The sequence below is a fragment of the Candidatus Stygibacter australis genome, assembly GCA_030765845.1.
Lineage (GTDB): Bacteria > Cloacimonadota > Cloacimonadia > Cloacimonadales > TCS61 > Stygibacter > Stygibacter australis.
Map to the genome: position 1 here is coordinate 1 of JAVCDJ010000263.1, position 47737 is coordinate 47737.

35 protein-coding genes are annotated in these 47737 nt (G+C 39.4%); 23 read left to right on the forward strand and 12 right to left on the reverse strand.

Annotated features, from left to right (window positions below):
- The 5 genes from RAO94_13085 to RAO94_13105 all read right to left on the reverse strand — a co-directional run.
- On the reverse strand, positions 1-3380 hold a 3380-nt coding region (locus RAO94_13085; GenBank protein MDP8323276.1), incomplete at its 3' end, for a hypothetical protein.
- A complete protein-coding gene (locus RAO94_13090; GenBank protein ID MDP8323277.1) occupies positions 3377-4501 on the reverse strand; it encodes a hypothetical protein in 1125 nt (374 codons plus the stop codon). The genes RAO94_13085 and RAO94_13090, both read right to left, overlap by 4 nt.
- Positions 4498-6174 (reverse strand): glycoside hydrolase family 30 beta sandwich domain-containing protein, encoded by a 1677-nt coding sequence (locus RAO94_13095; GenBank protein ID MDP8323278.1) that lies wholly within the window; start codon positions 6172-6174, stop codon positions 4498-4500. The genes RAO94_13090 and RAO94_13095 overlap by 4 nt, the downstream gene beginning before the upstream one ends.
- Positions 6175-6180: 6 nt before the next feature.
- Complete coding sequence (locus RAO94_13100) at positions 6181-7647, reverse strand: MFS transporter (protein MDP8323279.1); 1467 nt, start codon at positions 7645-7647, stop codon at positions 6181-6183.
- Positions 7648-7662: 15 nt separating this feature from the next.
- A complete protein-coding gene (locus tag RAO94_13105) occupies positions 7663-9852 on the reverse strand; it encodes a glycoside hydrolase family 16 protein (GenBank protein MDP8323280.1) in 2190 nt (729 codons plus the stop codon).
- A gap of 319 nt (positions 9853-10171) precedes the next feature.
- Here RAO94_13105 and RAO94_13110 point away from each other — a divergent pair, with 319 nt between their 5' ends.
- The 12 genes from RAO94_13110 to RAO94_13165 all read left to right on the forward strand — a co-directional run bounded on the left by RAO94_13110 (position 10172) and on the right by RAO94_13165 (position 27150).
- Positions 10172-11227, forward strand: a complete 1056-nt coding sequence (locus tag RAO94_13110; protein MDP8323281.1) for a GntR family transcriptional regulator — start codon at positions 10172-10174, stop codon at positions 11225-11227.
- A 317-nt stretch (positions 11228-11544) separates the two neighbouring features.
- Positions 11545-14667 (forward strand): glycoside hydrolase family 2 TIM barrel-domain containing protein, encoded by a 3123-nt coding sequence (locus RAO94_13115; GenBank protein ID MDP8323282.1) that lies wholly within the window; start codon positions 11545-11547, stop codon positions 14665-14667.
- 10 nt (positions 14668-14677) lie between these two features.
- Positions 14678-15298: a hypothetical protein gene (locus RAO94_13120; protein ID MDP8323283.1), complete on the forward strand. Its 621-nt coding sequence runs from the start codon at positions 14678-14680 to the stop codon at positions 15296-15298.
- A gap of 22 nt (positions 15299-15320) precedes the next feature.
- Positions 15321-17138, forward strand: a complete 1818-nt coding sequence (locus RAO94_13125) for a FlgD immunoglobulin-like domain containing protein (protein MDP8323284.1) — start codon at positions 15321-15323, stop codon at positions 17136-17138.
- Between the two features lie 675 nt (positions 17139-17813).
- Positions 17814-18200: a HEPN domain-containing protein gene (locus RAO94_13130; GenBank protein ID MDP8323285.1), complete on the forward strand. Its 387-nt coding sequence runs from the start codon at positions 17814-17816 to the stop codon at positions 18198-18200.
- A complete protein-coding gene (locus tag RAO94_13135; GenBank protein ID MDP8323286.1) occupies positions 18179-18493 on the forward strand; it encodes a nucleotidyltransferase domain-containing protein in 315 nt (104 codons plus the stop codon). The genes RAO94_13130 and RAO94_13135 overlap by 22 nt, the downstream gene beginning before the upstream one ends.
- Positions 18494-18865: 372 nt before the next feature.
- A complete protein-coding gene (locus RAO94_13140; protein MDP8323287.1) occupies positions 18866-19384 on the forward strand; it encodes an SAM-dependent methyltransferase in 519 nt (172 codons plus the stop codon).
- 27 nt (positions 19385-19411) lie between these two features.
- On the forward strand, positions 19412-21793 hold the full coding sequence (locus tag RAO94_13145) for an ABC transporter permease (protein ID MDP8323288.1): 2382 nt from the start codon (positions 19412-19414) through the stop codon (positions 21791-21793).
- 566 nt (positions 21794-22359) lie between these two features.
- Positions 22360-23067, forward strand: a complete 708-nt coding sequence (gene rsmI, locus RAO94_13150; protein ID MDP8323289.1) for a 16S rRNA (cytidine(1402)-2'-O)-methyltransferase — start codon at positions 22360-22362, stop codon at positions 23065-23067.
- Positions 23064-24398 carry a replication-associated recombination protein A gene (locus RAO94_13155; protein MDP8323290.1) on the forward strand — a complete coding sequence of 445 codons (1335 nt, stop codon included), beginning with the start codon at positions 23064-23066 and terminating at the stop codon, positions 24396-24398. The genes rsmI and RAO94_13155 overlap by 4 nt, the downstream gene beginning before the upstream one ends.
- Positions 24399-24400: 2 nt before the next feature.
- A complete protein-coding gene (locus tag RAO94_13160; protein ID MDP8323291.1) occupies positions 24401-26800 on the forward strand; it encodes a prolyl oligopeptidase family serine peptidase in 2400 nt (799 codons plus the stop codon).
- Between the two features lie 5 nt (positions 26801-26805).
- Positions 26806-27150, forward strand: a complete 345-nt coding sequence (locus RAO94_13165; protein MDP8323292.1) for a hypothetical protein — start codon at positions 26806-26808, stop codon at positions 27148-27150.
- A gap of 74 nt (positions 27151-27224) precedes the next feature.
- On the opposite strand, the gene RAO94_13170 is transcribed toward RAO94_13165, so the two are convergent.
- On the reverse strand, positions 27225-28718 hold the full coding sequence (locus tag RAO94_13170) for an FG-GAP-like repeat-containing protein (protein MDP8323293.1): 1494 nt from the start codon (positions 28716-28718) through the stop codon (positions 27225-27227).
- Between the two features lie 645 nt (positions 28719-29363).
- Between RAO94_13170 and RAO94_13175 the strand changes: the two genes are divergently transcribed.
- From RAO94_13175 to RAO94_13195, 5 genes are all read left to right on the forward strand, one after another.
- A complete protein-coding gene (locus RAO94_13175; protein MDP8323294.1) occupies positions 29364-30920 on the forward strand; it encodes a carboxyl transferase domain-containing protein in 1557 nt (518 codons plus the stop codon).
- 8 nt (positions 30921-30928) lie between these two features.
- Positions 30929-31099 carry a hypothetical protein gene (locus RAO94_13180; GenBank protein ID MDP8323295.1) on the forward strand — a complete coding sequence of 57 codons (171 nt, stop codon included), beginning with the start codon at positions 30929-30931 and terminating at the stop codon, positions 31097-31099.
- Positions 31100-31116: 17 nt separating this feature from the next.
- Positions 31117-33024, forward strand: a complete 1908-nt coding sequence (locus tag RAO94_13185) for a pyruvate carboxylase subunit B (GenBank protein ID MDP8323296.1) — start codon at positions 31117-31119, stop codon at positions 33022-33024.
- A gap of 304 nt (positions 33025-33328) precedes the next feature.
- Positions 33329-33958: a SatD family protein gene (locus RAO94_13190; protein MDP8323297.1), complete on the forward strand. Its 630-nt coding sequence runs from the start codon at positions 33329-33331 to the stop codon at positions 33956-33958.
- Between the two features lie 30 nt (positions 33959-33988).
- Complete coding sequence (locus RAO94_13195) at positions 33989-34714, forward strand: DUF3307 domain-containing protein (protein MDP8323298.1); 726 nt, start codon at positions 33989-33991, stop codon at positions 34712-34714.
- A 354-nt stretch (positions 34715-35068) separates the two neighbouring features.
- Here RAO94_13195 and RAO94_13200 read toward each other — a convergent pair whose 3' ends face one another.
- The 6 genes from RAO94_13200 to RAO94_13225 all read right to left on the reverse strand — a co-directional run bounded on the left by RAO94_13200 (position 35069) and on the right by RAO94_13225 (position 44153).
- On the reverse strand, positions 35069-36061 hold the full coding sequence (locus RAO94_13200; GenBank protein ID MDP8323299.1) for an acyltransferase family protein: 993 nt from the start codon (positions 36059-36061) through the stop codon (positions 35069-35071).
- Positions 36058-37299, reverse strand: coding sequence for a glycosyltransferase family 39 protein (locus RAO94_13205; protein MDP8323300.1), 1242 nt, complete (start codon positions 37297-37299; stop codon positions 36058-36060). Before RAO94_13205 ends, RAO94_13200 begins: the two co-directional genes overlap by 4 nt.
- An 84-nt stretch (positions 37300-37383) precedes the next feature.
- Entirely contained in the window at positions 37384-40242 is a 2859-nt protein-coding gene (locus RAO94_13210; protein MDP8323301.1) for a T9SS type A sorting domain-containing protein, read from the reverse strand.
- A 176-nt stretch (positions 40243-40418) separates the two neighbouring features.
- Positions 40419-41417: a type I glyceraldehyde-3-phosphate dehydrogenase gene (gap, locus tag RAO94_13215; GenBank protein MDP8323302.1), complete on the reverse strand. Its 999-nt coding sequence runs from the start codon at positions 41415-41417 to the stop codon at positions 40419-40421.
- Between the two features lie 20 nt (positions 41418-41437).
- Positions 41438-42412, reverse strand: a complete 975-nt coding sequence (locus RAO94_13220) for a class II fructose-bisphosphate aldolase (protein MDP8323303.1) — start codon at positions 42410-42412, stop codon at positions 41438-41440.
- A 55-nt stretch (positions 42413-42467) separates the two neighbouring features.
- On the reverse strand, positions 42468-44153 hold the full coding sequence (locus tag RAO94_13225) for a peptidyl-prolyl cis-trans isomerase (protein ID MDP8323304.1): 1686 nt from the start codon (positions 44151-44153) through the stop codon (positions 42468-42470).
- Between the two features lie 100 nt (positions 44154-44253).
- Between RAO94_13225 and RAO94_13230 the strand changes: the two genes are divergently transcribed.
- The 6 genes from RAO94_13230 to RAO94_13255 form a co-directional block, all read left to right on the forward strand.
- The gene (locus RAO94_13230; GenBank protein MDP8323305.1) at positions 44254-44727 is read left to right on the forward strand and encodes a PTS sugar transporter subunit IIA; all 474 of its coding nucleotides are present in this window, start codon (positions 44254-44256) and stop codon (positions 44725-44727) included.
- 9 nt (positions 44728-44736) lie between these two features.
- Positions 44737-45690, forward strand: coding sequence for a PorV/PorQ family protein (locus tag RAO94_13235; GenBank protein MDP8323306.1), 954 nt, complete (start codon positions 44737-44739; stop codon positions 45688-45690).
- Positions 45690-46481, forward strand: a complete 792-nt coding sequence (locus tag RAO94_13240; GenBank protein ID MDP8323307.1) for a hypothetical protein — start codon at positions 45690-45692, stop codon at positions 46479-46481. Before RAO94_13235 ends, RAO94_13240 begins: the two co-directional genes overlap by 1 nt.
- A 108-nt stretch (positions 46482-46589) precedes the next feature.
- Complete coding sequence (locus RAO94_13245) at positions 46590-47042, forward strand: hypothetical protein (GenBank protein MDP8323308.1); 453 nt, start codon at positions 46590-46592, stop codon at positions 47040-47042.
- Positions 47008-47355: a cupin domain-containing protein gene (locus RAO94_13250; GenBank protein ID MDP8323309.1), complete on the forward strand. Its 348-nt coding sequence runs from the start codon at positions 47008-47010 to the stop codon at positions 47353-47355. The genes RAO94_13245 and RAO94_13250 overlap by 35 nt, the downstream gene beginning before the upstream one ends.
- Positions 47356-47530: 175 nt before the next feature.
- On the forward strand, positions 47531-47737 hold a 207-nt coding region (locus RAO94_13255), incomplete at its 3' end, for a hypothetical protein (GenBank protein MDP8323310.1).

Below are 47737 nucleotides of genomic sequence, written 5' to 3' on the forward strand. Positions count from 1 at the left end.
ACAGGTTTCCAAACCATCACTTTCACGGTGCTATTTGTTTCATCGAAAGAAAACTCGCCGATATCAGAACCATGCTGAGATTCGCATCCAGCCCAGGGCTGTCCTGCCTGCAGAGCCGTAAATTTGGCAACTGTTGCTGATGTGTTGATCCCCGAAGCATCTGGATTAGCTAAAATCTCCAAGGGGGGATTAGTTTCGTTTTCAAATACTGTCCAGGTCCAGTCTGCGCCATATCCACCTTCTTCAAAATCAATTGGGGCATTCAGTTCTCTGGTATTTTCTGAATTTCCTTCTGGTGAAAATTCATATCTTTTTGTTATGCCATTGATGCTAAGTATTAATTCCATATTACTGCTCTTTGCGACAGTTTTATAAGGAATACGTAAAATTTCACCGGTCAATTCTTCAGCACTGGCTAAGGCAATTGAGAAAACTTCTGGATTAACTGCATTCAGAATGCCTTCTTTGATAACAGGAGTACCAAATTCTATAGCACTGCCTTCCGATGTCATTTGCAAACTGTATAATTCACCAGCCGCTTTAATTATTATCTCATTATTATCTATTTCTATATCAACACTTCCCTGTGGTGAATCAATTTCTCTTTCTTCCACAGGAAATACTTCTATCATATCGACACTGTATTGCAGAACAAGAGCTGCATCATAAGCTTCTACTGCTTCATTTCCATCAACATCACCAGCGATAAGTTGCCATGTCCATGGTAAAGGAGCTCCGATTGGATCAAGCTGAACAGCGTATTGCAGCATATTAGCAGCGTCAAACGCGTCCACACTCCAGTCCCCTGTTACATCACCATAAATCCAGTAAGGACCTTCATCATAGAAATATACATTGTCCATATAGATTGTATTGGGATCTCCTGAAATTATCAGTTGAGCCAAATGTCCGGTAGTAACCAGTCCTGTGAATTCTGATAAAGGAATATCCAGGCTGACCCACATTTCTGATTCCATAACGGTTTCATCAAAAGTGAGTTCATGTTCCACATCATCTCCGCCCCAGACGCCATCAGCACCAAAATCAACCAGTTTAACTCTAAATACTGAAGGTGCAGATGTGTCATCTGGAGTCCAAATATCCATATGGAAATTGGTCATTCCAGAAGCGTCAATAGTTTGAGAAGTAAATTCGATTCCAGCAAATGCTAGATTAGTGTACAGCTTGGTATCATTACCGGCAATCTGGATGTCTTCCAGGTCTGCCTGATCCCATCCTGCTGACCAGGTATCTACTGCAACATTTTCATAAGCATTACTGTAAAGCGAGATCACGTGTTCAGCATCAATTTCCGGTGTTGGTGCAGCAATTTCAGGAACTGCATCAGCTACAGTGAAATTAACATTATAAGTTAAGGTGGTAGTTCCATCTTCGGCAGTTACTATCACTTCTGTGTTACCTGGAAGCATTTCTGCATCATTGATAACATAACTGGCTAAGGGGTCTGTTGTTGTAGCTGTAACCACAGGAACTTCCATAGTACCAGCAGGTAATTCTACCCAGTAGTCCATGGTTTCTGGCATAAAGCCATCCACAGTAATTCCATCAACCTGAAGGTCGCTCAATGTGGCATCTCCACCAGGTACAAATGCTGAGTAAAAATAGATGTTATCAAGGTATATAGTGGATGGATTAACTCCCTGTTGTCCGTCAAATTTGAATTGAATAATATCTGCCATGGAGAGACCTGTGAAATTTACCAGAGGGATATCATAGCTGTTCCAGGTTGCTGTCATAATCGGTTCCAGTGGAAGTAGATTCTCACCTGTAGAAGCACTGATTGGAGTAAACATTACTACAGTTGCGTCTGGTGTCCACATATCGATATGCAGATAATCCATTCCTGAAAAGTCCTGAGCACCAGCAAAACCTGTACCCTGATAATTGAAATTATCATACATCAGCATCATATTACCATCAATTTCTTCAAAGGTAACAACTGTGCTCTGTCCCCAATTCGGATTGAAATCAGTTCCAACCAGATCATCATAAGAATCACTGTAAATGGAAATCACATCATTTGCTGACTGGGTTGGGTCTGGAGCTGCTGTCTGGGGAGCCGGAGTCGGGAAGAAGAAATTAACATTATAGGTAATAACATTCATCTCATTAGCAGAAGTAACAACAACTTCTGTAGTTCCAGGCAGCATTGCAGCTTCATTGATCACATAAGTGGCTTCTGGATTATTAGTTTCGGCAGTAACTACGGGAACTATAACTGTTCCTGTAGGCAGTTCAATATTATAATTAAGGGTTAACGGATCAAATCCTGCTACAGTTTCACCATCAATCTGCAAGTCAATCAATGTAGCATCAGTTTCTACTCCTTCAGGTAATTTATAAAAATAGATATTATCAAGATAAATATTAGAAGGTGTCACACCCTGCTGTCCATCAAATTTCAATTGAAAGATACTTGCCATTGGAACGTTTATAAAATTAGCTAAAGGAATATCTATACTGTTCCAGGTTTCTTGTTCCAGAGGAGCAAGTGGTAATAAAAATTCACCAGGAGGGGCACTGATTGGAGTAAACATAACTACGGTAGCATCAGCTGTCCACAGATCTATATGGACAAATTCCATCAAAGACAAATCCTGAGCTGCACTAAACTGTGTACCCTGATAATTGAAATTAGCATATTTCAGGGTTGCGTTTCCACCAATTTCTTGTGTAGATACTATAGTTGACTGCCCCCAGGGAGGATTAAAATCTGTTCCAGCAAGGTCATCATAAGAATCGCTGAAAACGGAAATAACATCTCCAGGTTCTGCGGTTGGAGCTGGGGCAGCTACTTGTGGTTCAGCACCTGCTATCTGTTCGCTAAAAGTTATATTATCATAATAGATAATATTATCCTGTAATCTTCCAGCCATATCAAAATCCGGGAAAAATACAAATTTATTATAAGTATTTCCGATTGCACCGGAAAAATCGTAAATTATCTCTTCCCATTCTCCGGTTATAGTATTAGTAGAATTGATCTCTGCCGGGGCACCCGGTCCTTCAAGTTTAAGCCGTACATCACTTACCACATCTTTGTGAACCATAATACTGATTGTGCTATTATTCTCATCGATAATAAATTCGCCAATATCGAGGGTTTCACATCCAGCCCAGGGCTGTCCTGCCTGTAAAGCGGTAAATTGACCCACTGTAGCTGAAGTATTGATACCTGAGACATCAGGATTAGCAATTATTTCAATGGGGGGATTACTGGCATTTTCAAATGCTGTCCATGTCCAATCTGCTCCATAACCACCAACTTCAAAATCTACTGGTGCATTCTGGGCATAAATTACAGCATTCATCGCCATGACGAAAACAATGATCATAAATAACGCTGTTTTGTTTTTCATTTTTCCTCCTTAAGGAATTGTTTATTGGTTTTAGCTTTATGCTTTAGATAATTTATAAATGATACTTTGGGAGTGCGGTCTTCATAAAAAACTCCCCAGTTCTTCTCTATTTCAGTTGCTCCTGATGCTTCACCGCCACCTTTCCAGGGTTCATCAAAAGCTTCGAATAAAAATGTAGTTACATGATTCTTCATAATCCATTCATCAAGTTGGATCAGAAATTTCTCCTGAGCCTGCAAACTTACTGCTCCCTTGATCAAAGAACCCTGTTCTCCAGGTCCCTTTTTATCTGGATTATAAATAGTCGCCCAGCCAATCTCTCCCAAAACCACTTGTTTGCTCTTATGGAAAGCACTTATTTCATTATAAGTCTTATCCAGCCAGGGGATAGATTCATCGAGGGTTTTACCGTTCCAGAGTGGATAGATATGAGTTATAATAAAATCAATTTCATCTGCGATAGTTTTGCTCTCTTCTTTATTCCAAAAATTATAGTCATCTGCTGTTGTTACTGGAATTTTGGTGTAGAGCCTCAGTACCCTGATATATCTGATCAGATCATTACTGTCCATTTTATGACCAGACCAGAATACCTGCGTTTCATTACCTGCATTTACAGCAGCAATAATATGTGGATATTTATCAGCAAGCTCAAGACAGCGGAGTGTATTTGTGATATTAGCTTTCTTTGCTGCTGGATCATTATCTTCATTCACCAGCCAGATTCCAAGTATCACTCTTATATGAAGTTCTTTTTCCTTGATCACCTGCAAAATTCGTTCAGTATCATCATCAGCATTATATACTCTGATCAAATTCCAGTATTGCGATATTATAGTTAAGTCCTTAAATATCTCTTCACTTGATGGTCCTTTTGCTCCTGGAGCCTGTCCCTTTCTATAGCAGCCATAAGAAACTGCCTTCCCGATCCATTGATTTTCCAGATAGGGTTTAAAAGCTCTTTCAGCAAAAGGAACTAATTTTTCGATTACTACTTCATTTTCCAACCTTTCACGGATTGATGATATTGATAGTACCGGCTGATTATTATCATCAATTTGAGATACTAACGGACTCATGATGATAAATATTAATACTGATAGGATTATTCTTTTTTTCATAATTGAACTCTCACTGTTTGAACTGCATTTGCCAGAATTTCTATTTCAGCAAATTGCTCTCCGATCTGCAACTTATAATTGATCTTATTATCGGCTGTATTCAATACCTGAATGCTTAACACATTATCTGAATTAAGGGTAGCACAGGTATGCAGATCATCATTTCCAAGATCCACAAGCTGCTTTTGGGTTTTTACTGCAATGTCACCAGGACGAATAGTTTTGCTGAATTGAGCTAATACATAAAATATTGGAGTATAATAAACATTCTGTGCAGCAGTATCTATCATGATAGGAGCTCCACAGAAATTGCCAACATGATTTGGTCCACCATCCTTATCCAGAACCACATTCCAGTCTATCCAGCCATTAGCCCAGTGATCAAGGCTGACGATTATATTACGGGCATAACGATGAACCGGCACATACATAGGATGATCTTCCACCTTCACACCCTGCCAGGTTACTGAATATGCCCAGTCAGTAGCACTTTTACTCCACCAGAAATCATCATTATCAAACCAGTTGCTCTCAGTGTAACCCTCAGGATCAGTAACTCCTCCAGGAGCATCTTTTCCCAGGTCATCAATGCAACCTTCCGTATGGATGATCGATTGATCAGGATATTGGGCATGAACCCTGTCAAACACATCTTCATAGACTTTATTAGTGCTTTCATACCAGTGAACTGCTGCTCCATCCACATATTGTGAAGTCTCCTGATCAGCAAAGATCACATTTGCCCATTCCTCAAGTCCATCTCTATTCTGGTCGAATATGAATAGCTTTGTATTATCATAGCCAGCAGTCTGCAATTTAGGTCCCAGAAAGTTTTTGATAAATTCATTCTGTGATTCTGGTGTAAAATTCATGCTTTCCCATTGCCCGTTATTGCCATGCGGCTCATTCACTGGCGTTAGACCCCAGATATCCACACCTTCAGCCTTATATACATTCAGGTATTTCACCAGGTAATCTGCATAAGTGGAGATATATTCTTTTTTTAGAGATCCTCCCGTACCTTGCCAGTTATTCTCAGGAGCTCCAGGGATATACCACTGCTCAATATCTTTCATCCAGTATGGTGCTGTCCAGGCAGAAGAAACAATTCTCAGTTCTCCATCCTGTTGAGCCTGCTTAATTGCTAATGCCTCTTTGATCATAGGCAAAAGATCATAGGATTCATCCTTGATACCAGGATATTCTACCTGCTTAAATCCTTTAGTGTCCTCAGATATATTGAAGTTTTCCAGTTCTGCATCTGCTTTAGCCGCATAGGAATACTTGCCTTTCACTGTAAAATCACAGGCACCAATATGCGTTCTTGTCAAAGTAAAATCAGCTCCCTTCTCACCAAATATCTTTTCCATCACTTCTCGCCTGCGCTCTTTTTCCAAATGAGCCAAAACGAAGGCTGATGATTCTGTAAACGAGGTTCCGATACCGTCAATCGTCTGTTTTATGCTGTCAGGATAAATGCTGATTACTATTCCTTCAGCCTTTCCAGCTTTGAATGTGACATTTTCCATTTCATTCAATTTATCACCTTCTGCTGAAGTGAGCAGAATTTCGGACGTGGAGCCAAGTTTATTACTTTTATTGGCTCCACAACCGAAAAATAATATTAAAAGAATAATGAAAACTAGTGTTTTAAATATATTCTTTCGCATCATAATATCCTAAGATTTTTCTAAATTAAGCTTTTCATCTTCAATTTTTTGAGCATGACGTTTTTCCAGTTCAACACGAACTTCATTTGCACGTTTTTCAGTTAAATCATAATTACGCATCAGTAAAATAGCGATAGTCGTACCCAGTATTGGAAATCCGGAATAAAAAATTCTCAATCCTGTTATCGCGCCCTCAGTTTGCGTAGCAGCACTGGCATCGAATCCTACTACTGACATAATAATACCAGTTAATAATCCTGCGATAGCGAAGCCAAACTTGACCATCCACCAATAAATAGCACCAAATACCCCCTCGCGACGTTTTCCTGAATTTAACTCATCCAGATCCATCACATCTGCAGTCATTGACATCATCAAGGTAAATAAACTCCCAATCCCAAAGGAAAAGAAAGGTAGCGCAAAGATAAACATGTAAGGTTTTCCCGGAACAAAGAGAAACCACAACAAGAAATAGCCGAAGATTGAGATGCTTTGTGAGAGAATAAATGCTTTCTTTTTTCCAAGTAACTTAGACATGCGAGCAACAGTAGGAATCACTAAAAAGGTAGTTACCAATGAAGCCAGGCTGCCAAAAAGTGTAGGCCAAATACCAGCAGCCTCTGCATTTCCACTAAATAAATGCCAAACTATAATAAAAAATGAAAACGCCGCAATGGTGTTAAATGCATTAAAAATAAAAAATGTGGAGACACATAATTTTACAAACTGAGGGATCCTAAACGCTTCCTTAAAGTTTGAAAAGATTTCTAATAAACTGCTCCCGATTGCATTTAGATTAAGGGGGGAGTAGTTTTCTCCGACTGTCGATTTACTTTTTAGGAATATTGCTGGAACCATAGCAAGCAACATACAGATGATCCCCACCCATATCGCAAGTGTCCTTGTAGCTATATCCGCCGATGGAAACCAGCCCTTGTTGTACATGATGACCCAAAACCAGGGAGCAATAACCCAGGCCCACTGCCCGATCCATTGGGCTACGGCCATAATGCTTGTACGTTCGTGAAAATCATTGCTCATTTCATAGCCCATTGCAACGTAAGGCACACTAAAAATGGTAAGACCTAGATAGAAGACAAACGAAAAGAGAAGGAAATAAATAAAGTTGTACTCGACTCCATTCACACGATATAATTGCCACATAACAATAAACGCAATTCCCATGATGATCGAACCAATGAAGATGTACTGTCTTCGTCTGCCCCATTTCGATTTAGTGTTATCCGAAATATAACCCATGATGGGATCCGTAATAGCGTCAAATACTCTTGGCAGGAAAAATAACATTCCCCACATCCAACCCGGGAAACCCAAATCCTGGACCAAGACAACCATAAATATTCCCAGGACCGCAGGAAACATTTGATTGGCTAACATACCAATGCCAAAAGCAACTTTCTGTCCGAATGGAACTACATGTCTGCTATTTGTTGATTCAACTTTTTCTTTTATCATATTTTACCTTCTTTATTATTCTTCTAAATAGATATCATCAAAATAGAGCATTCCAGTAAGCAGATTATTGCTGCTGTCCTGGGGATTCCATAAACCTAAATATTTGATATCAGTGAGATCTGGTGTACTAAAATCACTTAACGGGATTTCATATCTCATCCAGTCTCCTGTTACGATAGGGGTATAATAAGTAATATTGATCTCTGTTTGTCCTGTTGAGGTATCTTCAAATTTAATGCCCAGCTTATCCAAAGTTGGCATAGCTGATTTATTGATATTTATTATCAAGGTATTATAAGCAGAAATATCCTGACCGGAATTACCAAAATCAAAAGCTATTCCACCCCAGCCCATACTGCCCGTCTGAAAATCTGCTGATAGTACATAGGTGCCGTCCACTGGAGCAACTGCTGTGCTTTCTTCATCTGGTTCCGTGGGATTACCACTCCAGTCAGCACTATTCCAGATCTGCTGATATACCAGCATCTGATCGTTATGAGATTCTGTGTAGATACCAATAACATCTCCAGTTGAGCCGCTTTCAATTGCAGCCGTGTCAGTTTTCATTATTCCATTACCATCAGTATATGTAGCTGTTAATGAGCCTCCGGGATTAATTGCGATTGTGTCTGTAGCATCATCTGTAGTACCAAAATTCAATGTCCCTGTTCCCATGCCCACTGCATCAAGAACAACATCAAGACTGATCGTCTCTGTCCCGTTATCTACATCTACGGAAACTGTATTTAACGCAGCAGCCAGATCATTCACTGTGATCACTGCACCAGTAGCATCAATTGCATAGCTGTCTGCATCAAAGGAAACACTGCTCGGAACTGTTCCGCCACCAGCCCAGTAAATATCATCAAGGCCAAAATCACATTGTGTGCCATTTTGTTCTAAAATGATAAATTCGTAAGCCAGTATCTCCAGATCTACATTCCCCTTAACTTCCTCTACAGGTATGGTTGCCTGTCCCCATTCACCATCTCTAACCAGACCAAAGGCAGTTTCATTTGCCGGGAAGGTCACATAATTCTCGATTCCATCTGTATCATTTATTCCTATTTTAAAGGTCACATCTGCCGGTATTTTGATCATGAATTTTATATTACCGTAGGCAAATCCTGAAAGATCTACCGGTAATGTAGAACTGATTCCACCTCCAAACCAGCCGACTCCAGTTGTTGACCATGATATCACATTATCACCCTCATAAGGAGGCATCGTTCCTCCAGAAAGGGTATTTTCCCAAACATATATCTCAGCATTTACACCAACTTCCAAACCAGCATCCACTGGGGTTTCATCTGTAAATATTCCATAAGTACCAATATCTGGACCCTCAGCCTGAAATACTCGTACCCAGTCCACATACATATTCTGGTTCCACTGGGTCGCCTCATCTGGTGATCCACCCAGATTGCCACCAACCGCTACATTAAATATTAAGAAGAATTTCTTCATAAATTCATCCATTGAACCTGGATCTATTAATTTAACAAAATAGGTAATATCATCTATCTTCCCGATCACTCTCTGTTCATCCCACACCACCTCAAATATATGATAATCATCAGTGAGTGAATAGCTGAATTCTCGTGTTGCCCCATCAGAATCATGATATTGTCCTTCGTCATTCCACCAATGAAGCGTGAACATGGTTGTATTATCATTATGGTATAAGGGGCTCATCTCCATGATGTCTATCTCACCGCACTGGGGCCAGCCTATTGAATCAAAACTATCGCCAAGCATCCAGAAGGCAGGCCACATCCCTGCTCCACTGGGTGGCTTGACCCGAGCTTGCACCTTACCATATTTGAATGAAAATTTGTCCTTTGTGTTTACCCTTGCAGAAGTTACGGATCCATCACGTTTGCCTGGTTCAGAATAATTTACCGAATCCCAGGCTGCTGTTATCACCATATTGCCATCTTCTATTTTTACGTTTTCGGGAGAGTCCGTGTAAAGCTGCCACTCATCATTACCCCAGCCGTCTCCACCATATCCTGTGTCATATCCCCATTTAGTTGCGTCAAGACTACTGCCTGTCTGGTCAAATTCATCAAACCAGACCATTTCATAATTCTCATTATCTACTTCATCAATAATTGTATCTGGCTCCGTAACCTGATCACAACTGCTTAAAATAAATAAAAAAAATGCTGCCATTAGAATTAAACTGAAAATCTTATTTATCATCCAAAAACCTCCCTTGTCATTATTCTTTTTTCCCATTATTCCCATCACACAATCATTTGATTGCTATATAGCAATTTCTGCCTTCTGGGTTTTCCCTGTCAAGTATTTTATTATTTTTCACTATTTTTATGCTCTGTTGCCTGTGCCTTACACCCCTCATAATTGTTTTCTTGACGGATTTATAGCTATTATTATTTTTGTGACTGATTGCAGTATAGCAGTTTTCAAATACGGGGTAGATTATTTCTGCTACGGCATTACATGCTATATGTTATTAGTGAAAAAGAAAGCGTTACTAAGGAAAGAGGAGCATTGAAAAATGACTGAGCATATTCCTAAATATCTTAAAGTAAAAAATAAAATCAAAGATGATATCAAAGACGGTAAAATAGTCGATAAATTGCCTGGTGAAAGGGCTCTTGCGAAAGAATTTGGTGTTGCCTATATGACAGTGAGAAAAGCTCTTATGGAATTGCAGGAAGAAGGTATTCTGCATAGAACCACCACCAAGGGGACATTTGTAAGTAATGGTAAGATGAGCCCCAAGGTAACCAAAAATATCGGATTCTTCCTTGATGATAAGATCGATGAAGGAATTTCCAGTCCCTATTATTCACTTATTTTCAAAGCTCTTGAAAAAGCAGCAAAAAAGGCTGGTTATAATATCATGATTTATTCAGATTCTGATGAGATGAATCCCATTAATGATCAGAAAAAAATTGATGGCAGTATCATCTGTTGTTTCCCCCGTATTGAATATAAAATCCAGGAACTCAAAAAATTCATGCCAATTGTCCTCCTGGACAATATTGCTTCAGATAAATCCATCGCCTCAGTAACGATAGATAATTTCAACAGTGTCTTTGAATCCACAAAATACCTGGCATCTCAGGGACATGAGCGGATTGGTTTTATCTCCGGTTTGATGAATTCAGATATTTGCAAAGAAAGACTTCATGGCTATCTAAGTGCTTTAAATAATGAGAATCTGCACGTTGACAAATCCCTGGTTTATAAAGGAGATTATTCCTATGGATCAGGTGAAAAAGCTGCCATGTACTTCTTATCATTAAAAAATCCACCTACTGCCATTTTATGCGCTAATGACTCCATGGCTATTGGGGCAATGAAAGTGATCCAGGAATTAGGGCTCAGTATCCCTAAAGACATAAGTGTTGTGGGTTTCGATGATATTGAGGTCGCCTCCAGAGTATTCCCCACCCTCACCACAAATGCTGCTCCAGTAGAAGATATTGCCCAAAAATCCCTTAAATTACTGGTCTCTGCTATTAATGGACATGATATAGATTACCAGCATATCATCCTCCCGGCAAAGCTCATCCTCAGAGATTCCTGCTCCACAATTAAAAAATAATACTTTCCAAATTCCCCTTCCCCGTCCCCCAAACCCCTAAAAATACCCCTCACCCGGATACAAGCCATAGCAACAAAGCACGTACTCACATTAAAATGTCACTATGTGCCATGTTGCTCTGCTATAAGATCCCTTTTACAGATAAACATATACTTTTTATAGTACTTAAAGGTATTATAGAGCATATAAAACCTATATCTTCAAAAAAAAGTCTTGACAGAAAACCGGCATTGGTAATTGCTATATAGCAGTCATTGAGAGGATAACTGAATTAGAGATAAAAAATAAAAAACGCCAACAATGAATGGGGGAAAGTTATGAATGAATTAGTAAGAGCAGTACAGGAGAAGAGAATTCTTGTCTTACTGGCAGTGCTCCAGATTTTGTTTTTCACAGCGACCGTTTTTGCCCAGTCACCTGAAAAAGTGACAACCTATCAAGATGATAATGGTTGGAAACTTCTGGTAGATGGACAGGATTATTTCGTAAAAGGTGTAGTTTGGGGTTATACTCCAATCAATGAGAATTATGCCTACAATTTATATGCAAACACCGACGAGCAAATTGAGAAAATTCTTGATTATGAATGCAATTTAATGAAGGAAGCGGGTATCAATACAATACGTTGTTTTGGGCTGATTCCTCCCCGCTGGGTAAGCTATATTTATAATAAGCATGGCATCATGACGATCGTGAACCCTCTTATGGGAAGATATGGTTATAATGTAGGTGGGGTATGGACTGCTCAGACAAATTATTCTGATAAACTCACCCGCCAGACCTTGAAGCATGACATTGTGGAACTGGTGAAGAAGTATAAGGATACTCCCGGAGTTATCATGTATGCCCTGGGAAATGAGAGTAATTATGGACTGGAGTGGTCAAGCTTTGAAATCGAGAACCTTCCGGTTGGAGAGCGTCATAAAGAAAAAGCAAAATCACTTTACAGCTTATTTAATGAGATAATTGCTGCTGGTAAAGAAGTGGATACTAATCATCCATTCATGATTGTAAATGGTGACATCCAGTATCTTGATCTGATAGTTGAATTCTGTCCAGACCTTGATATATTAGGCGTTAATGCCTATCGTGGAGTAAGTTTTACTAATATGTGGAGCAGAGTTAATAAGGAACTCGGTTTACCAATACTTTTAACAGAATTTGGTTCTGATGCCTTTAATGCCGTTACATTTAAGGAAGATCAGGAAGGTCAGGCTAATATAATCAAGGGTAACTGGCAGGAAATCTATAATAAGAGCTATGACAAAAATGAAGAAGGCAATGCCCTGGGTGGCTGTGTGTTTGAATGGCGCGATGAGTGGTGGAAATATAAGCAAACCGAAAACCTGACAGTTCATGACAAGCATGCCTCCTGGAGTAATGGTGGTTATTCCTTTGATTTTGTGCAGGGCAAAAATAATATGAATGAAGAATGGTATGGTATCTGCCGTCTGGGTGGTCCTAATGATGATAGAGTTTACCAGGCAGAACCAAGAATGGCTTATGATGTGCTTTCCGAGATCTGGGCAATTGATAATTTTAAAGTAGATAAAGCAGAGATGAACGCTGAAATTGATAATATCGATATGAATCTCCATAAGATTGGCAGTGGGGTGAATCTTTTGAATAGTCAAATTGCCAAACGCAGCATTATTAGACTGACTGGGGGAAACCTTAATGGTGAAATGGCATTTAGTGGAAAATCCCTGGAAGTTGAAAATAATGGCAAAAATGGAGTGGCTTTTTCTAATGGAGAAATGATCAATCTGGAATTTGAATTTCAGCCTACAAATCAGATTTCAGGAAACTTTGCTTTAAATATCCTGGGCAATGTTGTAAATAAACCCCTTGAACAATATTATGGAAAGCGTGGGCTTTCCTATGTGACTTTAACTACAGAGATTGATGAAACCGGGATGGAAGTAACAACTTCCAAGGAAGTTACAGATCCTGAAAGAGTGGAGATCTATAATTTTGACGTACTTTACAGTACGGATGCTTTTGATATGAGAGCTTTTTATCATGTACCTCGTTATCATTGGGGATATAAGGGAGATATTTACGGACTGCTTTATGAAGCCACTGATATGGATGGAATGGATATCTGGAATGCCAAAGCACCTTTTGGAATAGAATATATGGGCAAGAAGTCTCTTGAAGGTCTCACAGTTTTGGCAGGACCTGAGGTGTACTGGGGAGCCAATCCTAAAGCTATAGCTAAATATGATTTTGGCATCAAAGGATTTGATTTTACCTTTATCCATTCAGAAGATTTTTCGCGTGCCGATGCTTCATCGACCGCTACAGAATCAACTGAACGGGCTACACGTCAAACAGCACTTTCGATCAAGACCACTATTATTCCGAGGACTACATTGGAATTTGGTTACCTAATGGCAGGTACAGAAAAGCTGGATGAAGAATATGATTATTATGAAGCTGGAAATATTTACCAGGATAAAATAGACCTTAAGGATACCCAGGGAGCAAGGGCCAAAATCACTTATAATACTGGATTTGGGCTATTAGATGTCTCTGCAAATTATGCAGGTCTGGTAGCTGATGGAGGAAGTCCTTTAAGGGAATTTGATACCACTATTCCTTATTCTACATTGGGTAACAAAATGGAATTTGTTGGTGGCATGCTGATACCGATAGGAAATGTGTGGCTGTTACCTCGGGGATTATACAGAAAAAATCTGATTGATTCCAATCCAATAATAGATCCTTACATTGAAGGCTCACAGCTCTATCCGGGCATTAGCCCTCGTAATCGTGATGATGATCCATTTGCCGTGCTGGATAATAGAGAAGCCGTTTCCGGAGAATTCTTTATCACTTATGATCCCACTCCAGCCAGTGATTTTTATGCCTGGGATGCTGATAAAAGAGAAGATGCCGGATTTGCTTTCAGCATAGGTGGAAATGTCACCAGTTATAAAAAAGATGCTGATGCTGATATGTTCTTTTACCAGGAAGGCAATACAAATGCTTCCTTTGGTGTGGGAATGCCGGCAGAAGATGTCTGGCTGGCAAAAGGCAGATTTGTCATGAACCCCAATCCTAATTTTAAATTGATAGTTAATCTGGAGGGAGGAAAGCAGCAGTCAACTGGTAATCCTGATGGTGATGCAGCAGAATACCTGTCTCTGGACGCCAAAATGATATTTAATAAGAAATATTATCTTGAGGGTTATGCCAAACAAGATGCCTGGGGTCCCTATGACTGGTATCGTCAATTCAATATCACCTATCCCCAGCAATTCAAGCTTGATTATTCTATCCTGATCGATAATATACTTGATGATGTGCTTTCCAGTAAAATTGGTATCAATTCCATCTTTAGAACTCTTGATGAGAATTCACCGACAAATGAAGGGATTGGTGAAGATAATGATTACGAATTCCAGGCTGGTATTTATTACAGCATTGAATTTTAAGGAGTAAATTATGAAAATCAAAATAATATTTGTTCTTCTCGGCCTGCTGACCATCTTATTTATGGGTTGCGACCCCAAGAATGGCACCATTTTAGAATTTGAGCAGCTTCCTACTGATTATGAGTTAAATTTATATGGCGAAAACGAAGGCATACATCCTGATACTAATGTCCTGAATGATCCCGAGAATCCCTATGCTGATGCTGGGATTAATATGATAAATGTCTGGGATTTTAATGATAACAGCCCTTCGCCAAAGGCAAAATTCTATCTATGGGCAACTATTCTGGCAAGAATACCCTATGGTGAACATCAATATATGACCGCCCAGGCACTACATGAGCTTTACACTGTTGGTGGCAGCGTGAATGCCAAAGAGCAGGCAAAAAAAGCTTATCATGCAGCTCTCGATCACTTCTTTGATTCTGCTACCTGGTGGAAGGCAGATTGGCTTAATGACGAAACATATTATGCTGTTCTGATCAGAGAACTGGTGGGACATTACCTCTATGATCCTTCGGATATGAACCTGCTGCCACTATATAATGATCCCGCTATAGCTCTGGCAGAAATGAGCGAATGGGGATATGTGTATGATATTGAAACGGGGGCTGTATCAAGAAGAAATTAATCAGTTACCCTGGAAGTATAAAATGAATTTAGGGAGAAAACGGGCAGTTCAGCTAATATTTCTGCTGATCATCACGATGTCAGTTAATCTGTTAACTGCTGAAATAGGCGATATTATCTGGGAAGAGAATTTTGATAACCTGGATAACTGGCTGATTGAAACCGGTAACGGTTCTTGGGGCTGGGGTAATGGAGAACTGGAATATTACCATGGAGATAATGTAGAAATAGCTGAAATCCCTGGTGATCCGGGTAATAATGCCCTCCATATCACAGCCCGACAGGAATCGGGTCCTGGGATAGTAGATCAATGGGGCAATCCGCTTAATTATACTTCCGGAAAAGTGACCACAAAGTCGTTTCTATCCCTTAAATATGGTATGATAGAAACAAGGGTCAGCATCCCTGACCTTGATGTGGGTGGCTGGCCAGCGATCTGGATGCTGGGTACAGCAAATTATAACTGGCCCCTGCGCGGTGAAATTGATCTTATGGAAATGGGGCATACCCAATCCTTCAGAGACCTGCACGATAGTCATAATGGCGGAAATGGACAGAATAATTCAACTGCCAATCAAATGGTGAGTGCAAATGCTATCTATTATTCTGAAGATGCCGTTTCACCGGGAAATCCCTCTGGAGCAGCAAGCCTCTCCTGGGATCCGGAGGATGAATTTTGCCGTCCATATTACAGTTATGATCCATCGCTCACTAATAGATTTCTGACCTACCGTACTTACTGGGATGAAGAAAGCCTTAGATTTACTGTGATCGATGATGAAATCGAATATGATCTATATACTGAGCCATTTGTAATTGACAGCGTTTCTGCTGAGCTTCAGCAACCTTTTTATCTGATAGCCAATCTTGCTATTGGCGGGGCGCTTACTGATGCTTATAATCTTGGTGATCCCGGCAGCGGTCTTCCTGTTTCCATGCCCTTCCCGGCGCACATGTATCTTGATTATATAAAGGTTTATCAGTGGAATGATATGGGAGAAGTACATATTGGACCACCAGATTTTGAGGGTGGCACATTTGGTATTTTCACAGATAACACTCCCACAAATAATGAATTAGAAGCCGGAATCAGTTCCGAGATATATGTCTGGGAAGGAACTTTGACGGAGGGAACAATCCTGCCTTATGAAGGTGAGAATGGGATTTCCTGGTCATCTACCGGAATAGGCTGGTTTGGGGCAGGGATTATGTCAATTCAGCCCGTAAATCTTTTTAATTTCGGAGAGGGAAATTTAAAGTTCATGATCAAGATCCCTGCTTCCATCGCTTTTCAAATTGGCATTATTGATGCCTGGGGCAATCAGTCTTATGTGGAATTTCCAGCTTATCAAACCACCTATGGACTCGTTCGAAACGGAGAATGGGCTCAGGCAAGTATCCCAGTCGATGATTTGCGGGGACAATTCATTGATCTGCGTATGTTAACCTATGAGTTCGTTATCCTGGAAGTAAATGGTGCTCAGTGCGAATTTGCCCTGGATGATATTTATTATGATGGTGGGCTTAATGATAATACAGAAGAGATCATCACCACAGTACCATCATCTTTGCAGCAGAATTATCCCAATCCCTTTAACCCTGAAACTACTATCAAGTTCACTCTGGCAAGTCAAAGTGACAGTAATGAAATATCTATTTATAACCTGAAGGGACAAAGGGTATATTCTAAAGATTTGAGCGGTTATCCTGCCGGAGAAAATCAGGTCACCTGGAAAGGAATCGCTAATAATGGCAGTCCGGTAGCTTCTGGAATATATTTCTATCAGCTAAAGGCTAATGGAAATATCTGTGATACCAGACGGATGCTCTTGCTTAAATAATTTAATTAGATCATAAATGATAAGGATCAGGTTGTTATGCCTGATCCTTTTTTGTTAAATTCCGAAAAGGATATTTGAGAATACCTGCGAATAAAATAGCTTATTTTTCGGTAGTAACGTTATAATATTATCTAATAACATTAGCGATGCCATAAAAAGGCGAAAACAGAAAATGATACACTTGTAACCCACAGGGAACCCACCCTCGGGGCACAGTGGGTAATTTGGGGCGGTAAAATGTACTTATATTATTACTATTCAGTAATTTAGGCTGAAAGGTGTATTTTCGGGGTGGAAAATGGGCAAAATGAAACAATCGGACTAATATTGATTGGGGGAGAAATGGGGAATATTTTTATGTAACTGTTGTATAATTAGATATTTTCACACCGAACTAAGTCAGTCCCGATACATCGGGAGGAAATGTCTTCTTTTAGCACGTAGTGCTTATTTTATTGTAGAAAAAACGAACCCGATACCCCACTCCTTTTCCCCGCCACGGTTGAACCTTGCTGGAGTATTTATTATTGAATCACAAATTGGCAAGGTGCATGAAGAGATTTGACCATTTTCCAAATTTCGTGAAGATACAAGTGAAATATTAAACTTGACAGTTAATTAAATGATGTCAGTTCTTTTATGAGAACTTGATATCCACTAATTGCAGGAGAGAATATGGATAACGGAAAATATTTAAAATACTGGTTAGAGGCAGGAGATCGAGATCATGATGCCATGCTGCACCTCTATGAGAATAAGGATTATCATTGGTCTCTCTTTATGGGTCATCTTGTAATTGAGAAATTATTAAAAGCTTACTATGTAATAAATAAGAGTGATCAACCTCCATATATACACGATTTATTAAGACTTGCCGAAAAGGCTGAATTGAAGCTTACAGATGATCAGATGGATAAGCTGGATACGATTACAACTTTCAATATAAGAGCAAGATATGATGATTATAAACTGCGTTTTTATAAAAAATGCACCAGAGAATTTACCGAAAAATGGATCAATGAGATTGAGGAGTTCATCAAATGGATAAAAATGATGCTTTGATAATAGCCAGAAATTACATAAACTATTTAATAAAGAAAAATATGAAGATTCACAATGCTTATTTATTTGGGTCTTATGCAAAAGGAACTTTTAGTGAAGACAGCGATATTGATATAGCAATAATCTTCAATGAAATGGCTGATGAAATTGATATGCAGATTGAATTGATGAAACTAAGAAGAAAAATAGATACAAGAATTGAACCTCACCCTTATTTGAGGAGTGAACTGGATATGTATAATCCTCTTTGGAGAGAAATTTTAAGCAAGGGTATTGAGATACCAGTCGTTTGAAGCTTATCCTGATTAAATGACGCATGCAGAGAAATAGGTATTTTGTTTAGGTCATTAATTTCCTACAAATAAATAACCCCATACGGGGTAATGTCCTATTGTGTGATCGTTGTTTGCTACAATTAATTAACATCTACAATGTAAAATGTATTTTTACTCACCTAACTAAGTCAGTCCCGATACATCGGGATGAACCGTACTCGGAATAGGAGTTATGAACGAACAGAGGGTGGTAACTGTCGCCAGAAGTCTTGTCTGGAGTACCGTTCAAAACTTCTGCTTGGCTGGTTGGATGCCCCTCCCAATTCACACCCAGCTTATCAATCTGATTTTGCTTGACTGGGGTGAATAATAAAATAATCTCCATCGGATATGGAAATAGAAAAAAATATTGAATTTGAGCGACCGGCAATTTATGTGGTGGCAACCCCGATAGGTAATCCCTATGATATTACGCTGCGTGCTCTAAATGTTCTCTCCAGTGCTGATCTAGTGATCTGTGAAGAACGGAAAGTGGGTTCCAGACTTTTGAGAAGATATGGCTTTAAGCAGGAAATACTGGAAGTTATTGAGCATAATGAAAAGACTATAGTTAACGAAATAATTCATAAAATAATCTCAGAGAACCTGGCAGTAGCCCTGATCTCAGATGCTGGAACGCCTCTTTTTGCTGATCCTGGTAATACCTTGATCCCGCAGGCATATCAGAGCGGGATTCGGAACATTCCCAGGCCTATCGGTCCCAATTTGAAAGCAATGTATCCGGAAATCCTTGAATATACACATCTTTGTGGTGTAAATGGTTTAAGAACTCATAAAGCTATAATTGAATTCGAAGGGAATAAATTCAGTTGTGATAAAATTTTTGCAGCAGATTCAACATTCTGTTGAAGCTTTAAAATACGAATAGGAGAAACCATGTTTAAACAAAACATTTTACAAGCTTTCAGAGTTTTAAAGAAGGATAAATTCCATTCCTTCTTGAATATCATCGGTTTGGCACTTGGTTTGTGCTGTAGTATCCTCGTACTGCTCTTCGTGCAGAATGAATTATCTTATGACATGCATCACGAAAATATCGACCGCATCTATCGTTATGGTGTGAATATGACCATTGGCGACAATAACAGCACACAACCAATCTGTAATGCTGCAGTAGGACCGCTTCTTCAAAATGAAATGCCGGAGATTGAAGCTTACATGCGTTGCTTTTATCCGGGACAACTACTTGTGAATGGAAATGATAAAACTCTGTATGAAAGCAGTATGTTGATGACCGACAACAGCATCTTCCAGATTTTCAGCCACCCCTTTATTTATGGAAACCGCTCGGAAGCTTTGGAACGAGCCAATACAATTGTGCTTACGGAAAAAACCGCTAAAAAATATTTTGAAGATCAAAATCCGGTAGGAGAAGAACTGGAAATTGATAATGAGATTTATGAAATTACCGGAGTTATAGAAAATCTACCTGAAAATTCGCATCTTAAATTCTCTGCTTTGATGTCACTTAATTCTTATTTACAAACACAAAATCTGGAAGACATTTATACACCACGGGCTTTGGGTGGAAATATGATGTTCTTTACCTATTTTCTATTTTCCAAAAACTTCACTGCTGAACAATTTTCTAAAAAATTCCAGAATTTCTATAATAGAGAAATGGTAGAAAATGATCGGATTAATTACATCGCAGTTGTAGAACCTGTCGAAGACATCTATCTCAATTCTACAATTGATAAAAGATATTCGCAGGCAAATCGTCGTTTCCTGTATGGATTTGCTTCCATTGGTTTGTTCATCCTAATTTTGGTCTGTATAAATTACGTGAACATGGCAACATCACGTGCAGGCAGTAGGGCGCGGGAAATCGGTATGAAAAAAGTTCTGGGAGCACAAAAGAAACAACTCATTCGACAATTCCTTAGCGAAGCAGTAATTCTTTCATTCCTGGCTCTTGTCATCGGCTTTGTTTTAGCAAATCTAATTCTAATGTTAACTCCCTTCAATGAATTGATAAATAAGAGCTTGCAGATCAATTTATTGAACAATCCGATTTTGTTGGGCAGTTCATTCCTCATCACAATTTTTGTGGGATTGATCTCTGGTTTTTATCCTGCCTTTTATCTTTCTCATTTAGCACCGATCTCTTCTTTGAAAGGTTATATGAAGAAAGGAAAAGCCGGAAGCTTCTTCCGAAATGCATTGGTTTCGTTTCAATTCATTATTTCCATCACAGCTGTTATTTTAACTCTTTTTATGCACCAGCAGATCGATTTTATGCAAAGTTTTGATTTGGGATTTGATCAAGAAAATGTATTAACAATTTCAGCTACGAACGAAGAAATTCTAAAGAATTTCAAAAATTATCGCGAAATGATCATCGATCATCACGGTGTTGTTTCAGCAGGATTTTCAGATTCTCCTATAGGAAAAGGATTTACTGGTTATGCTTTCAATTGGGAAGCTGAAAGCGGTGAGATGGAAATTCATGCTACTCGACAACTTTATGCAGATAAGAATTACTTGGAAACAATGGGCATTCCGATAGTTGCAGGACGAAATTTTACAAAAGAAAGAAACCTCGATGATCCTTCGATCGACTTTATCGTTAATGAAGCAATGATTGAACTTTTTGGCTGGGAAAATCCAATCGGTAAAAGAAACCAATATGGTCAGGTTATCGGAGTGATGAAAGATTTCAGTTTTGCTTCTGCCAGAAATGAAATCATTCCTCTATACATTCTTCAACCTCGTAATCCGCTTGGAGTTCTTAATATCCGCTTGAAAGGAGAAAACATTTCTGAAACCATGACTTTCATTAAACAGAAATGGCAGGAATTTGCACCTGGATTTCCAATTAATTACTCATTCCTAGAGCAGGATTTGAATACAATTTATGCCAGCGATGTAATCCAGAAGAAGCTATCCAGTATCTTCACATATTTCTGTATTCTAATCTCTTGTTTTGGTTTGTTTGGATTAACTTCATATTCCACCCTCCAACGAACTAAAGAAGTAGCGGTAAGAAAGATCCTGGGTTCCAGCGTTCTGCAGATCATCGTAACGTTGTTCAAGGGGATTTTTACAACAATAGTTGTTTCAGCAATTTTAGCAGGTCCACTGGCCTATTTTGTTTTTAGTCTTTGGCAAAAGAATTATGCCAACAAAGTTTCTGTAAATCCCCTGATTTTTGGTCTGGCTTTTCTGGGAGCACTTCTGGTTAGTTTCCTCACTTCCGCTTATCACACAATCAAAGTTGCCAACACTAATCCAGTAGAAGCTCTTAAATACGAGTAGATGTTATTATGTTAAAAAATTATCTAAAAATCGCTTTTCGTAATATCCTGCGGCATAAAGGATTTTCACTGACCAATATTGGGTTATCTTAAACAAATAGGGGTAGTGGAAGCGAAGCTGTCACCAGCCGCCACAAGAGAAATCACGATATCTGGTTAGAGTTAATATAAAAACGACCAATAATGGAACTCAATTTTACACATTAACTTTGGACCAGTTTTCGGGGACAACGTCAATGATCATCTGATGCCGCTAATCGTGGAAGAAGTGAAAGAATATGCCACTATCGGTGAAATTTGTGGATGAATTTGGTATTGATTATGATAAGATGTATTTGTCGTGATTGTGCAACCCCTTCAGGATTGAATGGATTTTGGGGTATCGTGAACCATAGGTTAAAACCTATGGCTATAATAGTTCAGCCCTTTCAAGGCAGAGGGAAATAAATATGTGGGCAGATTTTAATTTTCCAACCCAGCTGGGCAAGTTCAACTTAAATTAGTGTTGATTTGTGAATTATTGATTTTGCTTGACTGGGGTGGATAATAAAATAATCTCCACCGGATATGGAAATAGAAAAAAATATTGAATTTGAGCGACCGGCAATATATGTGGTGGCTACGCCGATAGGTAATCCCGATGATATTACGCTGCGAGCTTTAAATGTTCTCTCCAGCGCGGATCTGGTGATCTGCGAAGAACGGAAAGTGGGTTCCAGGCTGTTGAGAAGATATGGCTTTAAGCAGGAAATGCTGGAAGTGAATGAGCATAATGAAAAGACTATAGTCAACGAAATAATTCATAAAATTATCTCAGAAAATCTGGCAGTAGCCCTGATCTCAGATGCTGGTACGCCTCTTTTTGCTGATCCTGGGAATACCTTGATCCCTGTGGCATATCAGAGCGGGATCAGGATCATTCCAGTACCGGGAGCATCATCAATCATGGCTGCTTTAATGGCTGCCGGGATAACTTCTGCAAGTTTTTTATATTACGGATTTTTACCAGCTAACCGTCATAGCCGTGTGGGAGCTATTCGCAAACTTCCCAATGATCTGGATATAATTATACTTGAGGCCCCTTATAGATTGAAACCGGTGCTGGCAGATTTGAAGAAGCATTTAGGTGGTAAACGCCAGGCTGTACTTGCCTGGAAGCTTACTTATCCAGAGGAGCAGATCATTGAGAGTGATCTTGAGAATCTGGTGAAGATAGCAGAGCATCTGGGTAAAGGAGAATTTGTCCTTATTCTGAGGGCAAAGAGAAACCGATGAACGAGCAGATGGACATCTTTTCGGAAAAGCATAAACCTACCAATGTGCCTCTGGCAGAGCGCGTTCGCCCACTGTCATTAGCAGAAATCAAAGGGCAAAATAAATTACTGGAACCGGGTTCGCTATTGCGTACTATGATCGAGCAGGATAATTATTCCTCCTTCATTATGTGGGGACCTCCCGGGACGGGGAAAACAACTCTGGCTCGCCTGATCCAGAATCTAACTAAGAGCCGTTTTGTTTCATTTTCGGCAGTGCTATCCAGCATAAAAGACGTGAAAAATGTGATGAAGGAAGCAGAATATAATCTGCAGACTACCAATTGCAATACAATCCTCTTTGTGGATGAGATACATCGCTTCAATAAATCGCAGCAGGATGCTTTTTTGCATTATATCGAAAGTGGAGCAATTATTTTAATAGGAGCTACAACCGAGAATCCGTCTTTTGAAGTGATACCTGCTCTGCTCTCCCGCTGTCATGTGTTTGTGCTGGAGAAATTAAGTGATGAAGATATACTTGGCATTTTGCAGCAGGCGATCCAGCAGATACAAAAGCCGGTAAACCTTTGCGAAGATGCTCTTCCCTATCTGGCTCAGCATAGCGGAGGAGATGGTCGCAAAGCTTTGAATAACCTGGAAATGGTGGTTAATAACGCTGCTGCAGGAGAAGATCTTACAGTGAGCAGGATTGGTGAAATCCTGGCCCGGCAGATCATGTATTATGACAAAAACCGTGAGGAGCATTATAATATAATTTCTGCTTTGCATAAATCTCTGCGGGGTAGTGATGCTCAGGCTGGATTATACTGGCTGGCGCGGATGCTGGAAGCCGGGGAAGATCCGCTTTATGTAGCAAGGCGACTGGTGCGCTTCGCTTCAGAAGACGTGGGACTTGCTGACCCTCAGGCACTTATTCAGGCAATAGCGGTCAAAGAAGCAGTCCACTTTTTGGGTATGCCGGAAGCAAATACAGCCCTGGCGCAACTTGTGGTATATCTGGCGACAGCACCTAAGAGCAATGCCTTGTATGATGCCTATAAGCAGGCGAAGGATGATGCCCTTAAGAGCAGTCATCTGGGCGTGCCCATGCATATCCGCAATGCTCCCACAAAACTGATGAAAGATCTTGATTACGGCAAAAACTATCACTACGATCATCTATATGAAAATGGCTATTATTACCAGAAATACTTTCCTGATCCCATGCCGGAAAAGAAATATTATCAACCCAGCAATTTTGGCTTTGAAAAAGAAATCAGGAAAAGGCTGGACTGGTGGACAAGACTGAAAGAGAAACAATTAAAAGATAAAAAGGATAAGAATACTTAATTATGCAGGAAATTATCATATTATTCGTCGTACTTTTGATAGTACCAGCACTTTTGACAGCAGATGGTTATAAAACGCCTTCAGATAAAATACAGGAAATTTATAATATCCCGCCATTGCCTTATATGCAGTTCATTAAATATATGCCAATTGCCCTGGAAAAGGAATATTTGCGGAATGTCACTCTGGCTGATCTGGCACGGGAAGAACTGGGGCTTGCTGGTGAGAAAATTGACCCGGCCATCAATGGCGTGCATGATAAATATCCTGAGACGGTTATCAGGCTGGTGAATCTGGAAAATGGTGAAAAGCAGGAATTAGCCCTTCCGGAAGGCATCAGGATCAGGAGCACATCCCTTTCACCTGATAGAAAATTACTGGCAATAATTAGCGAAGAAGAAGATGGAATATATCTGGGTATATATGATCTGGAGCGTAATAAATATCGGGAATTAAAAGAGCTGCGCCTTAATGACGCAATGGATATTGACCTGCAATGGTATAATGATAACCGGCATCTGCTGGCAAAATCTGTACCAGAAGACAGAGGCGAACGTCCCTCTCCTCCTAAAGTTCCAGAAAAGCCTATTATTCAGGAAACTTATGGCAAAACCAGCCAGACGCGCACCTATACCAATCTTTTACAGAACAGCTTTGATGAAGTGCTTTTTGAATATTTCTTTACTTCGCAGGCAGTGATCATTGATGCTGCAAAATTGAAGTATAAAGAAATTGGTGAACCTGGAATATATAGCTGGCTAGAGCTTTCGCCTGATAATAATTATATATTCGTGTCTCAGATCAATAAACCATTTTCCCGGGAATTACCCTGGTATAGATTTCCTCGTCAATATAAGGTCTGGAATAAAAAAGGCAAAACAGTAAAGATACTGGAAGACAGACCACTTACGGATCAGATACCTATTGGTGGAGTTTATGCCGGTAAGCGCAGTTTTGAATGGCAGCCGCAAATGCCTGCCAGCCTCGTCTGGGTGGAAGCTCTGGATGATGGTAACCCAAAAATTGAAGTCGATCACCGTGATAAATTAATGATTTTAGAGGATATAGAAACAGGCGAAGCCTGTGAATTTATGAGATTGCAGCAACGCTTTCGGTATATCCAGTGGTCAGAAAAACCCGGCTGGTTCATTGTTTATGAATATGATCGTGATAAATTGTGGCAAAGAGGCTGGCTCACTGATCTGGATGGTACTGAACCTGTAATCATTGATGACCGCAGTATTCAGGATCAATATAATTTTCCCGGCAGCCTGCTGACCCGCAGAAATGAATATAATCAAGAGCTTTTTATCCATCAGGATAATCACGTGTATTATCTGAATAATAAAGGTGCCAGCCCGGAAGGTCGCTATCCTTATCTGGCAAGAGTTAATCTGCTGACTAAAGAAAAGCAGATTATTTTCCGCAGCAGAGATGGCTGGCTGGAAACTCCGGTTTGCTTTATAGATGATAACTTCAAGCAATTAGTTGTCAGTGCTCAAAACCAGGATAATCCCCGAAATTATTATGTGTATAACACGGAATCAAAAGAAATCCGCTGGTTGACTGATTATCAAAATCCCTATCCAGAATGGGCAAATATTCCTAAAGAAATCATTTATTATGAGCGTGCAGATAGCGTGATGCTGTCCGGTACATTGTATCTGCCACCAGACTGGGATGGAATTACGCCTCTTCCCCTGGTGGTCAATGCCTATCCAGAGGAATATACTGATCTATCTACTGCCGGTCAATCAAGTAAATCAGCAGACACTTTCACCTATTTTTCAGGTGCCAGTATCAGATATTTTGCTTTAGCTGGCTATGCTGTGATAGCTGATGCTTCGATTCCCATTATCGGAGATCCCGAGACCGTTAATGAAACTTTTATCAGCCAAACCTGTCTTTCTGTGAAGGCAGCGATCGATCATCTGGCAGAAAGAGGGATAATAGATCCTCAGAAAGTGGGCATTACCGGGCACAGTTATGGTGCTTTTATGGTGGCAAATGTGCTGGCTCACAGTGATATTTGCGTGGCAGGAATAGCCAAAAGCGGTGCTTATAACAGAACCCTGACCCCGTTTGGTTTTCAAAGCGAAAGACGTACTTTCTGGGAAGCCAAAGAATTTTATTACCAGGTTTCGCCCTTTATGAACGCAGATAAAATCAATGAACCACTCCTTTTGATCCATGGTGAAGAAGATGATAACAGCGGAACATATCCCATTCAGTCCAAAAGATTATATGATGCTATCAAGGGTAATGGCGGAATATCGCGACTGGTAATGCTGCCTCTGGAAAAACACGGATACAGTGCCAGAGAAAGCAACCTGCACGTTATCGCAGAAATGATCGAATGGTTTGACAGATTCCTCAAAAATGCTGAACCAGCAGGAGATTGATCTGGATGATCAATTTAGAAAAACTGGAAGACTCCTTTTCTCAGATCGGCACCAGCAGGATACCGGTTTTTATCGACATATATCTGGCTTCCACAAAATCTTTTATTCACGACTTTGAGAAGTTTTATAAAAAGAGGCAAACAGATTATCTATATGACCTTGTGCATAAAGTGAGAGGGAGTACAGTAAATTTTTACGATACCGAACTGGATAATATCCTCATTAACCTGGAAAATAATTTATTGCAAAGTCCACTACTAATAACTGATGAGGACGTGTCACTACTCAAAACCAAGTTTAACCAATTTAGTCAGGAACTGGCAAGCCTGAAATCAAAGTACCGTAAATAAATATAATAGCCCCGGTTTGAGTGAAGCGAATACCAGGGGCTATTAAAGTGTATCTCTTAATTTAGTTCATTCTCTTACTTAAGCAATAAACATTTATTCATTCTCTCAATCTCACCATTAACTGCTATTTGATAAAAATATACTCCCGAACTCACTTTCCTGCCACGATCATCTTCACCTGACCAGACCACAGAATGCTTACCTTTTGACATTTCATTAGCTATTAATGACTTAACTTTCTGACCTTTGATGTTATAAATATTTAATACGACTTCACTATCAAAAGGCAATTCAAAACTGATTGTAGTAACCGGATTAAAAGGGTTAGGGTGATTATTAATTTTCAATTTTACATTTTCAATTTTAAATTCATCGCAGATGACCTGCGGTTCTTCTACAAAATTACCTGTTCCATCATTAAAAAGTATGTGAACCGAACCCGTATCAGGTGGTGGATTATAAAAATCAGTATTTAATGTAATTATATCATTCCAGCCATTACCATCTAGATCGGCTACATAAGATTTGTGTGAACAAATACCGGTATAGTAATTAACTGGATCCTGAAAGGTGCCATCTTGATTATTGAATAAGATATAAGTGTGGAATAATTCATAATCAGAATTTGGATATGAATAAGAAACATTATATACTACATCAGGAAATTCATCATTATTAAGATCAGCGACAAAGATACAGTTCATGGCTTCATCTATCCACTTTGAATAATTTAAATAGAAATTGCCATTTCCATCACTTGCGTAAACCTGTAATCTTTTTTGAGTGCCTGGTATTCCCCAATCTACCCCTAAAATTTCATTATTTCCATTATTATCAATATCTGATATTTTGATATCACATATAAATGAAGATACACTATCAACTTCAAACGGAACAAAAATTGAGGGATAATTATAAAATACAATCAGATCAGATCCACATATTACTATATCTTCTCGATCATCTTCATTCAAATCACCACAAGCAAGACCACCAGGAGGATTTTCCAGATTATAATATATCGGATCAGAAAATTCTCCTTCGCCATTATTATCCAATACTCCCCATAGAAACCCAGTATTTGAAATAAACGAAATGTTTGCTATATTTTGAGTATGAAATATCTCATATTGAGATAAAGTAACTAGATCATAATAACAATAGACTGTATTATACCAATTATAAAGGTTATAATCGAAGATAATGTTAAAATAAGGAAGACCGATATTTTCATCATAATCCAATGTAATAATATCCGGAAAACCATTATTATTTATTTGATCTAACTGTAATGATATCTCATAATGATAAGTTGAGATTGTATCAAGTAAAACAAAATCACCATTACCATTATTATCTAATATTGATATCATTCCCCAATGATTCCCATGATAATGTTCATGTCCGAGTATTATATCTAAATCTCCATCCTGGTTTATATCTGCTACATCAACAGATGCCGGTTTATTGGGCACTAAATACTCAGAACAGGATAATTCAGAAAATAGAAATACAAATATTACAACTATAGAGCTGCTAATTGAATATACAATTTTCTTATTATTCATACTTATCCCCAATTTGAATATGCATCCATTCTATTAATTCATGATATCCTAAATATTATTTTAACGCAATTCCTGTCAAATATTTTTAATAAAAACTTACTGTCTTAGAGATACTATACGTGGCATAACCTCTAAAATTAGTCAAAAAGCTCAATTGTATTTAAGGCATATTTTTAGCGGAAATGTCAATTTCACTTATTGGTGCAAATGATGATATTATTTGCACATAATAAGCCTGATTTTGTCTTTTACCTTTATTTATCAATAACTTAGGTTGAACAGTCTTCATTTCAATAAAATCATTTTTTGCGATGCCAATACATTTCCAGCATCAATTAATCTATACAAATAAATTCCAGATGATACCTGATTATGATTATTATCAGTTCCATCCCATACCACTAAATAAATTTCATCCCGATATATATCGGGATGAATTTTGAATGATTTTACTCGTTGTCCTTTGATGTTGTAGATATTTAACTCTGTGTTCTCTGTGACCTCTGTGGTTAATAGTCTTACATTCAAAATTCAAAACTCAAAATTCAGAATTAATAACCTGTTGCTATTTACAACTTTTTTCTTTACATATTTCACTCAAATATAAGTTTCACAACAAATATTCACAAAAAATCAGGAGAGTTTATGAAAGTATCTGAAAAGATTGAGCAGTTACAGCAGAAAGAAGCTCATATCAAAGCTATGGGTGGCGCAGCTCGGATCAAGAAACAGCATGATAAAGGCAAATTAGATGCACGAGAACGCATAACCCTGCTTTTTGATGAAGGTTCTTTTCGCGAAATCGATATGTTCGTAAAACATCGCTCCACCAATTTCAATATGGCAGAAGTGGATGTACCCTCAGATGGAGTAGTAGTAGGTCATGGTCTCGTTAATGGACGCCCCGTATTCGCCTTTTCACAGGATTTCACTTCCCGCGGAGGATCACTGGGAGAGATGCATGCCGCCAAAATATGCAAAGTAATGGATCTGGCAGCCAAAGCCGGTGTACCCGTAGTGGGATTCAATGATTCCGGTGGAGCGCGCGTGGAAGAAGGTGTTCAAGCCCTTAAGGGTTATGGCGAGATATTCTTCCGTAATTCCCGCAGTTCTGGCGTGATACCCCAGATATCAGCGGTCATGGGACCCTGTGCCGGAGGTGCTGTATATTCACCAGCCATGACAGATTTTATCTTCATGGTAAAAAAATCCAGCTACATGTTCATCACCGGACCTCAGGTGATCGAGACAGTTACAGGAGAAAAGACAACCTTTGAAGAACTGGGTGGAGCGATGGCTCATAATTCCAAATCAGGAGTTGCACATTTTGCCTGCAATTCAGACGAAGATGCCATCGAACAGATCAAGATATTACTCAGCTATCTACCTTCAAATAATCTGGAAGACCCGCCACATGTACTCATGGGCGATGACCCCACCAGATTGTGCCCTGATCTGGATACCATTATCCCCGAAAATGCTCAACAGCCTTATGATATGAAGGATATAATAAAATCAATAGTTGATGCCGGGGAATTCTTTGAACCGCATGAATATTATGCTGAAAACGCTATCATCGGTTTTGCACGTCTTAATGGCCGAAGCGTGGGTATCATCGGTAATCAGCCCATGTTCCTTGCAGGTTGTCTTGATATTGATGCTTCAGATAAGATCTCCCGCTTCATTCGTTTCTGCGATGCCTTCAATATCCCCATAATCACCTTTGTTGACGTGCCGGGCTACCTGCCAGGCTCGAATCAGGAATGGGGTGGAATTATCCGTCATGGTGCCAAGCTGCTCTGGAGTTACAGCGAAGCTACAGTTCCCAAACTTACTGTTGTAACCCGTAAAAATTATGGCGGCAGCTATATTGCCATGTGTTCCAATCATCTGGGGGCAGACATGGTGTTTGCCTGGCCCTCAGCCGAGATCGCAGTTATGGGTGCACAGGGAGCCGTGAATATCATCAGCAGTTACCGTCAGGAGATCAAATCTTCAGAAGATCCACAGGCAAAGCGTCAGGAAAAGATCGTTGAATATGAAGCAGCTTTCAGCAATCCTTATCTAGCAGCAGAGCGTGGATATATAGATGCCGTGATCAAACCAGCCGATACGCGGATTCGCCTCATAGATGCCCTGGAGATCATGAGCACTAAACGAGAATCCTTACCTCCCAAAAAACACGGTAACATCCCTGTTTAGAGGCAGATATGACTGATAAAAGAAAAAAAAAATTAAAAGCTGCTATTGCAGCAGTGACATATTACCTGCAGGAAGAATCAAACCTGCAGACAAATAAAACCAATTACTGGTTACGCAGTGGACGTGAGATGACGATGACTAATCGCTATCTTGTGCAGATGCGTAATTTCAAACGATAATTATTGGAGGAAGTTTAATGCAATACGATAAACATGGCGTTCTGAAAATGACTGAAATGCGCTACGAAACTGACCGCCCTCAGGCAGAAAACCCGATAAAGATTCAAGACCTTACCTTCCGCGATGGACACCAATCGATATTTGCCACTCGCGGCAGAACAGAAGATATGCTGCCGGTGGCAGAGAGAATGGATGAAATTGGCTTTTATTCCATGGAAGTATGGGGTGGTGCCACCTTTGATACCATGCACCGCTTTTTAGCTGAAGATCCCTGGGAAAGGATCAGAACCCTTAAGAAATATATTAAGAAAACCCCCTTCTCAATGCTTCTGCGCGGTCAAAACCTGGTGGGTTACCGCAATTATGCTGATGACGTGGTGGATAATTTTGTCCAGCGAGCATCAGATAACGGGATTGATATTTTCCGGGTATTTGATGCTTTGAATGATTTCAGGAATTTTGAAGCTGCTGCCAAAGTGATCAAGCGCAATGATAAACACTTTCAAGGTACTATCTGCTATTCTCTCACAGAAATGAGAATGGGCGGAGAAACCTATAATATTGATTATTATCTGAATAAGGCAAAAGAACTGGAAGAGATAGGCGTAAACTCAATCTGCATCAAGGATATGGCAGGTCTGGTTTCCCCTTATGATGCCTATAACCTGGTGAAAGCACTTAAAGCCCAGACTGATATCCCCATCCACCTGCACACTCATTTCACTTCCGGTATGGGCGATCTGACACTGCTAAAAGCTATTGAAGCTGGTGTGGATGTCATCGATACCTGCATGTCACCATATGCCTATCGCACCTCGCATCCTGCAGTGGAACCTCTGGTGATCACTCTGCTGGGTACTAACCGCGATACCGGTATGGATATTAAAAAACTCGCTGCTATCAGCAAAGATATGGAAAAAACCATCCCGAAATACAAGCACTTTGCCAATAACACTAAATTCTCCATTATTGACACCAATGTGATCCTGCATCAGACACCAGGAGGTATGCTGAGTAATCTGGTGAACCAGCTTCGTCAAATGGATGAGCTTGATAAACTGGATGCCGTATTTGAAGAACTGCCCAAAGTCCGCCGTGATTTAGGACAGGTTCCCTTAGTGACACCTACCAGTCAGATAGTTGGCATCCAGACCGTCAATAATGTACTCTACGATAAAGAAGAACAATACACCCAGATCACGCAGCAGGTGAAAGACCTCTGTTTTGGTCTTTATGGCAAAACCACCCTCCCCATTGATCCCGAAGTGCAGAAAAAAGCTCTTAAGGATTATCCTCGCGGAGAAACTCCAATTTCCTGCCGTCCCGGTGATGAACTGGAACCGGAAATGCCTCAGGTGAAAGCATCAGTAAAAGACCTGGCAAAAAACCTTGATGATGAATTAATAGTTGCTTTATATCCGGTAACTGGCAAGCGTTTCCTGAAATGGAAATATGGACTTGTAGAAATTCCTCCGGAAGCAAAAGCCATAACTCTGGAAGATGTGAAAAAAGAGCAGGACATGATCGAAAAAGCTAAATCTGGAAAACTCACTGATGGTGGCAAAGCACCTGAAGACGTAGCTACCAGACCTTTTGATGTCTATGTAGATGGAGAATTGTTCCACGTGGAAGTTGCTGATCCGATGAATAAATCAGGCATCAAAACTCCCAGACAAACGACTCCAAAACAGAAAGACGCAGATTCAGATGGTGCTAAAACTCTCACTGCCCCCATCCCCGGCATGATCAATGAAATTAAGGTGAAAGTGGGAGATACCGTCAAAGAAGGCGATGCCGTGGTAGTTCTGGAAGCAATGAAGATGTTCAACAATCTGGAAGTAAACTTTGCCGGAACAGTAAAAGAAATCAAAGTCGATGTCGGTGATTCAGTCGGCAAAGGTGATGTACTCATCAGCTTTGAATAAATTAATTACAGAATCCACGGTTGATAAATCAACCGTGGATATTTTCAAGTCGAGACACATATCTTACAACGTAGCTTAATCGTCCCCGATTAAGTTCAAGCAACTATCTAATAAGTTTGCAGTAAAGCAATTACTCCCGGGAAAAGATATTTTCTTCAAGGAAAGCCCCCCCCCCTATTACAACCCCTGAGGGTTGTAATAGCATAAATCAACCCCCAGAGGTTGTATTTTATTAGTTTTCTATTGACATTGATACTCCTTTCTATATGTATTGACGACAGATATTAGAAATAAGGAAAATTTTATGAAATACGCTGTATTAACAGGTGACATAATAAAATCACACAAATTAAGTGTAAAATTAAGCAAGGTTCAGGAATTGCTAAAATCTATTCCAGAACAGTTCAATAAAAAATATGGTAAAAGCATTGAATCTAACCTGGATATTTTTCGGGGAGATAGCTGGCAACTCATCTTATATCAAGAAAATTTAGCTATTCGATTAGCTTTATTTATTAAGGCATATTTACTATCAGAGCAAAATGTTAGAACTCGTATTTCGATAGGGATAGGAACTGTAGATAAAATCGAAAAGAATAATGTAAGTGAATCATTTGGGAAGGCATTTGAATTGTCAGGAAAGGGTCTCGATAATTTGGATAATCAGCAGGAATTGTATTTGGCTACAGAGGATATTCATATGAAAGTAGAGATAAAATTTCTTGATTGTATTTTTAAGAAAATCACTTCTCGCCAGGCAGCAGCACTCAGATACGCTCTGCTTGGTTATAATCAGAATGAAATAGCAGAGAAATTAGAACGTAAAATGTCTAATAATAATATAACTCAACAAGCAGTAGCAAAACTATTAAAAAACAGTTGCTGGAAAGCTGTTAGTAACTATTTAGAATCTTATGAACAAGGCAAAATTTAGGAACTTACCAATAATATTCCTGGAGAAATAATGATTCAATTGTATGGTTCGTTAATATTTTGTCATTTATTGGCAGATTTTGTACTACCTGTTAAGAAACTATCCCAAAAAGGGTTAACAGCCTTAGCATACAGCGCAATTCATGTTTCGTTAGTGATTCTCATTTTATTATTGAGTGGAGATTATGATAATTATGGGATATTCAAACCTGTTTTCCTGGGAGTAATTTTCATAGAATACTTGATTATTGGTCTAATCAGGAATACATTAGCTAAGAAATCTAAAGATCATATAGTTTTCATAATTGAGCAAGCATATCATTTTATGATTTTATTAACGATAGCTTATTTCTGGGATAATAATTCTTACTTTTATTGGGATAATGATTTCTTTTATTCTATTATTGCCTGTGCCACGGGGATAATGGGTATAACCCTATTTTCTGGTAAACTGATGAAACTGGTAACTGATGACTTTATAAATCAAAATGTTAGCCTGAAAGAAGATATTGAATCTGGTCTTATAGAAGGTGGCAAGTATATTGGTATTTTAGAAAGAATTCTCATATTTATCTTTATCCTGATAGATCAACCCTTAGCTGTTGGCTTTTTAATAGCAGCTAAATCTTTATTGCGTATTGAATCTGATCCTAAGCACCATAGAAGAATGGAATACATTCTCGTAGGTACTTTATTCAGTTTCTTACTTGCTCTTCTTTTCTCGTTATTCACCAAAGAACTTTTATCTGGATTTTAGACACCATCACAAACGACAATAAAACTTAGAACAAGTAGTAATTATTTTGCCCAGCCAGAGATCTGAAACCTGAAATACTATCAGGAACCACAAAAATAAAAAACATCTCACAATAAAAACCCTCCCCTGACTCTCACTCCTAAATATCATACGCTTTAAATATATCCCCTATAACCCGTACTTAAGGTAGAACAACAAAGCACGTAGTGACATTTTAATGTGAGTACGTGCTTTGTTGTTCCGGGTTATAAGCACTTTGTGGGTTAAGTTATTGGGAGATATAGGATTTATGGGTCTTATGGGACGTATAGGGCTTATATGTGGGATTTTGGGGGAATGGGGAAATATTTTAGTTTAGAATCTGGTGATTTTTGTGATAAATGATGTGTAAAAAATTGAAAATACGTAACTGATGAGGAAGGAAAATAATATCGTGAGCAGATTAACTGGTAAATTTGCTGAGCGCGAAATATTGATGATGAGAGTATTGATCAGGATGTGGATGAGGAAGAAAGAATATGAAATTCGGGAAGTGTAGAGAATAAATTTATTTAGGGGAATGATCCTGAGCTGGAAAATAAATACGGCAATTGCCAGGTAACCGATGAGGGCGGGAATATCATTGAATACCTTGCCGATGCTGCCAGCTTTAAGGGCAAGAAATGCGTAAACCGGCAGACAGATCGCAGCAAGGAGCAGAAAATGCCAGTTTTTGATCTTATGCTGCAATTTATCGATAGATACAAGATGGGCAATCACCATACCGAGCATGAATTCCCAGGCATATTGGAGAAAGAAACTATTCCAGGCACGAAGTTCAGATTTTCCGAGAAGTGTTACAATTATCGCCCAGATGATGCCAATGGCGATACCTGTGGATATAAAAACGAGATCAGAAGCACGTTTTTTGAACCAGGCCAGCAGATGGAAAATCAGATAAAGCTGGATTATAGTGGAAATAAACCAGAAATGTCCACCATAGGAGCCAGTGATCGCGCTATCAAACATTTTGTAGAGAAATACATGTCCAGCCAGGGCGTACCAGGAAGATTTAAATATGGGAATGAACTGCGTAATCAGAGCTGATAGCAGCACAATTATAATATAGGGAATATATACTCTGGCAAACCTTTTCTTGAGTAAAACACCATAATTAAGCGGTTTGCGGAGAAATGAGAGATATAAACCAAACCCGGAAACAAACAGGAAGGCATGCACCCCTGTTCCGCCAAACTGGATGGCTTTTTCGATAACTCCGGAATAATGCAGACTATTCAACAGATGATAGAGTACAATGGTGATAATGGCATAACCTTTAAGAAAATCTACCAGTTCGAATTTTTTCATGGTGTTTTAGCAGTAATATTTCTTTGGATTTTACGCTTGATCCTGTCAGTCCAGAATTCAGAAATCACCGTGGCAGCCAGCAGTATAAAGGCAAAATCCGTGATCAGCCGATAACGTACAGACACAGCAATAAGTCCATTCAGCAGGCAATTGAGCAGGGTGAGACATAAAAGAGCAATAATGAATCCATCTTTGCGATTTTTGATAAAGCCGATGATACCCAGGATCAGAAAGAGAATATAGGGTATGGCAGAAATGAGTTTGAACTGGGGACGGGCAAAACCACTGGTAGTAGTAGTTCGGGGGAAAGGATTCCAGAGATCAAGCTGTTTGAAGAAGGCAAGTTTGAGAGCTTTAAAGGGGTGAGTTTTAATGAATCTGAGTGCTTCTTCCTGGGCTATGTTTTGTATTTCTTCCTTATTGGCAGCAGAATCAAGACGTTTCTGGATTGCTGGTGGCAGCGGGTAATCGAGTTTCACTCCAATAGTGGCATTTTGATTATAACTCATCAGCAGGTTATAACCTCCAGCGGAGGAGAATACGGGTTTCCCGTGGACTGAATTATTTCTCATCATCCAGCCGAATACTGCCAGAACAGGGATTATGCAGATAAGCACACCGATCATCAGGAACTTTTTAAATTTCCAGCCGGACTTGAGCGAAACATAGAAAACAAATACGGGGATTGTGAAGATGGCAGTGGGTCTGATCATAACTGCAAGGGCAATAATGACACCGGAAATGAGCAAATAATACCATTTAGGATCAGCACCACTTTTTAGCATCATCCAGGCAATGACAGGTATCAGGTATAATAATATCGCCTCAGGATAGAGTGTGAGAGGCACATAGATGTAGAAGGGGTAGATCAAAGCAAGAGCAGCCATAATAAGCCCGGTCTGCTCATTCCTCCAATCCTTGCCTATACGGTAGAAAAAATAAATAAATACGGGAAACAGCAGAATATGAAAGATCCTGATACTGATCACGCGTGGACCTACGATCTTTATCATGCCAGCCAGCAGATAGGGATAACCCGGAGAAAAATAGAGATTCCTTTCATTATCAATTGTGCTGAAAGATTCTCCCTGGGCAAGCTCCCGTCCAATTCTAACGTAGTCCTGAGGATCAAACCACTTCACTTCATCAGGAGCCATGCCAATAAAGAGCAGAGCAAGCTGCAGGAGAATCCCGGCAAGCATGATCAAGATCAGTATTATTGAGCCATTATTTTTCATTTTCCCTCCCATAAAGAAAAAACCCGACAACAGATATTAATCTGTTGCCGGGCTATACTATCTAAATAAGAGTGATCAAGTCAATTACTTGAGCATGATCATCTTACTTGTTACAGTCTGATTTTCTGTTTCCAGTTTGTAGAAATAAATACCGCTGGTAACAGGATTACTGTTATCATCAGTACCATTCCAGGTCACAAAGTTTTCTCCGGCAGTCATGAAGCCATCAACTAATGTATTAACCAACTGACCCTTAACATTGTAAACCTTAAGGCTTGCATATCCGTCTGAAGGGATATTCATAGCGATAGTGGTTTCAGGATTGAAGGGATTAGGATAATTGCTTACAGCAGCAGTTGCTGGAGCAATTTCTTCTGATGTTTCACCAGTAGTGGGAACAACGATCGCGCGGATCATAATATTACCATCGCCAACAGCTTCCCAGTCAATGCCAGGAGGAGTACCGGTAGTAATCCAGCTCTGACCCATGTTATCAGTATCCAGTCCGAGAGAGGCAAGGTTAGCCATCTCGAACACAGCTACATAGAAGCTGCCTGAACTGAATGAAAGAGAATCTGGAACCACTATAGTATTCCAACCTTCATGCAGGTTAGCCGGAGTAATACTGAACTGAGCAAGATAATCAGCACCAGGCATTCCACCTTCATCAGGGAATACGCGGAATACAAACTGACCTGTATTCATTGTTTCGATATATACTTTGATATGAGTAAGTAATCTTGAGCTTGGATATACGGGAGTGAATTTCACAGCCATATACTGAGCAATACCTACATTAAGACCTTCTTCTGCAGTGCCATCATCATAAGCGATTTCTACAGCATCTTCATCAAAGATATAAGCCGCTGCTTCATTACTTGCAGCACCATCAAGACCATCATAAAGAGCAGTAACTACATAATAGTTCCATGCTCCAGCTTCAGGACTTTCATCAAGATAAGTAGGAGTATCAGAAGGATCTACAGTACCGACATTAATATAATCTCCACCACTTTCCAGTGAATGCCATACAGTGTACCCGGTTACTTCACGCTCACGCGTAACTCCGGCAAATACAGGTAATTTACGACCGTCAGCTTCCACGAAAGCGTGGATATTCCAGTTGGCATCACTGCCACCTGCGGCTAAGGAGAGCCAGGATCCTGGAGTAGAAGCATACCAATCTCCTTTACCGACAACTGCTGGTCCGGCATCTACACCAGCAGGATAAACTCCTACAGCATGTTGTGCAGAATATCCAATCCAGTATTTCAAACCGCTTTCTACTTCCACGGGATTATTAAGAGTTATTGTGTTCCAACTATTACCAGTAGGAGTATAAGCCTGGTTCATAAGTTGATTTGCACCATTATTGCCCTCCCAGATGTAAACGTTCATCGAGGTGGGAAGATCATAAATATAGACTTCCATTTCAGTTAGGAAACCACCAATATAAGGCAACATGTCATTCTGATCAAAACAGGCAGCAACATAAAGATTCCCTCCATCTGTAAAACCAATTGCATCGCTATTTACACCGTCATCCCATTGCAGCCAGCCTTCTTCGCCACCAACAGTGACGGGATCCCAAGTCAGGAGAACTTGATCATCAACCGTAACTTCTGCCATCAGATTTTCTGGAGCTGGACCCAGATAAATTTCTTGAGTTACAGAGAAGTTATCAATTCTGAGACCACCGGGAACTACTTCATCAGTAATATTTGAATGCATTCCAAAACGGAACTGGACGTCGCGTCCAGCCAGCATTGAGATGTCAGCATATTCCACACCCCAACCTTCAGTAAAGAGGGTCCAGGTATCAACAGCACCAGTAAATACGTAGTTAGTTCCTCCTGGATCACCCAGAGGATTAGAAATTGAGTTCCATCCAGTCCATGCGCCACCATCGGGCATTGAACGAACTTCTACATGGATATAATCACAATCTGGGAAAGTACCTGCATCAAGCAGAGTTTCGCAATAAATATCCCAGGTGAAAATACCATCTGCTGGCAGATTAAATGATGGAGAAACAACAAAATTGCTCATACCAGGCAGGTAAGTGCCAGTTCCTTCATCAAAGCATCCAACCGCATTTATTGGGCTGGGAGCCATAGCATCTTCATACACGTGCCAGAGATTTCCCACAACAGCTCCACCATATCCGGGAACCATTTGAGCATCACCAGCGGCACCATCACCATCAGAAACAAATTGTCCGGCATCGGTATCAATTTCAATGTCATCAAGTTTAAATCCGAACATATCAGGATCATCACCAGTGCTATATGCAGGATCAGAAGCAAAAGCAAAACGCAGTTTTACACTGTCACCAGCATAAGCTGAAAGATCAAAATTTGCTTCAGTCCAGGCAACCCATTCAGTAGAACTTCCCCATCCAGGGATACCTACACCTTCATTAAATTCATAACCGAAAGAATAGAAACTTGAACCATTATAGGCAGGAGTTCCTTCGATAGGAGTCCAGGTGCTGCCACCGTCAGTAGAAATACGGACATTGGCACCATCCCAGGCATTGTATGGTGGGTCTCCACCAACATCTTCGCAGCTCAGAGCGAACATAAAGTTCAATTCCGGGCTATCTGCAGCCAGTGTGAGAGTGGGAGTATCCAGAATCAGATAACGGTGATCTGTATAACCACCAAGTTCTTCGTCACCCATCCACCATGAATCGCCGTCATAGGCACCTACGTCGCTGATATGCCATGCTTCATTCCAGTCTGTGGGAGCGGTTTCGTCGTAATATTCCCAGTCTCCAATTCCACCTTCAAAATCTTCTTCAGTAATCGTGATAAAGTCACGAGCATGAGAATTTTGACGGCTGAAAAGAGTAGGGTTAACATCTTTAACTCTTACCGCATTGTTAGCGAACAGAACGGAAGCCAAAGCGACAACCAATAAAACAGTGAGTAATTTTTTCATTACTATCCTCCTTAGAAATATAATCTCATTTATCTTGGAGACATTTGTTATTGTTTATATCTAAACCCTAAATTTTTGTCAAATATTTTTCTTAATATTTGATAAAAGGTTGTTGAAAGGTTAATTTTCCTCTCAGGCGATATGTAGTGTTCTTTCATCTTAAGTTATTGATATGATTAATCTTCTGCCATTAATTTTACAAGATCAATGACTCTTTGGGAATATCCCCATTCATTGTCATACCAGCTCAATAATTTTATCATCCTGCCGTTCACCATTGTGCTTTGGGCATCAAATATTGAACTGTGCGGGTTATGGATAATATCAGTAGAAACCAGTGGTTCTTCTGAATATTCCAGGATGTTTTTGAGATAACCATGGGCAGCATCTTTCATCAGAGAATTTATCTCATCAATGGAAGTATCACGCTCCACATAAATTACCACGTCCACCAGCGAAGCATTGGGAGTGGGTACCCTAACAGCCAGACCATCTATCTTCCCCTGCAGTGATGGAATCACTTTTCCGGTTGCCACAGCAGCTCCAGTGGAAGTGGGAACAATATTTATTGCTGCAGACCGGGAACGTCTGAGGTCGCTGTGGGGAGCATCAATGAGCCTCTGGTCTCCAGTATAACTGTGAATAGTTGTCATAAAGGCACTTTCTACCTCAAAATTATCAGTGATCACTTTCATTATGGGAGCCAGACAGTTTGTAGTACATGAGGCATTGGATACGATCTCATGTTCCGGCTTCAAAGCTTCATTATTTACTCCCAATACAATAGTGGCATCCACATCATCTTTGGCAGGAGCGGAAATGATCACTTTCTTTGCTCCGGCTTCCAGGTGTTTTGCAGCCTGTGCTCTTTTACGAAATACACCAGAAGATTCAACAACATATTCTATATTCAAGTCCATCCAGGGCAAATTTGCCGGATCTTTTTCTGAAAACACCTTTATTTCATGATCATTCACAATTATCATATTTTCCATATTGGACACTTTGGCGGCTAATACTCCATGCACGGAATCATACTTGAGTAAATGAGCGAGAGTTTTGGCATCAGTGAGATCATTGATAGCTACAACATTGAATATATCCGGTTGCTCAAGCATCCCTCGATAAACCAGACGACCAATTCTCCCAAAGCCATTTATTGCTATATTAAGCATTATTTCCTCCTTAAATTACTTTAAACCAGGATTGATTTTCCAGCACTGCCAGAAATTTCAACCTGTTCCTGTACTGCTTTCGAACACCCTTCTTCTGCTTTAAAAATCCATTTACGCGGATCGAATCTCTTTTTATCAGGAATATATTCTTTTTCAGAAATACCCGCTGGTTTCACGATTGAGTCCTTTTCCTTTTCCCAATATGCCTGCACAGCAGAAGCCATTTCCATCTGATACATCGTGTCCTTATTGATTTTCACCACTCCATTGGCTATAGCGTCCTGCTGCTGACGTGCTGTGAGTCCACTGGCACCATGCAGTACAATACCTGTTTCCACATTATTGGCAATCAGCAGATCATCAATTTTTTTAATGAGATCAAGCCTTAGAACAACTTCGCTTCCTTTGGTTACTCCATGATTTGTTCCTACACTGGCAGCAAATAGGTCTACTTTGGTTTTTTGCACAAATTCCAAAGCTTCTTCGGGATTAGTGTATAACTCAGTATCACTGACGATTTCATCTTCAGAGCCTTTTATGTAACCTATTTCTCCTTCCACCAGTACACCATGCTTATGGGCAATTTTGACTACTTCAGACGAAATACGAATATTTTCTTTGAATTCTTCTTTGGAAGCATCAATCATAACACTGGAAACCAGATTGTTTTCTATGCAATATACTACGAAATCAAAATAATTAGGCGTGGCATGGTCAATATGTAATCCCACTCCGGAATGCTTATATTGCTGTGCCAAAGTTTTTATTATTGTACTTATCAACTGAGCACCGATATTCATATCCTGAGTATCACCAGCAGCAAATTTAACCGCTCCACTGCTCATCTGCAGCAGCCCATCTGATTGTTGCTGTTCATATCCCTGTAATACGCCTCTTATAGTAAAATCAAAAACCATATTTGAGGCAATAATCCCAAAACGCTGTTTTTTTGCTTTAAGAAAAACTTCTTTTAGCTGTTCTCCAGAGTAAAACACATTGTCCCCCTTTATTTATCTACAATCCAAGACTACAATATAATGGATTTTTGAACTATTCCATATTTTCTATAACGTTGCTCTTTCCATTAAGCTCATCAATCATATATTGAGCATCGTCACTCAAGTCACCCTGAGGGTATTTATCTATCAATTCCTGGAAGATAGTTATTGCCTTGTCTTTGTCCTTGATCTCTTCAGAATAAAGGAAACCCTTCATAAACATTGCTTTATAATCATCTGAGCCATTTTGATAATATTCACATATCTGATCATAATAGTAGATTGCATCGTTATAGCGCCTTTTTTTCTGGGCATTCTCGGCATTAGTGAAATATTCTTCTGGAGTGAGTTTTTCTATCAGATTATCTTCTAGTATCTCCAGATTAAATTTCTTTCTTAGATCAAGGTCAGCAGATTCAAAAAGCTCACGAGATCTATCTCGCCTCATCTCATTTTCGATCTGTACTTTGGCATCATCAAAAGGAGTTGCTACTGGCACTGTATCTTCCAGAATACGGAAAAATACGTAGTATCCTTGAGCACTTGTTAAAATATCGCTGAGATCTTCCGGGTCTGTTTTGCCATAATCCACATCCCACACTTCCTCACACCAGAGAGTATCATTTCCACATTTAGGAATAATATTGTTTTTATAGATATGATCTAATTCACCATTCTCAAACTCAAAAACAGAGCTCTCGAGTACAGCATTCAATGACTCGGTATCACCTTTCTTAAGCGCTTTTTTTACCGTCTTTCTGGCTTTTTTTGAAGCTTTTTCATCTTTGAAACCAAATGCCTGGATCTTACGGAAGGGTTTGGTGCTAAACTTTTCAAGGTTATTGTCATAATATTCTCTGATGGTCTGGTCAGTTACATCAATCTGATTTGTAACCAGACGATTATAAGTTTCTCTCAGCATCATGTTTCTTTTTATCATTGGCAAAGTTTCCAGCACTACAGGATTCTGGTCAAAGCCTTCTTTGAGCGCTTCGTGATAATAGAGATCCATCTTAGTCATTTCATGAATTGAGTTCAGTCTTGATTCCTTACGCAAAAATGGCTGCTTATTTCTATTCGGCAAGCCATCGTAAAGCTCTTTTAGATCAGCTATGGTCTTATCTATATCAGGATCATTACTTGTGACGTATTTCTGGTCAGCAATAGGATCAATTGTGCTTTGGTCATTAAAATCAAGTGAATCGAGAAGGTCTTCATGAATGACAATATCATATTTCTGCCACAGATCAGCATCATATTTTTCAAAAAATTCTTTTTCTACCTGAGGACGATATTTGTTTTCCACCATCGTTTTGGATTCATCAAATGTAACTCCCGGGTACTCATCAAGATGTTCCAGAAAATATTCATAAAGCTCTTCATCAGTAATTTTGATCTCATCATTTTTAAGATATTTCTGATATTCTGTATAATAGGTTGATTTTATCTGGTTGGTTATTTTTTTCTGAATATCTGGATCATTTTCCAAACCCAAAGTAAGTGCTTCCTGATAAAACATTTCCTCTGTACATAACTCATTTAAAAATTTAACCTTACCTTCATAGGACTGATATCTGCCCTGATACATTACAGGAATCATACTTAGTCGCTGATTAAATTCTTCCATTGTGATCTGACCTTCTGAATACTTCGCCAAAACTGTCTCAGGTGCAATTTCAGCTGAAATTGCGGTAACTACAATTAATACTGCCAATATGATCAGTAATCTAATTTTCATGCTCTTTTCTCCTTATTTAAGTTACATTACTAAAGCAATACAGCAGAAAAAATAATTGACTTATTCAGTCAAGTAAATAAATAGACAAATCAGGAAGATAATGGAGGTTGTTATCTATATGGAAAGCGTGTTTCGATCGGATTTTACCCTGGCACAATATTTGGCAGTAGATAAGAAGTCCTTTCTAAAAGAAATGGCAGATTTCCTGGCTATGAAAAAAGTAGTTAGTTCTGCTGATGACTTTTTCAAGGTTATTTGGGCACGCGAAAATGTAATGTCAACCGGAATAGGCAGGGCAGTTGCCCTACCACACGGCTGCAATGAAACAGTACTGGATTTTGTGGTTACTGTCTGTCAATTAGCTGAACCCCTTCCCTATGATTCTATCGATCAAAAACCCGTCTCGCTGGTTTTTCTCCTTGCTGTTCCTCCCTCCAGACAATCAAATTACATGAAGCTGCTGGCTGCAATTTCAAACTTTATCAGGACTCCTGGTAATCTTGACCAATTACTAAATGCAAAAACTAAAGAAGAAATTTTTAACCAAATCAGTAAGATCAAAGTAGAATTTTAAGAGGAACAGATGAAAAAAATATTTATTATTATACTCCTAACTGGCATTATTGCAGTTAGTTATGCTGCCGATGAAAACGCAGGGACCACGGGATTTACTTTCTCCCGATTATCATTCTCACCCAGAGCTTCTGCCATGGGCTCAGCATATGCCGGAATCGCCAATGATGCCGAAGCAGTGTTTTTTAATCCCGGAGGATTGTATCAATTGCAGGATTCCCAACTTAATGCTGTCTATATGAGTTACCTGGATGGAATTAATTGTGGCTCACTAATTTTTGCCAAGCCAATTGATGATCGTTCTGCTTATGCCATATATTCCAGGTTTTTGTCAACTTCTGAAACCAAAACCCTTAGTGATGATCAGGGTAATTATCTGGGAACCGACGGAACATTTGGATTTTTAGACCTGGAAGCCGGGGGGGCATTATCATATCATATCACAAACAGCTTGAATCTGGGTGCCACAGCCAAAATGCTCTTTGAATCAATTGATGGCCATTCAGCCTCTATGTTTGCCGTTGATCTAGGTATTTATCATATCACAGAAAACGAGAATCTTCATATCGGTATTTCCTTACGGAATCTTGGATTTCAGCGTTGGGCTTTTACCTCATCAGAATATGAAGAAAACCTGCCTTCTCTGGTCGACCTGGGTTTTGGATTCCAGATCAATCCCAAAATTCTCCTGGCAGCAGATTTCTATAAACCATTTAAAAATGACTACTACACACGCTTTGGTCTGGAAATAGCTCCTATGGAAAATCTGAAAATTAGAGCAGGATATAAAAGTGATGCCGCTGACTGGAAAACAGGTGGCTCCGGTGAAAAACTGGCAGGATTAACTGGTGGTTTTGGGATCAACTGGGACAGATATGAATTTAGTTATGCAATTCTTTCCTATGGTGATCTGGGATTGGTAAATCAGCTGGGAATAAATTATAAATTAAAAGGAAATAAATAATGAGATGCAAAGGAATAGATAAAGCAGAAACTAAGAAACAAGGTAAAACACAATACTGCAATGAACAATTACATCCTCATCAGATCTACTGTCAAGTATGCGGTCACGCCTCGACCGCTCTGAAAACTGATCTTTCTGCCGCAAAAAACTTCTCCGAAACCTGGCAGAATCAAAAAGAAGAATACTCAAAATCACTGGGATTGGGACTTTTGATAACTTTGGCATTCATAATTCCTATAGCAATATTATCCTATGTTTTCAGAGAAAATTATTGGACTACCAACCTGATCTTACTATTTCTGGTTCCCTTTACCCTTATCCCCTTTGCTCAAAAAGATGATCTTACTGTCTCAAAATACTTAGCAAGTATCAGATTTTATCCCCAATTCTGGTTACTCACTCTAATTGCTGAATTTTATTTCTTTGTTCTCAAGGTTATCTGCACGGGTTACCTCCTCGATATTATGGTAGATCCGGTTCTTCATATTGTCCGCCTGATCATGGTGCTTTATGGTATTGCCTGCGTTATTCCTATTCCGTTCCTGATGGTTGAAAAAAAAATCGATCCCATTCGCGCAATAATCTTCAGCATCAAAGCAGGACATGAAACCAGATGGCAGCAATTCTTTATCTCTTTGCAGGTTTTACTCATTAACTTATTTGGTGCTATCTGCCTGCTGGCTGGTCTTCTGGTATCATTACCTCTTTCTTATAAATTGATCAGAAACTATTATCTAAAAATGGAGGAATATGAGCTCTTCATTTCTCCTAACCCCACTTTGGATATCTGATAATTGCAGGATCTTGTTTTTTTAAGTGAAAAAATAATTTATATTGGACAAAGAATATCATTTTCAAATTTTATTGCTAATATAAAATTTAAATGAGGGAGTTGAAGGATGGATACAAGTAAAAGATACATTAACATGTGCAGAAAAGCTGATGAAGTAAAGGCACATTGGAAACCGGAACAGGGTGATTATTTTTATGGTGTTCCTCAGGATTTTGCTGATATGGAATTTGAAAAGGGACTTTACAGGTTTTTGTTATGTGAAGATGAGTTTTACAGCATAGTTCCTGATAATTATAATATTAAAACAAAAGAATTTACCGGCTTTGGAGACGAAGATGAAGCCGTATTTTTACCCAGACAGGATGATCTGCAGAATATGATTGATTATGAATTACCGTATGACTTGATCAAAAATTTTAATACCTGGGTAGACGAATTGGATATTTCTATGAGAGAAAGATTGCAGACTCTCGAGCAGATCTGGCTTGCTTATGTAATGTTCAGAAACTATAGTAAAATCTGGAATGGAAAAGATTGGGAACATGTCAGCTTTGCCTAATTTTTTTGAAGATCTGCCTGAATTCCCCTTTCCGAAGGAAATCTCGCAAATAATATTCGATAAGCAGCAGATCAGGATTGAAAGGATTGTTTCTGCAGGGCAGGCATCCCCTCCTGGATTTTGGTATGATCAACCGCAAAACGAATGGATCTTACTTCTATCAGGCAATGCTGTTATCAAATATAGAAATCCTGACGAGATATTTCAGCTCAAGCCTGGGAGTTATCTTTATATCCCAGCTCATCAATTACATCGAGTGGATAAGACCTCTGATGCTGAAAACACTCTCTGGCTGGCATTTTTCTTCTCCTGATTTCGGGCAATTCACGGTAAAATGCCCGTTTTTGGGACTATTTTTTTCAACGCATAACAGCAAAGATATTACTTAAGTTACTGAAAATCATGGAAATATGTATTGTTAATAAAAAAATTAAACTTTGGTTTGAAAATTGCATTATTTACTTTGAATTAAATTTTGTGAGGTATATATGAACAGCCTGGTAAAAGACCCGATAAAGAGAAAGATTTTTATACTGGTAGTTCTGTTTATTATTGTTGCCTTGAGTATCATAGGCAGTAAAATATTTATGGATAGCATTATTGGTTATTTTCAAAAAAGAGCCTTAAACACTGATTCCCTTTTAGACCTTAACCAGGTGATATATCGTCATTTCATGCAGATTCAGCGTGATTTT

What these genes read in the sequence shown, in the direction of transcription:
- RAO94_13090 (MDP8323277.1), bottom strand. Translation starts at nt 4,501, where the DNA reads ATGAAAAAAAGAATAATCCTATCAGTATTAATATTTATCATCATGAGT.
- RAO94_13095 (MDP8323278.1), bottom strand. Translation starts at nt 6,174, where the DNA reads ATGATGCGAAAGAATATATTTAAAACACTAGTTTTCATTATTCTTTTA.
- RAO94_13100 (MDP8323279.1), bottom strand. Translation starts at nt 7,647, where the DNA reads ATGATAAAAGAAAAAGTTGAATCAACAAATAGCAGACATGTAGTTCCA.
- RAO94_13105 (MDP8323280.1), bottom strand. Translation starts at nt 9,852, where the DNA reads ATGATAAATAAGATTTTCAGTTTAATTCTAATGGCAGCATTTTTTTTA.
- RAO94_13110 (MDP8323281.1), top strand. Translation starts at nt 10,172, where the DNA reads ATGACTGAGCATATTCCTAAATATCTTAAAGTAAAAAATAAAATCAAA.
- RAO94_13115 (MDP8323282.1), top strand. Translation starts at nt 11,545, where the DNA reads ATGAATGAATTAGTAAGAGCAGTACAGGAGAAGAGAATTCTTGTCTTA.
- RAO94_13120 (MDP8323283.1), top strand. Translation starts at nt 14,678, where the DNA reads ATGAAAATCAAAATAATATTTGTTCTTCTCGGCCTGCTGACCATCTTA.
- RAO94_13125 (MDP8323284.1), top strand. Translation starts at nt 15,321, where the DNA reads ATGAATTTAGGGAGAAAACGGGCAGTTCAGCTAATATTTCTGCTGATC.
- RAO94_13130 (MDP8323285.1), top strand. Translation starts at nt 17,814, where the DNA reads ATGGATAACGGAAAATATTTAAAATACTGGTTAGAGGCAGGAGATCGA.
- RAO94_13135 (MDP8323286.1), top strand. Translation starts at nt 18,179, where the DNA reads ATGGATAAAAATGATGCTTTGATAATAGCCAGAAATTACATAAACTAT.
- RAO94_13140 (MDP8323287.1), top strand. Translation starts at nt 18,866, where the DNA reads ATGGAAATAGAAAAAAATATTGAATTTGAGCGACCGGCAATTTATGTG.
- RAO94_13145 (MDP8323288.1), top strand. Translation starts at nt 19,412, where the DNA reads ATGTTTAAACAAAACATTTTACAAGCTTTCAGAGTTTTAAAGAAGGAT.
- rsmI (MDP8323289.1), top strand. Translation starts at nt 22,360, where the DNA reads ATGGAAATAGAAAAAAATATTGAATTTGAGCGACCGGCAATATATGTG.
- RAO94_13155 (MDP8323290.1), top strand. Translation starts at nt 23,064, where the DNA reads ATGAACGAGCAGATGGACATCTTTTCGGAAAAGCATAAACCTACCAAT.
- RAO94_13160 (MDP8323291.1), top strand. Translation starts at nt 24,401, where the DNA reads ATGCAGGAAATTATCATATTATTCGTCGTACTTTTGATAGTACCAGCA.
- RAO94_13165 (MDP8323292.1), top strand. Translation starts at nt 26,806, where the DNA reads ATGATCAATTTAGAAAAACTGGAAGACTCCTTTTCTCAGATCGGCACC.
- RAO94_13170 (MDP8323293.1), bottom strand. Translation starts at nt 28,718, where the DNA reads ATGAATAATAAGAAAATTGTATATTCAATTAGCAGCTCTATAGTTGTA.
- RAO94_13175 (MDP8323294.1), top strand. Translation starts at nt 29,364, where the DNA reads ATGAAAGTATCTGAAAAGATTGAGCAGTTACAGCAGAAAGAAGCTCAT.
- RAO94_13180 (MDP8323295.1), top strand. Translation starts at nt 30,929, where the DNA reads ATGACTGATAAAAGAAAAAAAAAATTAAAAGCTGCTATTGCAGCAGTG.
- RAO94_13185 (MDP8323296.1), top strand. Translation starts at nt 31,117, where the DNA reads ATGCAATACGATAAACATGGCGTTCTGAAAATGACTGAAATGCGCTAC.
- RAO94_13190 (MDP8323297.1), top strand. Translation starts at nt 33,329, where the DNA reads ATGAAATACGCTGTATTAACAGGTGACATAATAAAATCACACAAATTA.
- RAO94_13195 (MDP8323298.1), top strand. Translation starts at nt 33,989, where the DNA reads ATGATTCAATTGTATGGTTCGTTAATATTTTGTCATTTATTGGCAGAT.
- RAO94_13200 (MDP8323299.1), bottom strand. Translation starts at nt 36,061, where the DNA reads ATGAAAAAATTCGAACTGGTAGATTTTCTTAAAGGTTATGCCATTATC.
- RAO94_13205 (MDP8323300.1), bottom strand. Translation starts at nt 37,299, where the DNA reads ATGAAAAATAATGGCTCAATAATACTGATCTTGATCATGCTTGCCGGG.
- RAO94_13210 (MDP8323301.1), bottom strand. Translation starts at nt 40,242, where the DNA reads ATGAAAAAATTACTCACTGTTTTATTGGTTGTCGCTTTGGCTTCCGTT.
- gap (MDP8323302.1), bottom strand. Translation starts at nt 41,417, where the DNA reads ATGCTTAATATAGCAATAAATGGCTTTGGGAGAATTGGTCGTCTGGTT.
- RAO94_13225 (MDP8323304.1), bottom strand. Translation starts at nt 44,153, where the DNA reads ATGAAAATTAGATTACTGATCATATTGGCAGTATTAATTGTAGTTACC.
- RAO94_13230 (MDP8323305.1), top strand. Translation starts at nt 44,254, where the DNA reads ATGGAGGTTGTTATCTATATGGAAAGCGTGTTTCGATCGGATTTTACC.
- RAO94_13235 (MDP8323306.1), top strand. Translation starts at nt 44,737, where the DNA reads ATGAAAAAAATATTTATTATTATACTCCTAACTGGCATTATTGCAGTT.
- RAO94_13240 (MDP8323307.1), top strand. Translation starts at nt 45,690, where the DNA reads ATGAGATGCAAAGGAATAGATAAAGCAGAAACTAAGAAACAAGGTAAA.
- RAO94_13245 (MDP8323308.1), top strand. Translation starts at nt 46,590, where the DNA reads ATGGATACAAGTAAAAGATACATTAACATGTGCAGAAAAGCTGATGAA.
- RAO94_13250 (MDP8323309.1), top strand. Translation starts at nt 47,008, where the DNA reads ATGGAAAAGATTGGGAACATGTCAGCTTTGCCTAATTTTTTTGAAGAT.